Origin of the sequence: Streptomyces sp. Ru71 (assembly GCF_002920535.1) — a bacterium.
Taxonomy (GTDB): domain Bacteria; phylum Actinomycetota; class Actinomycetes; order Streptomycetales; family Streptomycetaceae; genus Streptomyces.
Window position 1 is genome coordinate 55,324 of record NZ_PQSS01000012.1, and the last position, 57,213, is coordinate 112,536.

Annotated in this window: 49 protein-coding genes and 1 pseudogene (2 of these 50 cut by a window edge); 37 read left to right on the plus strand and 13 right to left on the minus strand. The window is 72.7% G+C overall.

Annotated features, from left to right (window positions below):
• The 3 genes from C3489_RS10335 to truA form a co-directional block, all read left to right on the plus strand.
• Positions 1-76, plus strand: the 3' end of a protein-coding gene (locus tag C3489_RS10335) for a DNA-directed RNA polymerase subunit alpha (RefSeq protein WP_024755423.1). 947 nt of this gene lie to the left of the window's left edge; the window shows 76 of its 1,023 coding nt (coding positions 948-1,023); its start codon lies off the left edge, out of view; its stop codon occupies positions 74-76.
• A 172-nt stretch (positions 77-248) separates the two neighbouring features.
• Positions 249-749 (plus strand): 50S ribosomal protein L17, encoded by a 501-nt coding sequence (rplQ, locus tag C3489_RS10340; protein ID WP_103781459.1) that lies wholly within the window; start codon positions 249-251, stop codon positions 747-749.
• Between the two features lie 72 nt (positions 750-821).
• Complete coding sequence (gene truA / locus C3489_RS10345) at positions 822-1,679, plus strand: tRNA pseudouridine(38-40) synthase TruA (RefSeq protein ID WP_103781460.1); 858 nt, start codon at positions 822-824, stop codon at positions 1,677-1,679.
• Positions 1,680-1,793: 114 nt separating this feature from the next.
• Here truA and C3489_RS10350 read toward each other — a convergent pair whose 3' ends face one another.
• Together C3489_RS10350 and C3489_RS10355 are read right to left on the minus strand one after the other, a co-directional pair.
• Positions 1,794-2,918, minus strand: coding sequence for a sugar phosphate nucleotidyltransferase (locus C3489_RS10350; protein ID WP_103781461.1), 1,125 nt, complete (start codon positions 2,916-2,918; stop codon positions 1,794-1,796).
• Positions 2,919-3,008: 90 nt separating this feature from the next.
• The gene (locus C3489_RS10355; protein WP_103781462.1) at positions 3,009-3,893 is read right to left on the minus strand and encodes a hypothetical protein; all 885 of its coding nucleotides are present in this window, start codon (positions 3,891-3,893) and stop codon (positions 3,009-3,011) included.
• Positions 3,894-4,172: 279 nt separating this feature from the next.
• Here C3489_RS10355 and rplM point away from each other — a divergent pair, with 279 nt between their 5' ends.
• The 3 genes from rplM (at position 4,173) to glmM (ending at position 6,782) form a co-directional block, all read left to right on the plus strand.
• A complete protein-coding gene (gene rplM, locus C3489_RS10360; protein ID WP_103781463.1) occupies positions 4,173-4,616 on the plus strand; it encodes a 50S ribosomal protein L13 in 444 nt (147 codons plus the stop codon).
• A gap of 42 nt (positions 4,617-4,658) precedes the next feature.
• Positions 4,659-5,171, plus strand: coding sequence for a 30S ribosomal protein S9 (gene rpsI / locus C3489_RS10365; protein ID WP_103781464.1), 513 nt, complete (start codon positions 4,659-4,661; stop codon positions 5,169-5,171).
• A gap of 252 nt (positions 5,172-5,423) precedes the next feature.
• Positions 5,424-6,782, plus strand: coding sequence for a phosphoglucosamine mutase (gene glmM / locus C3489_RS10370; protein WP_103781465.1), 1,359 nt, complete (start codon positions 5,424-5,426; stop codon positions 6,780-6,782).
• 107 nt (positions 6,783-6,889) lie between these two features.
• On the opposite strand, the gene C3489_RS10375 is transcribed toward glmM, so the two are convergent.
• Both C3489_RS10375 and coaA read right to left on the minus strand, forming a co-directional pair.
• Positions 6,890-7,834, minus strand: a complete 945-nt coding sequence (locus C3489_RS10375) for a DUF389 domain-containing protein (RefSeq protein WP_103781466.1) — start codon at positions 7,832-7,834, stop codon at positions 6,890-6,892.
• A gap of 22 nt (positions 7,835-7,856) precedes the next feature.
• On the minus strand, positions 7,857-8,825 hold the full coding sequence (coaA, locus tag C3489_RS10380; RefSeq protein WP_181139610.1) for a type I pantothenate kinase: 969 nt from the start codon (positions 8,823-8,825) through the stop codon (positions 7,857-7,859).
• Between the two features lie 234 nt (positions 8,826-9,059).
• On the opposite strand from coaA, the gene C3489_RS10385 reads away from it, so the two are divergent.
• The 4 genes from C3489_RS10385 (at position 9,060) to C3489_RS10400 (ending at position 13,750) form a co-directional block, all read left to right on the plus strand.
• Positions 9,060-9,854: a hypothetical protein gene (locus C3489_RS10385; protein WP_103781468.1), complete on the plus strand. Its 795-nt coding sequence runs from the start codon at positions 9,060-9,062 to the stop codon at positions 9,852-9,854.
• A gap of 192 nt (positions 9,855-10,046) precedes the next feature.
• Positions 10,047-11,246, plus strand: a complete 1,200-nt coding sequence (locus C3489_RS10390) for an acyltransferase (RefSeq protein ID WP_103781469.1) — start codon at positions 10,047-10,049, stop codon at positions 11,244-11,246.
• A gap of 93 nt (positions 11,247-11,339) precedes the next feature.
• Positions 11,340-13,187 carry a glutamine--fructose-6-phosphate transaminase (isomerizing) gene (gene glmS, locus C3489_RS10395; protein WP_103781470.1) on the plus strand — a complete coding sequence of 616 codons (1,848 nt, stop codon included), beginning with the start codon at positions 11,340-11,342 and terminating at the stop codon, positions 13,185-13,187.
• A 191-nt stretch (positions 13,188-13,378) separates the two neighbouring features.
• Positions 13,379-13,750, plus strand: coding sequence for a holo-ACP synthase (locus tag C3489_RS10400; RefSeq protein ID WP_103781471.1), 372 nt, complete (start codon positions 13,379-13,381; stop codon positions 13,748-13,750).
• 22 nt (positions 13,751-13,772) lie between these two features.
• On the opposite strand, the gene C3489_RS10405 is transcribed toward C3489_RS10400, so the two are convergent.
• Positions 13,773-14,315, minus strand: coding sequence for a GNAT family N-acetyltransferase (locus C3489_RS10405; RefSeq protein WP_103781472.1), 543 nt, complete (start codon positions 14,313-14,315; stop codon positions 13,773-13,775).
• A gap of 118 nt (positions 14,316-14,433) precedes the next feature.
• Between C3489_RS10405 and C3489_RS10410 the strand changes: the two genes are divergently transcribed.
• The 5 genes from C3489_RS10410 (at position 14,434) to C3489_RS38620 (ending at position 19,359) form a co-directional block, all read left to right on the plus strand.
• A complete protein-coding gene (locus tag C3489_RS10410; protein ID WP_181139612.1) occupies positions 14,434-15,900 on the plus strand; it encodes an NAD(P)H-hydrate dehydratase in 1,467 nt (488 codons plus the stop codon).
• Positions 15,901-16,103: 203 nt separating this feature from the next.
• On the plus strand, positions 16,104-17,297 hold the full coding sequence (gene alr / locus C3489_RS10415) for an alanine racemase (protein WP_103781473.1): 1,194 nt from the start codon (positions 16,104-16,106) through the stop codon (positions 17,295-17,297).
• Positions 17,298-17,328: 31 nt separating this feature from the next.
• Complete coding sequence (locus C3489_RS10420; RefSeq protein WP_103781474.1) at positions 17,329-18,570, plus strand: alpha/beta fold hydrolase; 1,242 nt, start codon at positions 17,329-17,331, stop codon at positions 18,568-18,570.
• Positions 18,536-19,048: a tRNA (adenosine(37)-N6)-threonylcarbamoyltransferase complex ATPase subunit type 1 TsaE gene (tsaE, locus tag C3489_RS10425; protein ID WP_103781475.1), complete on the plus strand. Its 513-nt coding sequence runs from the start codon at positions 18,536-18,538 to the stop codon at positions 19,046-19,048. The genes C3489_RS10420 and tsaE overlap by 35 nt, the downstream gene beginning before the upstream one ends.
• 134 nt (positions 19,049-19,182) lie before the next feature.
• Positions 19,183-19,359: a hypothetical protein gene (locus C3489_RS38620; RefSeq protein WP_181139614.1), complete on the plus strand. Its 177-nt coding sequence runs from the start codon at positions 19,183-19,185 to the stop codon at positions 19,357-19,359.
• Positions 19,360-19,418: 59 nt separating this feature from the next.
• Here C3489_RS38620 and C3489_RS10430 read toward each other — a convergent pair whose 3' ends face one another.
• Positions 19,419-19,976, minus strand: a complete 558-nt coding sequence (locus C3489_RS10430) for a hypothetical protein (protein WP_103781476.1) — start codon at positions 19,974-19,976, stop codon at positions 19,419-19,421.
• Positions 19,977-20,091: 115 nt separating this feature from the next.
• Between C3489_RS10430 and tsaB the strand changes: the two genes are divergently transcribed.
• The 6 genes from tsaB (at position 20,092) to C3489_RS10460 (ending at position 25,541) form a co-directional block, all read left to right on the plus strand.
• On the plus strand, positions 20,092-20,748 hold the full coding sequence (gene tsaB, locus C3489_RS10435; protein WP_103781477.1) for a tRNA (adenosine(37)-N6)-threonylcarbamoyltransferase complex dimerization subunit type 1 TsaB: 657 nt from the start codon (positions 20,092-20,094) through the stop codon (positions 20,746-20,748).
• 20 nt (positions 20,749-20,768) lie between these two features.
• Positions 20,769-21,242 carry a ribosomal protein S18-alanine N-acetyltransferase gene (gene rimI / locus C3489_RS10440; RefSeq protein ID WP_103781530.1) on the plus strand — a complete coding sequence of 158 codons (474 nt, stop codon included), beginning with the start codon at positions 20,769-20,771 and terminating at the stop codon, positions 21,240-21,242.
• Positions 21,235-22,320: a tRNA (adenosine(37)-N6)-threonylcarbamoyltransferase complex transferase subunit TsaD gene (gene tsaD / locus C3489_RS10445; RefSeq protein WP_103781478.1), complete on the plus strand. Its 1,086-nt coding sequence runs from the start codon at positions 21,235-21,237 to the stop codon at positions 22,318-22,320. The genes rimI and tsaD overlap by 8 nt, the downstream gene beginning before the upstream one ends.
• Before the next feature lie 362 nt (positions 22,321-22,682).
• Entirely contained in the window at positions 22,683-23,732 is a 1,050-nt protein-coding gene (locus C3489_RS10450) for a LacI family DNA-binding transcriptional regulator (protein WP_103781531.1), read from the plus strand.
• 154 nt (positions 23,733-23,886) lie between these two features.
• Complete coding sequence (locus tag C3489_RS10455) at positions 23,887-24,243, plus strand: YciI family protein (protein ID WP_103781479.1); 357 nt, start codon at positions 23,887-23,889, stop codon at positions 24,241-24,243.
• A gap of 44 nt (positions 24,244-24,287) precedes the next feature.
• Entirely contained in the window at positions 24,288-25,541 is a 1,254-nt protein-coding gene (locus C3489_RS10460; protein WP_103781480.1) for an RNA polymerase sigma factor, read from the plus strand.
• On the opposite strand, the gene C3489_RS10465 is transcribed toward C3489_RS10460, so the two are convergent.
• Positions 25,538-26,707 (minus strand): methyltransferase domain-containing protein, encoded by a 1,170-nt coding sequence (locus tag C3489_RS10465; RefSeq protein WP_103781481.1) that lies wholly within the window; start codon positions 26,705-26,707, stop codon positions 25,538-25,540. The two genes, C3489_RS10460 and C3489_RS10465, sit on opposite strands and share 4 nt — an antisense overlap.
• A gap of 199 nt (positions 26,708-26,906) precedes the next feature.
• Here C3489_RS10465 and C3489_RS10470 point away from each other — a divergent pair, with 199 nt between their 5' ends.
• The 4 genes from C3489_RS10470 to groL all read left to right on the plus strand — a co-directional run bounded on the left by C3489_RS10470 (position 26,907) and on the right by groL (position 30,935).
• Entirely contained in the window at positions 26,907-27,839 is a 933-nt protein-coding gene (locus C3489_RS10470; protein ID WP_103781482.1) for a polysaccharide deacetylase family protein, read from the plus strand.
• Entirely contained in the window at positions 27,836-28,660 is an 825-nt protein-coding gene (locus C3489_RS10475) for a polysaccharide deacetylase family protein (RefSeq protein ID WP_103781483.1), read from the plus strand. Before C3489_RS10470 ends, C3489_RS10475 begins: the two co-directional genes overlap by 4 nt.
• A gap of 216 nt (positions 28,661-28,876) precedes the next feature.
• Positions 28,877-29,185: a co-chaperone GroES gene (gene groES, locus C3489_RS10480; RefSeq protein WP_009190181.1), complete on the plus strand. Its 309-nt coding sequence runs from the start codon at positions 28,877-28,879 to the stop codon at positions 29,183-29,185.
• Positions 29,186-29,306: 121 nt separating this feature from the next.
• Positions 29,307-30,935, plus strand: coding sequence for a chaperonin GroEL (groL, locus tag C3489_RS10485; RefSeq protein ID WP_103781484.1), 1,629 nt, complete (start codon positions 29,307-29,309; stop codon positions 30,933-30,935).
• 68 nt (positions 30,936-31,003) lie between these two features.
• On the opposite strand, the gene C3489_RS10490 is transcribed toward groL, so the two are convergent.
• The 3 genes from C3489_RS10490 to C3489_RS10500 form a co-directional block, all read right to left on the minus strand.
• The gene (locus C3489_RS10490; RefSeq protein ID WP_103781485.1) at positions 31,004-31,699 is read right to left on the minus strand and encodes an ester cyclase; all 696 of its coding nucleotides are present in this window, start codon (positions 31,697-31,699) and stop codon (positions 31,004-31,006) included.
• Positions 31,700-31,786: 87 nt separating this feature from the next.
• A complete protein-coding gene (locus tag C3489_RS10495; RefSeq protein WP_103781486.1) occupies positions 31,787-32,560 on the minus strand; it encodes an SDR family oxidoreductase in 774 nt (257 codons plus the stop codon).
• 62 nt (positions 32,561-32,622) lie between these two features.
• Entirely contained in the window at positions 32,623-33,291 is a 669-nt protein-coding gene (locus C3489_RS10500; protein WP_103781487.1) for an MOSC domain-containing protein, read from the minus strand.
• Positions 33,292-33,371: 80 nt separating this feature from the next.
• On the opposite strand from C3489_RS10500, the gene C3489_RS10505 reads away from it, so the two are divergent.
• Complete coding sequence (locus C3489_RS10505; protein WP_103781488.1) at positions 33,372-34,277, plus strand: LysR family transcriptional regulator; 906 nt, start codon at positions 33,372-33,374, stop codon at positions 34,275-34,277.
• 58 nt (positions 34,278-34,335) lie between these two features.
• Here the strand turns inward: C3489_RS10505 and C3489_RS10510 are convergent, their stop codons facing one another.
• Positions 34,336-34,665 (minus strand): WhiB family transcriptional regulator, encoded by a 330-nt coding sequence (locus C3489_RS10510; protein WP_103781489.1) that lies wholly within the window; start codon positions 34,663-34,665, stop codon positions 34,336-34,338.
• A gap of 380 nt (positions 34,666-35,045) precedes the next feature.
• On the opposite strand from C3489_RS10510, the gene C3489_RS10515 reads away from it, so the two are divergent.
• From C3489_RS10515 to C3489_RS10530, 4 genes are all read left to right on the plus strand, one after another.
• Positions 35,046-35,657, plus strand: a complete 612-nt coding sequence (locus C3489_RS10515; protein WP_003948568.1) for a response regulator transcription factor — start codon at positions 35,046-35,048, stop codon at positions 35,655-35,657.
• Between the two features lie 991 nt (positions 35,658-36,648).
• Positions 36,649-37,239 carry a sigma-70 family RNA polymerase sigma factor gene (locus C3489_RS10520; protein ID WP_103781490.1) on the plus strand — a complete coding sequence of 197 codons (591 nt, stop codon included), beginning with the start codon at positions 36,649-36,651 and terminating at the stop codon, positions 37,237-37,239.
• A 164-nt stretch (positions 37,240-37,403) separates the two neighbouring features.
• Positions 37,404-38,909, plus strand: a complete 1,506-nt coding sequence (gene guaB, locus C3489_RS10525) for an IMP dehydrogenase (RefSeq protein ID WP_103781491.1) — start codon at positions 37,404-37,406, stop codon at positions 38,907-38,909.
• 125 nt (positions 38,910-39,034) lie between these two features.
• Positions 39,035-40,159: a GuaB3 family IMP dehydrogenase-related protein gene (locus tag C3489_RS10530; protein WP_103781492.1), complete on the plus strand. Its 1,125-nt coding sequence runs from the start codon at positions 39,035-39,037 to the stop codon at positions 40,157-40,159.
• 661 nt (positions 40,160-40,820) lie between these two features.
• On the opposite strand, the gene C3489_RS10535 is transcribed toward C3489_RS10530, so the two are convergent.
• Positions 40,821-42,029, minus strand: a complete 1,209-nt coding sequence (locus C3489_RS10535; protein WP_103781493.1) for a nucleotide sugar dehydrogenase — start codon at positions 42,027-42,029, stop codon at positions 40,821-40,823.
• Between the two features lie 272 nt (positions 42,030-42,301).
• On the opposite strand from C3489_RS10535, the gene C3489_RS10540 reads away from it, so the two are divergent.
• Entirely contained in the window at positions 42,302-44,008 is a 1,707-nt protein-coding gene (locus C3489_RS10540; RefSeq protein ID WP_103781494.1) for a glycerol-3-phosphate dehydrogenase/oxidase, read from the plus strand.
• An 87-nt stretch (positions 44,009-44,095) separates the two neighbouring features.
• On the opposite strand, the gene C3489_RS10545 is transcribed toward C3489_RS10540, so the two are convergent.
• Positions 44,096-45,175 (minus strand): serine hydrolase, encoded by a 1,080-nt coding sequence (locus tag C3489_RS10545; RefSeq protein ID WP_103781495.1) that lies wholly within the window; start codon positions 45,173-45,175, stop codon positions 44,096-44,098.
• Positions 45,176-45,421: 246 nt separating this feature from the next.
• Here C3489_RS10545 and C3489_RS10550 point away from each other — a divergent pair, with 246 nt between their 5' ends.
• The 6 genes and pseudogenes from C3489_RS10550 to C3489_RS10575 all read left to right on the plus strand — a co-directional run.
• Positions 45,422-47,407, plus strand: a complete 1,986-nt coding sequence (locus tag C3489_RS10550) for a serine/threonine-protein kinase (RefSeq protein WP_103781496.1) — start codon at positions 45,422-45,424, stop codon at positions 47,405-47,407.
• 162 nt (positions 47,408-47,569) lie between these two features.
• Positions 47,570-50,078: pseudogene (locus C3489_RS10555) on the plus strand (protein kinase).
• 154 nt (positions 50,079-50,232) lie between these two features.
• Positions 50,233-51,945, plus strand: a complete 1,713-nt coding sequence (locus C3489_RS10560; protein WP_103781497.1) for a serine/threonine-protein kinase — start codon at positions 50,233-50,235, stop codon at positions 51,943-51,945.
• A 162-nt stretch (positions 51,946-52,107) separates the two neighbouring features.
• Positions 52,108-53,820 (plus strand): serine/threonine-protein kinase, encoded by a 1,713-nt coding sequence (locus C3489_RS10565; RefSeq protein WP_103781498.1) that lies wholly within the window; start codon positions 52,108-52,110, stop codon positions 53,818-53,820.
• A gap of 96 nt (positions 53,821-53,916) precedes the next feature.
• Complete coding sequence (locus C3489_RS10570; RefSeq protein WP_103781499.1) at positions 53,917-55,590, plus strand: serine/threonine-protein kinase; 1,674 nt, start codon at positions 53,917-53,919, stop codon at positions 55,588-55,590.
• A 58-nt stretch (positions 55,591-55,648) separates the two neighbouring features.
• On the plus strand, positions 55,649-57,213 hold the 5' portion of the coding sequence (locus C3489_RS10575) for a serine/threonine-protein kinase (RefSeq protein WP_103781500.1). Its footprint extends 145 nt past the window's final position; 1,565 of the gene's 1,710 nt are visible here — the first part of the coding sequence; the start codon lies at positions 55,649-55,651; the stop codon falls past the right edge of the window.

The following is a 57,213-nucleotide window of genomic DNA, read 5'->3' on the forward strand; positions in this document are numbered from 1 at the left end:
CCCGACCGCTGCGGCTGACGCCTTCGGCGCGGACGACGACGCGGACGCCGGTTTCGTGGAGACCGAGCAGTACTAAGCGCTCCGCGGGGAGGCCGTACTGCGTCTGCGGGCCGGTTGTGGCTGGTCGCGCAGTTCCCCGCGCCCCTTCCAGGCCCCTTCGGGGGCCTGGATCTCCGACGGGCAACCGCTCGCTCGGATACTGACTCCGGTACCTGATACGGCCGGGGCAGAGACACAGGAGATAGAACATGCCGAAGCCCACCAAGGGTGCCCGTCTGGGCGGCAGCGCCGCGCACGAGAAGCTGCTCCTCGCGAACCTGGCGAAGAGCCTCTTCGAGCACGGCCGTATCACCACCACCGAGGCGAAGGCCCGCCGCCTGCGCCCGTACGCGGAGCGTCTGATCACCAAGGCGAAGAAGGGTGACCTTCACAACCGCCGCCAGGTGCTCCAGGTCATCACGGACAAGGGCGTCGTCCACACGCTCTTCACCGAGATCGGCCCGCGTTACGAGAACCGTCCGGGTGGTTACACCCGCATCACCAAGATCGGTAACCGCCGTGGCGACAACGCGCCCATGGCTGTCATCGAGCTGGTCGAGGCGCTGACGGTGCAGCAGAAGGCCGTGGGTGAGGCCGAGGCCGCCACCAAGCGCGCGGTCAAGGAGGCCGACGAGGCCAAGGCCGAGGAGACCAAGGTCGAGGAGACCGAGGCCACCGAGGCTCCGGCCGAGGAGTCCAAGGACGCCTGAGGCTCTGCCTGACGTAAAGCGGGTTCGCCCTTCGGGGCGGGCCCGCTTTCGCGTACCTGAGAGGATTTCCGTGTGAGCGAAGAAGTACAGCCCGGGTACGTCCGTGTCCGCCTCGATCTGTCCTACGACGGCACCGACTTCTCCGGGTGGGCCAAGCAGGCCGGGGGCCGGCGCACCGTGCAGGGGGAGATCGAGGACGCGCTGCGGACCGTCACCCGCTCCCGGGAGACGTACGAGCTGACCGTCGCCGGCCGTACCGACGCCGGGGTGCACGCGCGTGGGCAGGTGGCGCACGTGGATCTGCCCGAGGAGGTCTGGCGCGAGCACCACGAGAAGCTGCTGAAGCGGCTCGCTGGGCGGCTGCCGAAGGATGTGCGGGTGTGGGCGCTGCGGCCCGCGCCGAGCGGCTTCAACGCCCGGTTCTCGGCGATCTGGCGGCGGTACGCGTACCGGGTGACGGACAACCCCGGTGGTGTCGATCCGCTGCTGCGCAACCATGTCCTGTGGCACGACTGGCCGCTCGACGTCGACGCCATGAACGAGGCCGCCCAGGGGCTGCTGGGCGAGCACGACTTCGCCGCCTACTGCAAGAAGCGGGAGGGGGCGACCACGATCCGCACCCTGCAGGAGCTGAGCCTGTCGCGGGGTGACGACGGGATCATCACCGCGACGGTTCGGGCGGACGCGTTCTGTCACAACATGGTGCGGTCGTTGATCGGGGCGCTGCTGTTCGTGGGGGACGGGCATCGGCCCGCGGAGTGGCCGGGGAAGGTGCTGGCCGCGGGGGTGCGGGACTCTGCCGTGCATGTGGTGCGGCCGCACGGGCTGACGTTGGAGGAGGTCGGGTATCCGGCCGATGCGCTGCTCGCCGAGCGGAGCCGGGTGGCGCGGAACAAGCGCAGCCTGCCCCTGGGGGGCGGCTGCTGTTAGGCGGTGCCGGGTTCTGTCGTCGTCCTTGTGCTACGCCGTCGTGGCTGGTCGCGCCCACGCGGCGGGAGCCGCAGATCAGACAGCGCCCCGCGCCCCTGGGTCGGCTGCCGTGCGCTAGGCCAGGCGACCCGCCGGGTTGTGCTCAGCACCGCAGGGCGCCGGCGCCGCCGACAGGCGCACGCTGTACGGCGCTATGCGTGCCCCGCAGGCGATGCGGACCCCCGGGGGGATCTCGTTGCCCTCGGAGAGTTCCGCGCCGTCGCCGATGACCGCCGCGTCCAGGGACGTGCCGGCGCCCACGTGGGCGTGGCGGCCCACCGCCGAGGCGTGGATCGTGGCGCCGGGGGCGATGTGGGCGCCCGTCATCACCACGCTGCCCTCCACCACCGCTCCCTCCTCGATCAGCGCGCCCGGGGAGACGACCGTGCCGCCGCTGAGGAGCGCGCCGGGGTGGACGCGGGCGCCGGGCAGGACCAGGGCGTCGCCGGGGGTGCCGGGCAGGGCGGGAGAGGTGACGCGGCCGCGGACCAGGTCGGCGGAGCCCTGGACGAAGGCGGCCGGGGTGCCGAGGTCCAGCCAGTAGCTGTCGTCCACCACACCGCGCAGGTGGGCCGAGGCGGCCAGCAGCTCGGGGAAGGTCTCGCGCTCGACGGAGACGACCCGGTCCGGCGGGATGCGGTCGATGACCGAGCGGGTGAAGACGTAGCAGCCGGCGTTGATCTGGTCGGTGATGATCTCCGCCGGGGTCTGCGGTTTCTCCAGGAACGCGGTGACCCGGCCGTCGGGGTCGGTGGGGACCAGGCCGAAGGCGCGCGGGTCGGCGACGCGCTTCAGGTGCAGGGTGACGTCCGCGCCGGAGGCCTGGTGGTGGGCGCGCAGGGCGGCGATGTCGACGCCGGAGAGGATGTCGCCGTTGAAGACGAGCACCGGGGCGTCGGGGGCGCTGCGCAGGCGCCGGGCGGCGTTGCGGATGGCGCCGCCGGTGCCCAGGGCGCTCTCCTCGGTGACGTACTCCAGCTCCAGGCCGAGCCGGGCGCCGTTGCCGTACTCCGCCTCGAAGAGTTCGGCGAGGTAGGAGGTGGCGAGGATGATGCGGGTGACGCCCGCCGCGGCGGCCCGGGCCAGCTGGTGGGTGAGGAACGGCACCCCGGCGACGGGCAGCAGCGGCTTGGGGATGTGGCTGGTCAGGGGGCGCAGCCGGGTGCCCTGACCCCCCACGAGCAGGATCGCTTCGGACATGATCCCCGATGCTGGCACGCGTGAGGGGCCCGGGAAACGCCTGTGGAGGAGCTGTCGGGAGAAGTTAACCTGCCCGACGCGTCCTGCCGATCAGCCGTTCGCCACCGCCGCCGACGCCTGGGCCTCGCCGCGCCGCTTGATCTGGTTGAAGGCGAACAGGGCGAGGTCGTTGCCCGAGCTGAACGCCTTGGTGTCCTTGGTGGTGACGTTCTTGCCGCTGGTGAAGCCGGTCAGGGTGAAGTAGGCGTAGCGGCCGTAGGAGTTCGTCGTGGAGCGGCACACCGCGCCGTCGCAGAACGGCTTGACGCCCTTGCCGGACAGCGGCTGCACCATGCCCGTCTTGGGGGAGCTGGCTCGCCTGGCCTTGAGGGCCTGCGCCTCGGTGTCGAACACTGCGACACCGACCGTGACCGCGATGCCGCCCTGGGTGTAGGTGACGCGCATCAGCCGGGTGCAGCCGCCCGCGGTGAGCGCCTTGGGCAGGGTGCCCCGGGCGGCCGCCGCGCAGGTGGTGGTGTCGGCCGTCGGGCCCTTCTTGTAGACGGTCGAGCCCACGGTGAGCTGCGAGCCGGGGAAGAGGATGTCCGGGCCGAGCGGCGCGGTGTCCTTCTTCTTGTCGGAGACGAAGTCCTTCGGGTTCAGCGGGGGCGGGGCGCTCGTCGGTGCGAACGACGGGGCCGTGGCGCTCTCGCCGGGGATGGACGCCGTGGGCGGCAGGGGGCTCGGGTCGCCACCGGTCACGGGGTCGTCCGCCGAGGTCACGGCGAGGGCGACCGCGGCGCCGACCGCGAGGGTGGCCAGCGCGCCGCCGCCGATGAACAGCATCCGGCGGCGTCTGTTGCGCGCCTCGGAGGCCTCGGCGAGTGCCGCCCAGTCGGGGGTCTGGCCGTCGTCGCCGCTGTTCCACGGCTGCTGGGAGTTCGGTTTCCAGGGATCCCACTGGGGCTGCTGGGGTCCCCCCTGCCCATAGCTCATGGGGCGCATCTTAGACGGGGCCCGAGAGGTGTCATGTTCGGTGCGGTCCGGCGGGGCTCTGCTGGGCCGTTTTGACCCACCCCCTGTGCCCCGGTATTCTGCTTGTTCGTTGTGTATTGGCTTGCTCATTCTCACGGGACGGGCCCTTACACCGGTCCACCGGGCCGATGACCAGCGACCCCACTACGCGGTATGCGTCGCCGCTGTGCGGTCTAGGCTGTCGTGATCGTTTCGGTGACCTTGTCTAGGACCATTCACTCGAAGCGAAGGCTACGAACCGTGCGTACGTACAGCCCCAAGCCCGGCGATGTGACGCGCCAGTGGCACGTCATCGACGCTCAGGACGTTGTCCTGGGCCGTCTCGCCAGCACTGCCGCCACCCTTCTGCGGGGCAAGCACAAGCCGATCTACGCGCCGCACGTCGACGCTGGTGACTTCGTCATCATCATCAACGCCGACAAGGTGCACCTGTCCGGCAACAAGCGGACCCAGAAGATGGCGTACCGCCACTCCGGCTACCCGGGTGGTCTGCGCTCCGTCCGCTACGACGAGCTGCTGGAGAAGAACCCCGAGAAGGCCATCGAGAAGGCCGTCAAGGGCATGCTCCCCAAGAACTCCCTGGGCCGTCAGATGCTCTCGAAGCTGAAGGTCTACAAGGGTGACCAGCACCCGCACGCTGCGCAGCAGCCGGTGCCGTTCGAGATCACCCAGGTCGCGCAGTAAGTCCGGCCACCCCCTAAGACTGAAGAGAATCTGAGGAGAATCGTGGCCGAGACCACTGCCGAGCAGCCGCTCGAAGAGCTTGACATCGACAGCTACACCACCGAGTCCGAGGTCCCCGTCGAGGGTGAGTACACCTCGGAGTCCCTCGCCTCCCGCTTCGGCGAGCCCCAGCCCGCCGCCGGCCTGGGCCGCCGCAAGGAGGCCATCGCCCGTGTCCGGATCGTCCCGGGCACCGGCAAGTGGAAGATCAACGGTCGCGCCCTTGAGGACTACTTCCCGAACAAGGTGCACCAGCAGGAAGTCAACGAGCCGTTCAAGGTGCTGGAGCTTGAGGGCCGTTACGACGTCATCGCCCGCATCTCCGGCGGCGGCGTCTCCGGCCAGGCCGGTGCCCTGCGCCTCGGTGTCGCCCGCGCCCTGAACGAGGCCGACGTCGACAACAACCGCGGCCCGCTGAAGAAGGCCGGCTTCCTCAAGCGCGACGACCGTGCGGTCGAGCGCAAGAAGGCCGGTCTGAAGAAGGCCCGCAAGGCCCCGCAGTACAGCAAGCGCTAAGCTTCGCTGCCTGCTCGTACGTATCCGGGTTCCGTTTCGGTTGCCCCCTGCGTACTCCGAACGCCCCGGCGGCACGCCAGTGTGCCGCCGGGGCGTTCGTTTATCACAGCCTTCAGGCGTATAACGGCACAAGACGCTCATCAGCTTGTGCGATTCCGTGCCCGGGCGGCGCAGTCCCGGGTCACGAACGGCACGCGCGTGGGCCGCACCAGCGCGCCGCTCTTCGTAACTGACGCTTCCTCAGGAGGACACGTGGGACGACTCTTCGGCACGGACGGCGTGCGCGGTGTCGCCAACGCGGATCTGACCGCCGAGATGGCACTCGGCCTGTCCGTCGCGGCGGCACACGTACTGGCCGAGGCGGGCACCTTCGAGGGCCACAGGCCGACCGCGGTGGTCGGCCGTGACCCGCGCGCGTCCGGGGAGTTCCTGGAGGCCGCCGTCGTCGCCGGTCTCGCCAGCGCCGGCGTCGACGTGCTGCGCGTCGGCGTGCTGCCGACCCCGGCCGTCGCGTTCCTCACCGGCGCGCTCGGCGCCGACCTCGGCGTGATGCTCTCCGCCAGCCACAACGCCATGCCCGACAACGGCATCAAGTTCTTCGCCCGCGGCGGCCACAAACTGGCCGACGAGCTGGAGGACAAGATCGAGGCGGTGTACGACTCCCACCGCCACGGCGAGCCGTGGGACCGACCGACCGGGGCCGGCGTGGGCCGTGTCCGGGACTACGAGGAGGGCTTCGACCGGTACGTCGACCACCTCATCGGCGTCCTGCCGAACCGGCTCGACGGGCTGAAGATCGTCCTGGACGAGGCGCACGGCGCCGCCGCCCGGGTCTCCCCGGAGGCGTTCACCCGGGCCGGCGCCGAGGTGATCACCATCGGTGCCGAGCCGGACGGGCTCAACATCAACGACGGTTGCGGTTCCACCCACCTCGACCTGCTCAAGGCCGCGGTCATCGAGCACGGCGCGCACTTCGGCGTCGCCCACGACGGCGACGCCGACCGCTGCCTCGCCGTCGACCACACCGGTGAGGAGGTCGACGGCGACCAGATCCTCGCCGTGCTGGCCCTCGCCATGCGGGAGCGGTCCGTGCTGCGCGCCGACACCGTCGTCGCGACCGTGATGTCCAACCTCGGCTTCAAGCTGGCGCTGGAGCGGGAGGGGCTCAAGCTCGTCCAGACCGCGGTCGGTGACCGGTATGTGCTGGAGGAGATGAAGGAGCACGGGTACGCGCTCGGCGGCGAGCAGTCCGGGCACGTGATCATTCTTGACCACGCGACGACGGGTGACGGGACGCTGACGGGCCTGCTGCTCGCGGCGCGGGTCGCCGAGACGGGGCGGTCGCTGCGGGAGCTGGCTTCTGTGATGGAGCGGTTGCCGCAGGTGCTGATCAATGTGCGGGATGTGGACAAGGCCCGAGTGAAGACGTCGGGTGAGCTGGCGGCGGCCGTTTCCGACGCGGAGCGGGAGCTCGGTGAGACCGGGCGGGTGTTGCTGCGGCCTTCTGGTACCGAGCCGTTGGTCCGGGTCATGGTCGAGGCGGCGGACATCGAGCAGGCTCGGTCGGTTGCCGGGCGGCTGGCCGATGTTGTGAAGTCGGCGTTGGGGTAATTCGCCGGGTTCGGGGTGGCGGGTTCTGTGCGTTGCGGGCTGCGGCGTCGTTGTGGCTGGTCGCGCCAACGCGGCGGAGCCGCATGTCGAACAGAGCCCCGCGCCCCTTACGGTTGGCTGCTCTGCCGTTCCTTCGACAGGGCCCTCCAGAAGTACTTCTGGGCCAGCAGGGTCAGCGTTCCTGCCAGGATGATTCCCAAGAGGTTCAGCAGGAGTTGTTCCGTCGAGCGGAGCGTCTGGTGGGTGTCGCCGTAGATCAGGGCGACGGCCGCGTTCGCGGCGGCCGGGACCGTGGTGACGGAGATGGCGACGCCGACCAGCGCGCCGGACTTCGACGAGGTCAGTGACAGGGTGCCGGCGCAGCCCGCCAGGACCGCCACGACGAACGAGAACCAGTCCGGTGCGTAGATGAAGCCGGTGTTGGGCCGCTCCGCCTCCAACTGGGCCTTGGTGAACAGGCCGACGGCGTCCATGAAGAGGCTGAAGCCGACGGTCACCGCCATGGCCGCAGCGAAGCCGGCCAGCAGCGCGATCAGGGAGCGCAGGGCCAGGCGCGGCGCGCGCTGCACGATCGCCGTGCAGATGCCGGCCAGCGGTCCGAACTCCGGGCCGACGGCCATCGCGCCGACGATCAGGATCGCGTTGTCCAGCACCACACCGCACGCCGCGATCATCGTGGCCAGCGTGATGAAGGCGACGTAGGTGATCGACAGCGTCGACTCGTCGTGGGTGGCGTCGGTGAGGTGCTCCCACAGCACCGCGTCCGCGCCCTCGCCGGGTGCCTCGGCCTCCGCCTCGTCGGCCCGCCGGGACAGCGACAGGTCGATGTTCTCCACGGCGATCGAGCCGGTGCGTTCCAGGCCCAGTTCCTGCAGCCCGGACAGCAGTTCGTCGCCGGCCTCGCGGGCGACGTCGCACAGTACGACGTCCCCGGCGGGGTTGCGGGCGGCGTCCGGCAGGACCACGACGTGTGTGGTGCCGACGGTCTTGTCGATCAGGCGGAGCACGTCGTCCGTCGTGTCGGGCGGCGTGATCAGGCGCAGATGCAGCATGAGGCCTTTGTAACAGGCGGCTCTACAGTTTCCGCAGGCTCAGGCGCTGCACCTTGTGGTCCGGGCCCTTGCGCACGACGAGGGTGGCGCGGCCCCGGGTGGGGGCGATGTTCTCGACGAGGTTCGGCTTGTTGATCGTCCGCCACATGGTGCGGGCGTAGTCGAGGGCCTCCTCCTCGGAGACCTGCGTGTACTTGCGGAAGTACGACGAGGGGTCCTGGAACGCGGTCTCGCGCAGCTTGCGGAAGCGGCTCAGGTACCAGCTCTCGATGTCCTCGGTGCGTGCGTCGACGTACACGCTGAAGTCGAAGTAGTCGGCGAGGCCGACCCGGGTGCGGCCGTCCTTGCCGGGCAGGGCCGGCTGCAGGACGTTGAGCCCTTCCACGATCAGGATGTCGGGCCGCCGTACGACGAGCTTCTCGCCGGGGACGATGTCGTAGATCAGGTGGGAGTAGACGGGCGCGGTGACCTCGTCCTTGCCGGCCTTGATGTCGGCGACGAAACGGGTCAGGGCGCGGCGGTCGTACGACTCGGGGAAGCCCTTGCGGGACATCAGGCCGCGGGCCTGGAGCTCCTTGGTCGGGAGCAGGAAGCCGTCCGTGGTGACCAGCTCGACGCGCGGGTGCTCGGGCCAGCGCGAGAGCAGGGCCTGCAGCAGGCGGGCGACCGTGGACTTCCCCACGGCGACCGAGCCGGCGACCCCTATGACGAAGGGGGTGCCGGACTGGGAACCCTGCTCGCCGAGGAAGGTGTTCAGCGCTCCTCGCAGGCCGTCGGTGGCACCCACGTAGAGGTTGAGCAGCCGGGACAGCGGCAGGTAGATGTCCCGGACCTCGTCGAGGTCGATGACGTCACCGAGGCCGCGCAGCCGCTCGACCTCCTCGGCGCTCAGCGGCAGCGGCGTCTTGTCGCGCAGCGCGCTCCACTCGGCGCGGGTGAGGTCGACGTAGGGAGTCGCCTCCGGACGGTTCCGGTGGGCGCTCCGGGGCATCGAGGAGACCGGAGAGATCACAGTCCATTGTTAACGGAGTTTGAACGCGGCGGGAGGTGGGCTGCGTCACGCCCGGGGAAGCGCCGGGTCCTCTTCTGTCCCCCGGCCGACGAGTGGATCACGTGGGCGTCACGTTCGGGTCGCGAATGAATGTTCCGATGATCATCTGTGTGCCTGCTGTGTGTAATGTTCACGCAAAATACAGCGCTGTCCTGAAGAGAGAGCAGTTCTTTCGTGAGTCTCACCACCGTTCGCCGGGCCGGTCTCGCCGCCTCGGCCGCCGCGCTCGCGCTCCTCGTCTCCGCCTGTGGTTCCGACGGCGGTGACAAGGCGGACGACGGCAAGACCGCGCAGGCCGACAAGACGGCCTCCGCGTCGCCCGCGCAGGCCCCGGCCAAGGCGCTGACCGGCGCCGAGCTGGAGAAGGCCGCGCTGACCCAGGCGGACGTCAAGAGCGGCAAGGTCTTCACCAAGGTGCCGCTCCAGGACGACATCACGCAGGCCAAGGTCAAGACCGACAAGCCGGAGTGCGCGCCGCTGGGTCACCTCCAGGCCGGGACGTACGAGGGTCAGCCCGCCGCCACCGTGAAGCGCAGCTGGCTCGCCGACCGGAAGAAGCCGGACCCGAAGGCCGGCGTCGAGGAGGCCCTGGTCGCCGGTATCGACCGGGCGAAGGCCATCGTGACGCTCGCCTCCTACGACGACGGCGGCGCCGAGAAGGCGTTCGCGGCGCTCAAGACCGCCGCGACGGCCTGCGCGAACGGCTACGCCTGGACCGTCGGCAGCGACACGACCAAGGTCGGCAAGGTCACGGCCACCACCGCGCCCCAGGGCGGTGACGAGGCCCTCGCGCTGACCCTGCTGGTGGACGCGGACGAAGGCGTCAAGGCGCCGGCCAAGGCCGTGGTCGTCCGCAAGGGCGCCACCCTCGCCTACTTCTCGGCGTACAACATGGCCTCCGCCGCGACGGGCAAGGACTGGCCGTTCCCGGACGAGATCGTCCAGGCCCAGCTCACCAAGCTCGGCTGAGCCGCACTCGCCGTTCCCACCGGGATGTCGTCACCCGGTGGGAATCCCATGACCGGCGCGTGACCGCCGTGTGCCGGTGCTGTGTGGGGTCCCCGGACGCGGGGGGCTCGGGCGTCATCCGTACCGTTCGGGATGGAACGCTGCCCGGGGGGAGGCACACGGACACGCGAGTGACGACGAAACGGTGAACGGATGAGCCAGGCGGACAGCACCCGACTCCTCGACCCGCCCACGGGCCGAAGAGGAGAGGACGGGCCGACCGCACCCGCCGTGCCCTCGCCCCCCGGGGCGCCCGCGGCCGAGCGGCGCACCGGCGGCCAGCGCCTGGCGGCACTGGACGGGCTGCGCTTCCTGGCCGCCCTCGCGGTCGTGCTGTTCCACTTCGTCGGCCAGAAGCCGTCCACGGTGGAGCACATCTGGGGCCGCCCCTACCAGAGCGTCTTCCCCGAGGCGCACGCCTACTTCGCCTACGGCCGGCTCGGCGTCGACCTGTTCTTCCTGATCAGCGGCTTCGTCATCTGCATGAGCGCCTGGGGGCGCAGCCCGCGCGACTTCTTCATCTCCCGGGTTACCCGGCTGTACCCGATGTACTGGATCTCGGTCCTCGTCGCGGCGTGCGTCGTCTTCCTCGTCGACACCCCGTTCGGGCACCCCAATCCGCGGATCGTCTTCGCCAACCTCACGATGCTCCAGCACCCGCTCGGGGTGAAGGACCTCGACTCGGTCTACTGGACCCTGTGGCCCGAGCTGTGCTTCTACCTCACCTTCGCGGTCGTGGTGTGGAAGGGCCTGACCCACCAGCGGGTGGTCGTCTTCTGCGGGCTGTGGACGGTGGCCGCGGTGCTGGCGCCCGCCGCCCACATCCCGCTGCTCACGCTGCTGGTCAACCCGGCGTCCGCGCCGTACTTCATCGCGGGCATGGCCTTCTACCTCATGCACCGGTTCCGGCCGACGCCGCTGCTGTGGGGCATCGTCGTGATGTCGTGGCTGCTCGCCCTGCACTTCCTGCTCGCCCCGGACGGCGGCCGCAACGACTGGGACGCCTGGTCGCCGTGGCGTGGCTGGCTGATCCTGGCGATCACGGCGTTCTTCGCGCTGATCGCCGTGATCGCGCTCGGCTGGACCAGCCGCATCCGCTGGCGCTGGCTGACCGTCGCCGGGACCATGACCTTCCCGCTGTATCTGCTGCACGACGTCATCGGCATGACCGTCGCCCACCACTACGGCGACCGGGTCGCGCCCTGGACGCTGGTCGGCGTCACGACCGGCGCCCTGGTCCTGCTGTCCTACCTGGCCCACCGCTTCGTCGAACGCCCCGTCGCCACCCGTATGCGGCACTGGCTGAAGTCGGCGAGCTTCGGCCTCCAGCCGCCGTCCCCGCGCCGCCGTTGACCCTTCCAGGGGGTTCGTATCCCCGTGGGAATTTCCGAATTCGGGCACGCTGAAGGGGTTTTACGGCCGTGACGGACCGTAGGCTGCGGAGCCATGTGCGGAATCGTGGGATACGTGGGGGCGCAGTCGGCGCTCGATGTGGTGATGGCCGGGCTGAAGCGGCTGGAGTACCGCGGCTACGACTCGGCGGGTGTCGCCGTGCTCGCGGACGGCGGACTGGCGGCGGCCAAGCGGGCCGGGAAGCTGGTCAACCTGGAGAAGGAGCTGCTCGAACGGCCGCTGCCGGCCGGCACGACCGGCATCGGCCACACCCGCTGGGCCACCCACGGCGGACCGACCGACGCCAACGCCCATCCGCACCTGGACAACGCGGGCCGGGTCGCGGTCGTGCACAACGGCATCATCGAGAACTTCGCGGTGCTGCGGGCGGAGCTTGAGGAGCGCGGCCACGAGCTGAGTTCGGAGACGGACACCGAGGTCGTGGCGCATCTGCTGGCCGAGGAGTACTCCTCCTGCGCCGATCTCGCGGAGGCCATGCGGCTGGTGTGCCGGCGGCTGGAGGGCGCGTTCACACTGGTCGCGGCCCACGCGGACGAGCCGGACGTGGTGGTGGGGGCGCGGCGCAACTCGCCGCTGGTGGTGGGTGTCGGGGAGGACGAGTCCTTCCTCGCCTCCGATGTCGCGGCGTTCATCGAGCACACCCGCTCCGCCATCGAGCTGGGCCAGGACCAGGTCGTGGAGCTGCGCCGGGACGGCGTGACCGTCACCGGGTTCGACGGCAGCCCGGCCGAGGTCCGCTCCTACCACGTCGACTGGGACGCCTCCGCCGCCGAGAAGGGCGGCTACGACTACTTCATGCTCAAGGAGATCGCCGAGCAGCCGAAGGCGGTCGCCGACACGCTCCTGGGCCGCATCGACCCGTCCGGCTCCCTCACCCTGGACGAGGTGCGGATCTCGGCCGCCGAACTGCGCGAGGTCGACAAGGTCGTCATCGTCGCCTGCGGTACGGCCTTCCACGCGGGGCTGATCGCCAAGTACGCCATCGAGCACTGGACGCGCATCCCGTGCGAGGTGGAGCTGGCCAGCGAGTTCCGCTACCGCGACCCGATCCTGGACGCGCAGACGCTGGTCATCGCCATCTCCCAGTCCGGCGAGACCATGGACACGCTGATGGCGCTGCGGCACGCCCGGGAGCAGGGTTCCAAGGTGCTGGCCATCTGCAACACCAACGGCTCGACCATTCCCCGCGAGTCGGACGCGGTGCTGTACACGCACGCGGGCCCCGAGGTCGCGGTGGCCTCCACGAAGGCGTTCCTGACCCAGCTGGTGGCCTGCTACCTGGTCGCCCTGTACCTGGGCCAGGTCCGGGGCACCAAGTGGGGCGACGAGATCCGGGCGGTCATCCGCGACCTGTCGAACATCACCGGCGCGGTGGAGCGGGTGCTGGAGACGATGGAACCGGTCCGTGAGCTGGCGCGCTCGCTCGCGGCCAAGAACACGGTGCTGTTCCTGGGCCGGCACGTCGGCTACCCGGTCGCGCTGGAAGGCGCCCTGAAACTCAAGGAACTGGCCTACATGCACGCCGAGGGCTTCGCGGCGGGCGAGCTGAAGCACGGGCCGATCGCGCTGATCGAGGAGGACCTGCCCGTGGTGGTGGTCGTCCCGTCCCCGCGGGGCCGGTCCGTCCTGCACGACAAGATCGTCTCCAACATCCAGGAGATCCGGGCGCGGGGTGCCCGCACGATCGTGATCGCGGAGGAGGGCGACGAGGCGGTCGTCCCCTACGCCGACCACCTGATCCGCATCCCGGCCACCCCGACGCTGCTCCAGCCCCTGGTGGCGACGGTGCCCTTGCAGGTCTTCGCGTGCGAGCTGGCCACGGCCCGGGGCAACGAGGTGGACCAGCCGCGCAACCTGGCCAAGTCGGTGACGGTGGAGTAAGGGTCCACGGGGGCACGCACGCCGCGGCGCCAGGGGGTTCGTCGGGGTGAACGCGCAGGCCACGGGCGCCCGGGCCACCCAGTGCGCCGTGTCTTCCCGGATCAGTCGGCAGAAGATGCAGTCCGTGTCGCCCGCACACTGCCACAGCCGGGACGGCATGGGGAGGGCGGCGCGGCCGTAGGCTGCTCGGCATGAGCATCATCGGGGTCGGGATCGACGTGGCCGAGATCGAGCGGTTCGCGGCGTCGCTGGAGCGCACGCCCGGGCTGGCCGACCGGCTGTTCGTGGAGCGGGAGCTGCTGCTGCCGAGCGGCGAGCGGCGCGGAGTCGCCTCGCTGGCCGTCCGCTTCGCCGCCAAGGAGGCGCTGGCCAAGGCCCTCGGGGCGCCGCCCGGACTGCACTGGACCGACGCCGAGGTGTTCGTGGAGGACAGCGGGCAGCCCCGGCTACGGGTGAAGGGCACCGTCGCCGCGCGGGCGGCCGAACTCGGGGTGCGCTCCTGGCATGTGTCGCTCAGTCACGACGCCGGGGTGGCCTCGGCGGTGGTGATCGCCGAGGGGTGACGGCGGGGCCCCGCTGGATTTCTTAGGCGTTCGCAGTCGGCTTCCAGTCCTTGGCGAGGAGCCCGAGCAGCACCTCGTCGAGGAACTCGCCCATCACCCAGGCCGAGGAGCGCAGTACGCCCTCGCGGACGAAGCCGTTGCGTTCGGCGGCGCGCAGCATCGCGGTGTTGTCGGCCAGCGTCTCGATCTGCAGCCGGTGCAGGCTGCGTACGACGAAGCCGTACTGGCACAGCGCCGCGACCACGTCGGTGCCGTAGCCCTTGCCGCGGCAGGACGGCAGCAGCCCCAGCCCGATGTGGGCGGACCGGTTGTGGTTGTCGATGCCCCACAGGGTCGCGGTGCCGATCAGCGTGTCGCCCTCCAGCTCCACCACGGAGAACGGGACGCTTCCCTGGTTCTGGTCGTCCCCCACGAGCCGCGGGTCCTTCGAGCCGGGCGCCACCGGCCGCCACGGACCGCCCTCTGCCCGCGCGGCGTTGACCACGTCGTTGTAGAGCTCTGCCCGCAGGATCGGGATGTCTTCCTCGTGCCGGGCCCTGAGCCCGATCTTGCCGCCCTTCAGCATGCGAGCTTCCTATCCGGCCCCATCTGCCGGTGGCAAACCATTAAGGAGTGGCCCCGGCCGGTGCGGCGGCGTCGCGGACGCGCGCACATCAGCCGGTTCTCGGGGCAGACTCGGGCGTATGCGTACCGCGTACAGCGTTGAGACGGTCAGGGCAGCCGAGCGGGAGCTCATGGCACGGCTACCGGAGGGCGCCCTGATGCAGCGGGCCGCCGCCGGTCTCGCCGCCGCCTGCGCCGAACTGCTCGGACGGGTGTACGGCAGCCGGGTCGTGCTGCTCGTCGGCAGCGGGGACAACGGAGGTGACGCCCTGTACGCCGGGGCGCGGCTCGCCCGGCGGGGGGCCGGCGTCACCGCCGTACTGCTCACGCCCGGACGGGCACACGCCGGAGGGCTGGCCGCGCTGCGCCGGGCCGGCGGCCGGGTCACCGGCACGGACGGCGCCGAGCGGCTGATCGAGCACGCCGACCTCGTCCTGGACGGGATCGTCGGGATCGGAGGGAAGGGCGGGCTGCGGCCGGACGCGGTGCCGCTCGCCGTCGCCGCCGAGCGGGCGCGGGCCGCCGTCGTCGCCGTCGACCTGCCGAGCGGGGTGGACGTGGACACCGGGGAGGTGCGGGGCGCCGCCGTGCGGGCCGACCTGACCGTCACCTTCGGCACGCACAAGCCGGGGCTGCTGGTCGATCCGGCGCGGGAGTACGCGGGCAGCGTCCGGCTGGTCGACATCGGGCTCACGCTGCCCGAGCGGGCCGAACTGGAGGCGCTGCAGCACGCCGACGTGGCCCGGCTGCTGCCGGTGCCGGCCGCGGAGAGCGACAAGTACCGGCGCGGCGTCGTCGGGATCGCCGCCGGGTCGGCGCGCTATCCGGGGGCCGCGGTGCTCGCCGTGTCGGGGGCGCTGCGGGGTGGCGCAGGGGCCGTGCGGTACGTCGGGCCCGCGGGCGACGCCGTCATCGCGCGCTTCCCGGAGACGCTCGTGTCCGACCAGGGGCCCAGGAAGGCGGGGCGCGTACAGGCGTGGGTCGTCGGGCCGGGGGCCGGGGACGACGCGGGGACGGTGGCCGAGGTGGTGGAGACCGACGTACCGGTGCTGATCGACGCGGACGGGCTGCGGCTCGCCGACCGTGAGGCGGTACGCGCGCGTACGGCGCCGACGCTGATGACCCCGCACGCCGGGGAGGCCGCGGCGCTGCTCGGTGTCGCGCGTGAGGAGGTCGAGGGGGCGCGGCTCGCGGCGGTGCGGGAGCTGGCGGGGCGGTATCGGGCGACGGTGCTGCTGAAGGGGTCGACCACGCTGGTCGCCGACCCCGGGGGCGGGGCCGTACGGGTGAACTCGACGGGGACGCCGTGGCTGGCGACCGCGGGGAGCGGGGATGTGCTGTCGGGGCTGACGGGGTCGTTGCTGGCGGCGGGGCTTTCGGCGCGGGACGCGGGGAGTGCGGGGGCGTATCTGCACGGGCTCGCGGGGCGGTTCGCGGCACGGGGGGTGCCGGTGGGTGCGCATGACGTGGCGTCGGCGATTCCTTTGGCTTGGCGGGATGTGCGGGGTTCTGGCCGGCCGGGGGTTGGGTCAGCGGGGCGGCGTTGAGTGCTGACCGGTGTCGGGGTGACCGCCGTAGGTCGCGCAGCCCGGCGCGACGGGGTGCAGCTGCGCCCACCCGTGCCGCCCTGGGGGTACCCCCTGCTCGAAGAGCTTGGGGGAGGCACGAATGCCCGCAGCTACGTACGTACGAGGGCCCGCGCCACCGGCGCGGCGAGCCCGTTTCGCCGCTCTGAGAGACTGGGGGCGCGATGAGTGAGACTGCGATGGCGTGGAGCGGGCCCCTGCGTGCCCGTGCCGAGATCGATCTGGCCGCCCTGCGGGCCAATGTGCGCACCCTGCGCGCGAAGGCGCCGGGCGCTGCCTTCATGGCCGTGGTCAAGGCCGACGGGTACGGCCACGGCGCGATCCCGTGCGCCCGCGCCGCCGTCGCGGCCGGTGCCACCTGGATCGGCACCGCCACGCCCGAGGAGGCCCTCGCCGTACGAGCACCGGAGTCCGGCATTCCGGCAGACGTCCGGGTGATGTGCTGGCTGTGGACCCCCGGCGGGCCCTGGCGGCAGGCGATCGAGGCCGGCATCGACATCTCGGTCAGCGGAATGTGGGCGCTGCGCGAGCTCCTTGACGCGGCGCGCACCGCCACCCGCCCCGCCCGCGTGCAGCTCAAGGCCGACACCGGCCTCGGGCGCAACGGCTGCCAGCCCGCCGACTGGCCCGAACTGGTCGGCGCTGCCCTCGACGCCGAGCGTGCGGGCGTCGTCCGGGTCACCGGACTGTGGTCGCACTTCGCGTGCGCCGACGAGCCCGGGCACCCCTCCATCGCCGCCCAGCTCGCCCGCTTCCGGGAGATGACGGCGTACGCCGAGGAGCGGGGCGTACGCCCCGAGGTGCGGCACATCGCCAACTCGCCCGCGATGCTCACGCTTCCCGAGACGCACTTCGACCTGGTACGTCCCGGTATCGCCATGTACGGCGTCTCGCCAAGCCCCGAACTCGGCACCCCCGCCGACTTCGGGCTGCGCCCGGTGATGACCCTGTCCGCCTCGCTGGCCCTGGTGAAGCAGGTGCCCGGCGGGCACGGCGTCAGCTACGGGCACCACTACGTCACCCCCGGCGAGACCACCCTGGGCCTCGTCCCGCTCGGCTACGGCGACGGCATCCCGCGGCACGCCTCCGGCGCCGGACCGGTGCTGGTGGACGGCAAGTGGCGCACGGCCGCCGGGCGGATCGCCATGGACCAGTTCGTCGTCGACCTCGGCGGCGACACGCCCGAGCCAGGCAGCGAGGCCGTCCTGTTCGGGCCGGGCGACCGCGGCGAGCCGACCGCCGAGGACTGGGCGCAGGCCGCCGGCACCATCGCGTACGAGATCGTCACGCGCATCGGGGCGCGCGTTCCCCGCGTCTATGTGAACGAGGAACCGGTCGCGCGACCCGGCGACGAGTGACCAGCAGCAGCCCGGTGAAGAGGAGCGGTACGTGAGCGAGAGCCCTGTGGAGTCCGCCGTGTCCGCCGCGGCCGCCGCGGCCGCCGTGGGCGGCTCCGGCTGGCGCCGGGCCACCGGCATCGCGGGCGCCGCGATAGGTGTGCTCGCCGCGGGCGCGGCCGCCGGCGTCGCCATAGAGCGGATGACCGTCGGCCGCGGCATGCGCGCCAAGGCCCGGCTCGCCCTCGACTCCGCCGGCCCCTACGGCGCGCTGCGCGGCACCCCCGGCAAGGCGTACGCCGACGACGGCACCGAGCTGTACTACGAGGTCGACGACGTCGAGCCCGAGGGCGGCTCCGCACCCCGGCGCCGGCGGCTGTTCGGCCGCAAGGCGCCGGCCCCCGTCACCGTCGTCTTCAGCCACGGCTACTGCCTCAACCAGGACTCCTGGCACTTCCAGCGGGCCGCGCTGCGCGGGGTCGTGCGGACCGTGCACTGGGACCAGCGCAGCCACGGGCGCTCCGGGCGCGGGGTGGCGCAGACCGAGGGCGACACGGCGCTCACCATCGACCAGCTGGGGCAGGACCTGAAGGCCGTCCTCGACGCGGCCGTGCCGGAGGGGCCGATCGTGCTCGTCGGGCACTCCATGGGCGGTATGACGGTGATGGCGCTGGCCGCGCAGTACCCCGAGCTGATCCGCGACCGCGTCGTCGCCACCGCGTTCGTGGGGACGTCGTCCGGGCGGCTGGGCGAGGTCAACTTCGGTCTTCCGGTCGCCGGCGTCAACGCCGTACGGCGGGTGCTGCCGGGCGTGCTGAAGGCGCTGGGGCAGCGGGCGGAGCTGGTGGAGAAGGGGCGGCGGGCGACCGCCGACCTGTTCGCCGGGATCATCAAGCGGTACTCGTTCGCCTCCCGGGACGTCGACCCGGCCGTCGCCCGGTTCGCCGAGCGGATGATCGAGGGCACCCCGATCGACGTGGTCGCCGAGTTCTACCCGGCGTTCACCGACCACGACAAGACCGAGGCGCTGGCCTGCTTCCGCGACAAGCCGGTGCTGGTGCTGGCCGGGGTGGACGACCTGGTCACGCCGAGCGAGCACAGCGAGGCCATCGCCGACCTGCTGCCCGAGGCCGAGCTGGTGCTGGTGCCGGACGCCGGGCACCTGGTGATGCTGGAACACCCGGAAGTGGTCACCGACCGCCTCGCCGACCTCCTCACCCGTGCGGGTGCCGTGCCGGCAGGAGCTACCGTGAATGGCTATGGAAGCACCAGCAGCACCGCACAACCCGGCTGAGACCGAGCTGACCGTCACGTCCCCCGAGCAGATGCGGGAGCTGGGCCGCCGGCTCGCCAAGCTGCTGCGCGCCGGTGACCTCGTGATGCTCTCCGGGGAGCTGGGCGCGGGCAAGACCACTCTGACGCGCGGCCTCGGCGAGGGGCTCGGCGTGCGGGGCGCGGTCACCTCGCCGACGTTCGTGATCGCCCGTGTGCACCCTTCGCTGGGTGACGGTCCGCCCCTGGTCCACGTCGACGCCTACCGGCTGAACGGCGGGCTGGACGAGATGGAGGACCTGGACCTGGACGTCTCGCTGACCGACTCGGTGATCGTCGTGGAGTGGGGAGAGGGCAAGGTCGAGGAGCTGACCGAGGACCGGCTCCAGGTCGTCATCCACCGCGCCGTGGGCGACACCACGGACGAGGTGCGGCACGTGACGCTCACCGGTCTGGGCGAACGCTGGGCGGGGGCGGATCTGAGCGTGCTGGCGGCCTGACGGCCGCGCTCGTACGTTCCGACACAGTGTCGGCAAGATGTTGCGCCCGGGGTCGGGGGCGTGGTCACATGGTATCCAGCTCGTAGTTAGGTGTGCCTAACTACGCCCGCCCCCGACCCTCAGGAGGCGCCCCAATGTCCGCTGCCGAAACCCCCGAGCCGCAGCACCACCCCGCCCCGAGCGCGCTGCCCTCGGTGTCCATGCGCGAGCTGCTGGCCTCCTGCGCGGCAGCGGCCGCGGTGTCCCGCCCGCCCCGGGAGCCGGAGCCGGACCGCACGTCCCACGACACGGGCCGCCGCGCGGCGGCCTAGCGGATCACCCCCGGGCCCTGGCCGATTCACCCCCAGGCCGCCGCGCGGTCCGACGCGGCCTAGCGGATCACCACCACCCGGCGTCCGATCGTCGCGAAGCGCCACATCGCGTCGCCGTCCGGGCGGGACTCGCGGACGCCGCCCGTCCTGACGCCGTCGTCGGGCGCCTGCGTCGGCGGGCCCACCCGCGCGCTGAACCCGATCGCCACGCCGCCCACGCTCGTGAAGCGGACGACGTGCTCGACGGGGATGCCGTCCGTGCCGGTGACCTCGCCCGAGCGGGAGGTGACCATGTAGACGCCCGGCGCCGGGTCCACGCTGCCGGGCTCCACCCGGAACGTGCGCCGGACGTCGTTCCCCTCCTCGACCAGCCACACCCGGTCGTCGTCCAGTGAGTACACGACCCGCGGCCCGCTGCCGGTGCCGTCGGGCAGCGCCGTCGGGTTCTTCTTGTCCCGCGGCGCCTTGGAGGCGCTCACCGCGGGCGGCACGGTCGGCTTCGCGGTGTCGCCCGGCCCGGCCGGTCCCCTCGCCGACGCCTGCCAGCCGAGGAAGCCGACCGTCGCGAGGGCCGCCGCGGTGAGCCCGGCCACGATCCCCGCGCTGCTGCTTGCCACCCTCGTCCACCTCGCCACAAATGCCAAGAAAACGGTCGTCCCGGCGACGGTAGCAGCCGCTGCCCGCCCCTCCCGCGCGTCCGACACGGGCCCCGTGGCGCCGTAGGCTGTTTGCGTGCTCTTGCTCGCTCTGGATACCGCCACACCCGCCGTCACCGTCGCGCTGCACGACGGTACGGACGTCATCGCCTCTACGAGTCAGGTGGACGCGCGCCGGCACGGCGAGCTGCTGCTGCCGGCCGTGGACCGTGTGCTCGCCGAGGCCGGACTGAAGCTGGACGCCGTCACCGACATCGCCGTCGGCATCGGCCCGGGCCCGTACACCGGGCTGCGCGTGGGCCTGATGACCGCCGACACCTTCGGCCTCGCGCTCGGCGTGCCCGTGCACGGTGTGTGCACGCTGGACGGTCTGGCCTTCGCCGCCGACCTCGACTCCGGCCCCTTCGTCGTGGCGACCGACGCCCGGCGCAAGGAGGTCTACTGGGCCATGTACGCCGACTCCCGCACCCGGCTGACCGACCCGGCCGTGGACCGGCCCGCCGACATCGCCGACCGGGTCGCCGGTCTCCCGGCCGTCGGCGCGGGCGCGCTGCTGTACCCGGACACCTTCCCGCAGGTCCACGAACCCGAGCACGTCTCCGCCGCCGCGCTGGCCCGGCTCGCCGCCGGGAAGCTGGCCGCCGGCGAGGAGCTCGACAAGCCGCGACCGCTGTATCTGCGCCGGCCCGACGCCCAGGTCCCCAAGAACTACAAGGTGGTCACCCCCAAGTGACCGACACCGTGCTGCGCGAGATGCGCTGGTGGGACATCGATCCCGTGCTGGAGCTGGAGCGCGACCTGTTCCCGGAGGACGCCTGGTCGCGTGGCATGTTCTGGTCCGAGCTCGCCCACTCCCGGGGGCCCGGGGCGAGCCGGCGCTACGTCGTGGCCCAGGCCGGGGAGCGGATCGTCGGCTACGCCGGGCTCGCCTCCTCCGGGGAGCAGGCCGACGTGCAGACCATCGCCGTCGCCCGCGACCAGCAGGGCACCGGGCTCGGCAGCCGGCTGCTGACCGAGCTGCTGCGGGCCGCGACCGCCTTCGAGTGCGCCGAGGTGATGCTGGAGTGCCGGGTGGACAACACCCGCGCGCAGAAGCTCTACGAGCGCTTCGGCTTCGAGCCCATCGGCTTCCGGCGCGGCTACTACCAGCCCGGCAACGTGGACGCCCTGGTGATGCGCCTGACCGACCCTTCTTCCTCCGTACAAGGAACCGAGATCAATGGCTGACGAACCCCTGGTCCTGGGGATCGAGACCTCCTGTGACGAGACCGGCGTCGGCGTCGTCCGCGGCACCACCCTGCTGGCCGACGCCGTCGCCTCCAGCGTCGACGAGCACGCCCGCTTCGGCGGTGTCGTCCCCGAGGTCGCCTCCCGCGCCCACCTGGAGGCGATGGTCCCCACCATCGACCGCGCGCTGAAGGAGGCCGGCGTCAGCGCCAAGGACCTCGACGGCATCGCCGTCACCGCCGGTCCCGGCCTGGCCGGCGCCCTGCTGGTCGGTGTGTCGGCGGCCAAGGCGTACGCCTACGCCCTCGGCAAGCCGCTGTACGGCGTCAACCACCTCGCCTCGCACATCTGCGTGGACCAGCTGGAGCACGGTCCTCTGCCCGAGCCGACGATGGCGCTGCTGGTCTCCGGCGGCCACTCCTCGCTGCTGCTGTCCTCCGACATCACCTCCGACGTCCGCCCGATGGGCGCGACCATCGACGACGCGGCCGGCGAGGCCTTCGACAAGATCGCCCGCGTGCTGAACCTGGGCTTCCCCGGCGGCCCGGTCATCGACCGGTACGCGCGCGAGGGTGACCCGGAGGCGATCGCGTTCCCGCGCGGTCTGACCGGGCCGCGCGACCCGGCGTACGACTTCTCCTTCTCCGGGCTGAAGACGGCCGTCGCCCGCTGGATCGAGGCCAGGCGGGCCGCGGGCGAGGAGGTGCCGGTGCGCGATGTCGCCGCGTCCTTCCAGGAGGCCGTGGTGGACGTGCTCACTCGCAAGGCCGTGCGGGCCTGCAAGGACGAGGGCGTCGACCACCTGATGATCGGCGGCGGCGTGGCCGCCAACTCCCGGCTGCGCGCGCTGGCCCAGGAGCGCTGCGAGAAGGCCGGCATCCGGCTGCGCGTGCCGCGCCCCAAGCTGTGCACGGACAACGGCGCGATGGTCGCGGCGCTCGGCGCCGAGATGGTGGCCCGCAACCGGGCGGCGTCCAGCTGGGACCTGTCGGCGGACTCCTCGCTGCCGGTGACGGACCCGCATGTGCCCGGCCACGACCATGTGCACGAGGTCAGCAAGGACAACCTGTACTCATGACGGTCGCGCTGATGTGGGAGGCGCGGGCGGCCGAGGGCCGGGGTGGGGAGTTGCTTGCCTGGGCGCGGGCGCAGGAGCTGGCCGCCGAGCCGTTGCGCCGGGAGACCTTTCGCGCCCCGCAGGACAGGGTGCTGGTCATCACCTGGTGGGACGCCCCGTACGACGCCGACCTGCCCGAACTTCCCGAGCCCGACGGTGAGTTGGTGCAGCGCGCGGTGCATCGGTGGCGGTTCGAGTCGGCGGGGAGGGCTGACCGGAGGGCCCCGAGCCTCGAATGTTTCGCCTTCGGTGGCGCAGCTTTTGGTGAACCGGTACGCCGTCAGGGCTACGTCACAGGCGCCCGCGGGGATACGATCGCGGCCATGACTGCCCCGGAGCCCGCCGAAACACCGACCAGAGGCCGGTCCAGCCAGACCGCGACGCTCGCCGAGATCGCCCGCGAGGCCGGCGTGTCGGCCCCGACAGTTTCGAAGGTCCTCAACGGCCGCGCCGATGTCGCCCCGGCCACCCGCAGCCGGGTCGAGGAGCTGCTGCGCGCCCACGGCTACCGGCGCCGGCGGGCCGAGGCCGGCCGCTCGCCGCTGATCGACCTGGTCTTCCACGAGCTGGAGAGCGCCTGGGCGATGGAGGTCATCCGGGGCGTGGAGAACGTCGCCCGGGACGCCGGTCTGAGCGTGGTGCTCAGCGAGAGCGCCGGCCGGCTCACGCCCGGGCGGACCTGGGCCGACCAGGTCGCCGCGCGCCGCCCGCACGGGGTGATCCTCGTGCTGTCCGACCTCGACGAGTCCCAGCGGGCGCTGCTGACCAGCCGGTCCATCCCGTTCGTGGTGATGGACCCGGCCGGCGACCCCGGCGCCGATGTGCCGTCCATCGGCGCCACCAACTGGCAGGGGGGCCTGGCCGCCACCCGCCATCTGATCGATCTCGGCCACACCCGGATCGGCGCGATCAGCGGACCGCTGCGGATGATGTGCAGCCGCGCCCGCGTCGACGGCTACCGGGCCGCGCTGGAGACCGCCGGGCTGCCCGCCGACCCGGCGCTGGTCAAGACCGGCGACTTCCACCACGAGGCCGGCTACCGGCTCGGCCGTGAGCTGCTGCGGCTGCCCGAGCGGCCGACGGCCGTCTTCGCCGGCAACGACCTGCAGGCGCTCGGCCTGTACGAGGCCGCGCGCGAGCTGGGCCTGCGCATCCCCGAGGACCTGAGCGTGGTCGGCTTCGACGATCTGCCGGTGGCCCGCTGGGTGGGGCCGCCGCTGACGACCGTACGGCAGCCGCTGACGGAGATGGCCGAGGCGGCGGCCCGGCTGGTGCTGGAGCTGGGGCGCGGCGAGGAGGCGCCGGTGGCCAGCCGGGTGGAGCTCGCCACCAGCCTGGTGGTCCGGGCGAGCACCGGGGCGCCGGCGGCCTGACGGTGACGGGGCACCTCCCCGTACCGGCCGTGAGATGGGGCTGAAAAAGAAGCCGGAAAAAAATCCGGCGGGGGTGTCGATCCCGTCGTCTCCCGTTCGACGCAGGGGTGAGAGGCCGGGAAGCACCCGGCCGCGAGGACACCGAGGAGTCACCATGCCCCGCTACCTGTCGCTCGTGCGGATCGACGAGAACAACGCGCCCGCCGGCGGCCCCAGCGCCGAGCTGATGCAGCGCATGGGGGAGCTGATCGAGGAGATGACCAAGGCCGGCGTGCTGCTCGACACCGCCGGGCTGACCCCGAGCGCCCAGGGCACCCGGGTGCACTACGAGGGCGGGCAGCTCTCCCTCACCGACGGGCCGTTCACCGAGACCAAGGAGGTCATCGGCGGCTACGCGCTGATGCAGTGCAAGGACAAGGCCGAGGCCGTCGAGTGGACCAAGCGGTTCCTGAAGGTCCACGAGGCGGAGTGGACGGTCACCTGCGAGCTGCGGGAGGTCATGGAGGGCTGAGTTCCGCTTGGACGGCGGCCCCGTCGGGTGTTCGATGGTGGGCTGTGACCGCACAGCCCACCGCCGACCCGCGCGGTGCCATCGAGACCGTCTTCCGGCTGGAGTCGCCGCGGGTCATCGCGGCCGTCGCCCGGATCGTCCGCGACGTCGGCGTCGCCGAGGAACTCGCCCAGGACGCCCTCGTCGCCGCCCTGGAGCAGTGGCCGCGCGACGGAGTGCCCGACAACCCGGGCGCCTGGCTGACCACCACCGCCCGCCGCCGCGCCGTCGACCTGATCCGGCGCCGGGAGAACCACGCCCGCAAGCTGGCGGAGATCGGCCGCGGACTGGAGACTGCGGTTCCGGCCGAGGAGCCCGCCGACCCCGACGCCATCGACGACGACCTGCTCCGCCTCGTCTTCACCGCCTGCCACCCGGTGCTGTCCGCCGAGGCCCGCATCGCGCTCACCCTGCGCCTCCTCGGCGGTCTGACCACCGCCGAGATCGCCCGCGCCTTCCTGGTGCCCGAGCCGACCGTCGCCCAGCGGATCGTGCGCGCCAAACGGACCCTGGCCGCGAAGAAGGTCGCCTTCGAGGTGCCCTACGGCCCCGACCGCGCCGCCCGCCTCGGCTCGGTCCTCGACGTCATCTACCTGATCTTCAACGAGGGGTACGCGGCCACCGCCGGCGACGACTGGCTGCGCCCGGCGCTGTGCGAGGACGCGCTGCGGCTGGCCCGTCAGCTCGCCCAGCTGATGCCGAAGGAGGCGGAGGTGCACGGGCTGGCGGCGCTGCTGGAGTTCCAGTCCGCCCGGGCCGCCGCGCGCACCGGACCGAACGGCGAGCCGGTCCTGCTCAGGGACCAGAACCGCACCCGCTGGAACCGCCTGCTCATCGCCCGCGGCGTGGCCGCGCTGGGCCGCGCCGAGGCCGCCGCCGACGGTCCCCCCGGGCCGTACGCCCTGCAGGCGGCCATCGCCGCCTGCCACGCCCGCGCGCTCACCTACGAGGACACCGACTGGGCGGCCATCGCGACCCTGTACGGCCTGCTCGCCGCCCGCGCCCCCTCGCCGGTCGTGGAACTGAACCGTGCGGTGGCCGTGTCCATGGCGGACGGCCCGGGTCCGGCCCTGGAGATCGTCGACGCCCTCGCGGACCGGCTGCCCGGCTACCACCTGCTGCCCAGCGTCCGCGGCGACCTGCTGGAGCGCCTGGGCCGTACGGCCGAGGCCCGCGCGGAGTTCGAACGCGCGGCGTCCCTGACCGGCAACCAACGGGAACGGGAGCTGCTGCGCAGGCGCGCGGCCGAGTGCGGTTAGGCCGGCCGGCCGAGCAGCATGGTGGGGGCGCCCGCGACGCGCGTGAGGAAGACCGTGACCGCGTGTGTCCCGTGCGGCTTCGGCAGCACCTTGCGGCGCAGCTCCTCCGGCTCGACCGCCGAGCCCCGCTTCTTCACGGTCAGCACACCCACCTCACGCTCCCGCAGCAGCGCCTTCAGCTTCTTGACGTTGAAGGGGAGCCGGTCGGTGATCTCGTAGGCCGAGGCGTACGGCGTCTCCCGCAGCTCGTCGGAGGTGACGTAGGCGATCGTCGGGTCCAGCAGTCCGCCGTCGACCTCCTCGGCGACCTCGGCGACCAGGTGGGCGCGGATGACGGCGCCGTCGGGCTCGTAGAGGTAGCGCCCGACGGGGCGGACGGCGGGATCGGGCAGGCCGCGGCCGGGCAGTGTGTACGGCCCCGGCAGCAGCGTCGCCCGTACCGTTCCCGGCGCGTCGGTGCCGAACCACAGCACCGCCTCCTTCACATCGCCGCCGTCGGAGATCCACTCCGCCTCGGCCTCGGCCGGGACCGCCTCGTGCGGGATGCCGGGGGCGATCTTCAGCGCGGCGTGCGGAGCCTGGAGCGCCGCCCGCACGGCCCAGGACAGGGGAGGCGAGTAGGCCTCCGGGTCGAAGATGCGGCCGCGGCCGCCGCGCCGGGCCGGGTCCACGAACACCGCGTCGTAGCCGGCGGTGTCCACCTCGGTGACGTCCGCCTCCCGTACCTCGATCAGGTCGGTGAGCCCGAGCGCCTCGGCGTTGGCGCGGGCCGCCGCCGCCGTCAGCGGGTCGCGGTCCACGGCGAGGACGCGGATGCCGGCGCGGGCGAGGGCGAGCGCGTCGCCGCCGATGCCGCAGCACAGGTCGGCGACGGAGGTGACGCCCAGGTCCTTCATCCGGGCCGCCCGGTACGCGGCGACGCTCGCCCGCGTGGACTGCTCGACGCCGTGGGGCGTGAAGAACATCCGCGCGGCGTCCTCGGCCCCGAACTTCGCCACCGCCCGCTGCCGCAGCCGCGCCTGGCCGAGCGCGGCCGACACCAGCTCCGCCGGGTGCTCCCGGCGCAGCCGGGTGGCGACGGCGAGCTCGTCGGCGGGGTCGGTGTCGCGCACCTGGTCGAGCAGAGCGCGGCCTTCGGGGGTGAGGAGCGGGGCGAGGTCGTTCACCGGGTCATTGTCGGCCAGCGGGCGGGGAGTGCGGGCGGCGGGCGGCGGGCGGCGGTGCGGGCCCGGCGGGGCGGGGCTGGGTGTGGGCTGCGGGCGGCTGTCCCGGCGGCCCGTGGGTGTGGGCCAGTCGGTGGATGGTGGGCGGTGGCCGGTGGTGTCGGGGCGGCTCGGGGGAGGCGGGCTGCCAGGATCCGGGTCCATGCGAGTAGTCGTACAAAATGACAAAAACAGGACCCGTAGGCACGGTGTCCTCCGCGGCGGCCTCGCCGCGCTCGCGGCCGCCGCCCTCGCCTCCGGCTGCGCCCCCGGCGCGGGCCCGGACGTCGACCCGGCCGCCGGTCAGCAGCGGGCCCTGCAGGCGCCCCCGGCGCGCGCCCTCGACTCCTACGCCACGAAGCTGCGCGCCCAGCAGGCCGCCCGCGCGGCGGCCGCCCGGCGCTGGGGCCTGTCCGAGGTGCCGCTGGCCGCTCCGCCGCCGCCCCGGCAGAAGCCGAGGATCCACACCCGTCAGGGCTTCGAGGTCACCGACCACGAGGAACTCGGCCTGCCCCCGGTCTTCACCCGCATCCCGACCGACCAGAAGATCGTCTTCCTCACGATCGATGACGGCGCGGAGAAGGACCCGGCGTTCCTGCGCATGATGAGCGACCTGCGCATCCCGTACACCGCCTTCCTCAGCAACTACCTGATCAAGGACGACTACGGCTACTTCAAGAAGATGCAGGCCAGGGGCGTGACCCTGAACAACCACACGCTGCACCACCCCTACCTGCCGGGCCTGTCCTACGCCGAGCAGAAGCACGAGATCTGCGACATGCAGGACGTCATCGCGCGGCACTACGGCAAGCGCCCGACCGTCTTCCGCCCGCCGTACGGCAACTACAACCAGGACACGCTGCGTGCCGCTAAGTCCTGCGGGATCAAGTACGCCCCACTCTGGGACGAGGAGGTTTTCGTCGACCACTGGGAGTACCGCGAGTGGGACCGGGACCTCCACCCCGGCGACATCGTCCTGACGCACTTCCGCGGCCGGGACGACTGGAAGGGCACCATGCCCGACATGGTCCGCCGGTTCCTGAAGAAGGTGACGGACAAGGGGTACGCGGTGGCACGCCTGGAGGACTACCTGTGAGGACGCGGGGGCTGGTGGCCGGATTCCTGGCGGCGGTGGTCTGCCTGACGGGGTGCCTGACGGGGTGCGCCCAGTCGGTCGACCCGATCGAACGGCTCGGCAAGAAGGCGGCGGAACGGGTCGGCACGCACGCCCCCGCCGCCGAGCCGCCGTACCGCCGCTGGGGTCTGGAACGGCCGCCGGCCCCCGCGCCCTCACCGGCCTCGCGCCGCGTTCCGCTCGCCGCGGGCTCCGGGCTGCCGGCCGTCGTCGACCGGGTGCCGACCCGCGACAAGGTCGTCTTCCTCACCTACGACGACGGCGCCGAACGCGACCCCCGGTTCGTGGGCCTGGTCCGCGAACTGCGCCTGCCGGTGGCCATGTTCCTCACCGACAGCGTGGTCGGGCCGGGGTACGCGCACTTCGGGCGGCTGCGGGCGGTGGGCGCGACGCTGGAGAACCACACGCTCGACCACCCCGCCATGCGGGGCCTGCCGTACGCCGGGCAGCGCGCCGAGATCTGCGGGCAGCAGCGCAAGCTCCACGACCGCTTCGGCGTGCGCCCCCGCCTCTTCCGCCCGCCCTACGGCGCCTACGACGCGACGACCCTGCGGGCGGCGGCCGACTGCGGCATCTCGGCCATCGTGCTGTGGCGGGTGTCGCTGGAGGGCGACGGCAACCTGGCGTACGCCGGCGGCGAGCACCGCCTGACCCCGGGCGACATCATCGCCGTCGACCCGGACGAGACCTCGGGCCCGACCCTGCGCGCGCGCACGGTACGTCTGCTGCGCCGGATCCAGGCTGCGGGACTGACCGTGGGCCGCCTGGAGGACTACCTGTAGCGGGGCGCCCGGGGCGCGCGTCGGCGGACGCGCCGCACGGCAATTGGCACTCCGCTTGACCGAGTGCTAATCGCAGTCATAGTCTCGGCTCTGGCACTCCCCCCTGGAGAGTGCCAAACACGCGACGGGCAGGTCCGGCACCCGCGACGACGGATCGACCTGGTCGCCACCTCAGACAGTTAACCCCGTGAGATCTCCGAAGGGGGAGGTCGGATCGTGACGACCGCCAGCTCCAAGGTTGCCATCAAGCCGCTTGAGGACCGCATCGTGGTCCAGCCGCTCGACGCCGAGCAGACCACGGCCTCTGGCCTGGTCATTCCGGACACCGCCAAGGAGAAGCCCCAGGAGGGCGTCGTCCTGGCCGTGGGCCCGGGCCGCTTCGAGGACGGCAACCGTCTGCCGCTCGACGTCAAGGTCGGCGACGTGGTGCTCTACAGCAAGTACGGCGGCACCGAGGTGAAGTACAACAACGAGGAGTACCTCGTTCTCTCGGCCCGCGACGTGCTCGCGATCATCGAGAAGTAAGCACGCTTCACCCGAAGTTCTGCCTTTCAGCTGCGCCCCTGGCCCCTGCGACCGATAACGAAGCCGGGCGCCGGGGCGCAGTCGCTTTACTCCCAAGATTTCCGAGAGGGCTCCCGCTGCCATGGCGAAGATCCTGAAGTTCGACGAGGACGCCCGTCGCGCCCTCGAGCGCGGCGTCAACAAGCTGGCCGACACGGTCAAGGTGACGATCGGCCCCAAGGGCCGCAACGTCGTCATCGACAAGAAGTTCGGCGCCCCGACCATCACCAACGACGGCGTGACCATCGCCCGTGAGGTGGAGATCGAGGACCCGTACGAGAACCTCGGTGCCCAGCTGGTCAAGGAGGTGGCGACCAAGACCAACGACATCGCGGGTGACGGTACGACCACCGCGACCGTGCTGGCCCAGGCCCTGGTCCGCGAGGGTCTGAAGAACGTCGCCGCCGGCGCCTCCCCGGCCGCCCTGAAGAAGGGCATCGACGCCGCGGTCAAGGCCGTCTCCGACGACCTGCTCGCCACCGCGCGCCCGATCGACGAGAAGTCCGACATCGCCGCCGTCGCCGCGCTGTCCGCCCAGGACCAGCAGGTCGGCGAGCTCATCGCCGAGGCGATGGACAAGGTCGGCAAGGACGGTGTCATCACCGTCGAGGAGTCCAACACCTTCGGTCTGGAGCTGGACTTCACCGAGGGCATGGCCTTCGACAAGGGCTACCTGTCCCCGTACTTCGTGACCGACCAGGAGCGTATGGAGGCCGTCCTCGACGACCCGTACATCCTGATCACCCAGGGCAAGATCTCCGCCATCGCGGACCTGCTGCCGCTGCTGGAGAAGGTCATCCAGGCCGGCTCCTCCAAGCCGCTGCTGATCATCGCCGAGGACGTCGAGGGCGAGGCCCTGTCGACCCTGGTCGTCAACAAGATCCGCGGCACCTTCAACGCCGTCGCGGTGAAGGCCCCCGGCTTCGGCGACCGCCGCAAGGCGATGCTGCAGGACATGGCCGTCCTCACCGGCGCCACCGTCATCTCCGAGGAGGTCGGCCTCAAGCTCGACCAGGTCGGCCTCGACGTGCTCGGCACCGCCCGCCGCGTGACCGTCACCAAGGACGACACCACGATCGTCGAGGGCGCCGGCAAGTCCGAGGACGTGCAGGGCCGCGTCGCGCAGATCAAGGCCGAGATCGAGAACACCGACTCCGACTGGGACCGCGAGAAGCTCCAGGAGCGCCTCGCGAAGCTGGCCGGCGGCGTGTGCGTGATCAAGGTCGGCGCCGCCACCGAGGTGGAGCTGAAGGAGAAGAAGCACCGTCTGGAGGACGCCATCTCCGCGACCCGCGCCGCGGTCGAGGAGGGCATCGTCTCCGGTGGTGGCTCCGCGCTGGTCCACGCCTCCAAGGTCCTTGAGGGCAACCTCGACAAGACCGGCGACGAGGCCACCGGTGTCTCCGTCGTCCGTAACGCCGTCGTCGAGCCGCTGCGCTGGATCGCCGAGAACGCGGGCCTTGAGGGCTACGTCATCGTCTCCAAGGTCAAGGACCTGGAGAAGGGGCAGGGCTACAACGCCGCCACCGGCGAGTACGGCGACCTGATCAAGGCCGGCGTCATCGACCCGGTCAAGGTCACCCGCTCCGCCCTGGAGAACGCCGCCTCCATCGCCTCCCTGCTGCTCACGACCGAGACCCTGGTCGTCGAGAAGAAGGAAGAGGAAGAGGCCGCCGCGGGCCACGGCCACAGCCACGGCCACGCCCACTGAGCCGTCACGCTCGAAGAAGGCCCCGGTCACCTCGTCGGTGACCGGGGCCTTCCCCCTTCGCGGGCGGTTCAGTCGCCGAGTACCCCCAGCTGCTCCATCAGCCCCGCCCGGTCGTACTCCCACCAGCCTTCGCAGACCCGCCCGTCCCCGTCGACGCGGTAGATCGTCACCCCGGTCATCGTCACCGTGTCGCCGGACGACGGAACGCCCATGAACTCCGCCTTCTGCGTCCCCTGCCAGGTCCAGCGGGAGCAGACCCGGTCGCCTTCGGTGATCTGGTCGTCGATGCGGAACGAGAAGTCGAAGGCGTCGCGCCACATCTGAAGGTCGCGCCGGAAGCCGTCGCGGCCGATGTCGACCTCTTCCTTGGCCGGGTCGTGGTCGCGGTAGTCGTCGCTGACGATGTCGTCCAGCTCGACCTCGCCCTTGCCCGCCATCCGCTCGAAGAGCGTGCGCACGGTCGCCGCGTTCAGCTGGTCCTCGCGGACCACGTCCAGGTCCGTGAAGGTCGGCATCTCGTCGCAGAGCGCGACCATCTCCCGGAAGATCTTGTCCGTCTCGGGCAGGTTGGAGTTCTGCATCGCCTCCTCGTACGAGGGGAACTCCACGATCTCGATGAAGTGGGACGCGTCCGACCGGTCCTTGCCGATGATGTCGTGCGTCGCGGTCCGCTTGCCCTTGGTCTGTTCGACCCACTTGTCCATCAACCGGTTCATCTCGTCGAACCGGCTGGTCTTGCAGTCGATGAGCTGTACGAAGGTCATGGCGCCGCCTCCGGTCCCCCGTGGGTCCGGTGTTCGTCAGGCTCATTTTCCCACCGGACCGGCGGCGTCACCCGTCGTGCGGAAGCCTCACTGCGGCCCGTACTTCCGCCCCGTGCGCGAGGTGAGCCCGCCCAGCAGCCCGCGCGGCACCAGCTTCGCCGCGCCCATCAGGGCCTTGTAACGGGGGTCCGGGATGGACAGCGTTCTGCCGCGCGCCAGGTCCGCCAGCGCGGCGGCCACCACCTTGTCGGCGTCCAGCCACATCCAGTTCGGGATGTTGTCCGTGCCCATCCCGGCCCGCTGGTGGAACTCCGTCCGCACGAAGCCCGGGCACAGCGCCATCAGCCGGACCCCGCTGCCGGCCAGGTCCCGTGCCGCGCCCTGGGTGAACTGCACGACCCACGCCTTGGACGCCCCGTACGTGCCCCGCGGCACGAACGCGGCCACCGACGCCACGTTGACGACCCCGCCCCGGCCGCGCTCGCGCATGGCCCCGGTCGCCGCCGACGTCAGCCGCAGCACCGCCTCGCAGTGCACCTTCAGCATCTTCAGCTCGTCGGCCATGGGCACGTCGAGATAGCGGCCCTTGTTGCCGAAGCCGGCGTTGTTGATCAGCAGGTCGACCGGGTTGCGGCGGTCACCGAGGCGGGTGGCCACCGCCTCGATGCCCTCGTCCGTCGCCAGGTCGGCGGTCAGCACCTCCGCCTCGACGCCGTGCCGGTCGTGCAGCTCGGTCGCCTGCTCGCGCAGCCGCTTGGTGTCCCGGGCCACCAGCACCAGGTCGTGCCCGTCAGCCGCCAGCCGCCGCGCGAACGCGGCACCGATCCCCGCGGTCGATCCCGTAATCAGAGCCGTTGTCATGCGCCAAGACTAGTTACCCGCACTGACACACCCGGTGCCCCCGACCCCCCTCTGACGTCCGGTCAGCCGCCGTGCCGGCCGACGTACTTGTGCGCCGCCGCCAGCACCTCCGGGTCCAGCGCCGCCCCCGCCACGAGCAGCCGCGGCAGCAGCTCCCGCTCGGTGGTGACGGCGCGGAACTGCACCGCCACGGTCACGTCGTGGTCCGGCCGGTGCACCACCTCGATCGCGTCACCCGCGCGGATCTCGCCGGGCTGGATCACCCGCAGATACGCCCCCGGCGCCCCCCGGTGCGTGAACCGGCGCACCCAGCCCCGCTCGCCCAGGTGCCCTTGGAAGGTGCGGCAGGGGATGCGCCCGGAGGCGACCTCCAGGACCACGTCGGGGCCGATCCGCCAGCGCTCGCCGATCAGCGCTCCGGACACGTCCACGCCCCGCGTGGTGAGGTTCTCGCCGAAGACGCCGTTGCGCAGCGGCCGGCCCAGCTCGCGCTCCCAGGCGTCCAGGTCCTCGCGCGCGAAGGCGTACACCGCCTGGTCGTCACCGCCGTGGTGGCGCGTGTCGCACACCGCGTCCCCGGCCAGCCCGCTCGCGCCGACCCCCTTCGGCCCCGGCGCCGTCACCTTGACCGGCCCCTCCACGGGGCGCTTGTCGATGCCGGTCAGCCCCTCCGGCTGGTCCGTGTAGGGCACGGGCCGGGCCTGGCCCACGTTGAGAGACAGAAGCTTCATGGGGGCACGGTAGGCGAGCCCACCTCAAAGTGTCGACGACTTTTCCGGCGGAGCACCCAAGCCTGGCTTATGCTTGAGGGGTGATCGAGGCTCGTCATCTCCGTGTCCTGCGCGCCGTAGCCACCACCGGGTCCTTCTCGGCGGCGGCCCGTGAGCTGGGCTGCACCCAGCCCGCCGTCAGCCAGCAGATGAAGGCCCTGGAGGGCTCGGTCGGCACCCCGCTGCTGGTGCGCACCGGACGCGAGATGCGGCTGACCCAGGCCGGCGAGGCCCTGGTGCGGCACGCCACCGGCATCCTCGCCGGGCTGACCGCCGCCGAGGAGGAGGTCGCCGCCATCGCCGGGCTGCGCGCCGGACGGGTGCGGCTGGTGTCCTTCCCCAGCGGCAGCTCCACCCTCGTCCCCACCGCGCTGGCCGCCCTGCGCGCCGCCCACCCCGGCACCCGGGTCTCCCTGGAGGAGGCCGAGCCGCCACGGTCGGTGGAGCTGCTGCGCGACGGCGACTGCGACATCGCGCTCGCCTTCCGCTACGAGGGCGCGGCGGGCGCGGAGGAGTGGGACGACCTCGTCGTGCGGCCCTTGCTGACGGACCGTCTCGTCGCGCTGCTGCCGGAGCGGCACCCGCTCGCGCGCACCGCTTCCTCGGGGTCGCTCGCGATCGGCGCGCTGGCCGACGAGCCGTGGATCGCGGGCTGCCCGCGCTGCCGGGGCCAGCTGGTCGAGGTCTGCCGGAGTGCGGGCTTCGCGCCGCGTATCGACTTCGCCACCGACGACTACCCCGCGGTGGTCGGCCTGGTCGGCGCCGGCCTCGGCGTCGCCGTCCTGCCCCAGCTCGCGGTGGAGTCCGTACGGCCCCGTGGCGTACGCATGTTGACGCTTGAACCGTCGGTGCGGCGGGAGATCGTCGCCCTGACCCTGCCCGATCTGGCGCAGGTGCCGGCGGTGGCGGCCACGCTGGAGCAGCTGGCCCGGACGGCGCGGCGGTAGGGGCACAAGGTGAGGGCACGCGCGTCTGCGTGCCCTGGATGGTTGCAGAAACGTTCTTTCAGGCGTTCGAACCGGCGTGCCCGCCGGCCGCCGACGCCGTCACCAGGCGGTTGCGCGCCCGCCCCATGAGCTCTTCGCGCTCGTCCTCGGTCAACCCGCCCCACACGCCGTACGGTTCGCGCACCGCCAAGGCGTGAGCCGCGCACTGCGCGCGGACCGGGCACCTCATGCAGACCTCCTTGGCCGAGTTCTCGCGAGCACTCCGCGCCGCACCGCGCTCACCCTCCGGATGAAAGAAGAGGGAGCTGTCCACACCGCGGCAGGCAGCCAGCAGCTGCCAGTCCCACAGGTCCGCGTTCGGTCCGGGAAGGCGGGAGAAATCTGCCATTACGTGACCCCTTGCAGCCGTTCTGAGTGGATACGGTGCCCACGACCGTACAACTACGATCTAAGGAGATGAAAATATGACTCATTGCGAATCTAGCCTCAGACACCAGCGCATGGGAAGAAATGGGGCCAAATGGGGCATGGTTGTGATGAAAGCTTGAGGGTTGGCCCTGTGTGTCTCCACCGTGTCCGCCCCCTCACGTAGAGTGCCGAAGATGGCAGACGGCCCCGTAACTCTTTCGAGTGACCGTCGTTGAGAGTGCGGAGGCGGTTGAAAACACAAGGGCTCGGGCAGGCGTCCGAGACGGTCGACCGCACAGGTGACGATTTCGTACCAGCCTGGAGGCACAAGGTGACGCGCATCAGCTGCGGAGGGCGGCCATGACTTCCGTCCTCGTCTGCGACGACTCCCCGCTTGCCCGAGAGGCGCTCCGCCGCGCGGTCGCGACCGTGCCCGGCGTCGAGCGCGTGACGACGGCGGCCAACGGCGAGGAAGTCCTCCGCCGCTGGGGCGCCGACCGCTCCGACCTCATCCTGATGGACGTCCGGATGCCGGGCCTCGGCGGCGTCGAGACCGTGCGCCGGCTGCTCTCCGCGGACCCGGGCGCGCGCATCATCATGCTGACCGTCGCCGAGGACCTCGACGGCGTCGCCCTCGCGGTCGCCGCCGGTGCCCGTGGCTATCTGCACAAGGACGCCTCGCGCGCCGAACTGCGCGCCACGGTCACGCAGGCGCTCGCCGACCCGACCTGGCGCCTGGCCCCGCGCCGCCTGCGCTCGGCGGAGATGGGCGCCGCGCCCACCCTCACCGCACGTGAGATCCAGGTGCTGGAGGGCATGAGCCACGGCCGCTCCAACGCCGAGATCGGCCGTGAGCTGTTCCTCTCCGAGGACACCGTCAAGACCCACGCCCGGCGCCTGTTCAAGAAACTCGGCGCCTCCGACCGCGCCCACGCGGTGGCGCTCGGCTTCCGCTGGGGCCTGGTCCGCTAGGGCCTGTCCGCCGCACCGGGTCGGCGAGGGGCGACGGTGCCTTGTCCACGTGGGCGAACGGGGTGACGCGCGACGCTCGCCCGCGCGACGAACGCAAGCGGCGTCGCGCGGGCGGCCGGGGGTGCCTGGTGCGCGGTCCGCGCCGCGCGGCGTGCCGGGGGTGTCCGGGCGGGTCGCCGGGGCGGGCTGTGTCTCGGGGGTGTCCAGCCGGGGATACGGGGTGCTCTGACCTGTGCCGGGCCGGTTCGGTACGCCGCTGTGGGCCCGCCGGGCAAGGGCACGTCTTGTCGGTGCCGGAACCCCACCCTCTCGTGCGCGTCGACGGCATGCCGGGCGCACGCACGCCGACCGGTGGGCCCCGCCGCGTACGCCTCCCGGCACTCGTGGCTCCGTACGACAAGCGGCCGCCGGGGCGGGACTCCGGTGCCGGTGTTTCCTCCAACGACCGGCCGTGCCGTACCCCCGTCGGTCCTCCGCACGGTGTGGCACGGCCCGGGGCGTTCCACGGCGCCGGACCGCGCTCCGTCCCCGGCCCCCGGCCGATACGGCGCACCGCCGCGGGTTGCCCGGGGTTCCGGCGACGGCCGGCCGTGCCGTACCGCAGCCACGCGTGCCCGGGGCATGGCGTGTCTCCTCGTGCGGTCGCTGCCCGGCGCCGTCAGGGCGGACCCCGCCCCGCGTCCCAGGTCGGGCGCGTCCGGAGCGCCCTCGGCAGGGGGCCGTCGACCAGGAGGCCGGGCGGGGCGAGCGCACGTCCTCGCACACGCGCGTACAGGCGTTCCCCGCCCCGTGGCGGACTCCCCGCGGACGCCCGCTGCTCGTTTCGGCGCCGATGCCGCATCCTTGAGGTGTGGAGTTCCTCGGGGACGAGTCGGTCGAGCGGAAGGGGAGGGCGCAGGGGATGAGTTCCGGCGCACCTGCTCATAACGCTTCGGTGCACAACGCCGAGCGCGGTGCCACGGACGTCAGAGCCGCAGGGCACCATGGACCGATGCGTGACGACGAGGCGGCCACTCCTGCCCAGGGGGCGATCGGCCCCCTCGTGCACCGCGCCGTCGACGGCGACGAGCAGGCCACGCACGACCTGCTCGCCCACGTCCACCCGCTGGCGCTGCGTTACTGCCGCACCCGGCTGTCCCGGCTGCCCGGTGACGCCCGGCACTTCGTCGAGGACCTCGCCCAGGAGGTCTGCGTCGCCGTCCTGCTCGCGCTGCCGCGCTACAAGGACACCGGCCGGCCCTTCGAGGCGTTCGTCTTCGCCATCGCCGCCCACAAGGTCGCCGACCTGCAGCGGGCGGCCATGCGCCACCCGGGTTCGACGGCGGTGCCGTCCGACGAGATGCCCGAACGGCCCGACGACTCGCTCGGCCCCGAGGAGCGCGCCCTGCTCAGCAGCGACGCCGAGTGGGCGAAGAAACTGCTGGCCAACCTGCCCGAGAACCAGCGCGAGCTGCTGCTGCTGCGCATCGCGGTGGGCCTCACCGCCGAGGAGACCGGCCAGATGTTGGGAATGTCACCCGGCGCGGTCCGGGTGGCGCAGCACCGCGCGCTGAGCCGGCTGCGGGCGCTCGCCGAGCAGTAACTGCGCCTGTCCCTGGCCGGATCGGCGCCTCAGTTGAACAGACGATCCGCGGTTTTCGTAGGAACATCCGAAGCCGGAAGGCGTCCATGACCGTGGAATGAGACGGGTCCATCTCCCGTTAGCATGGACATCCGCACCGATCAAGGCCATTTGGGGAAGGTGTCATGACTGCAAACGTCGACGGAGTGCCCGGTAAATTCGCGACACTCGGGCTGACCTACGACGACGTGCTGCTGCTGCCGGGCGCATCCGAGGTGCTCCCCAACGCGGTCGACACCTCGTCCCGTATCTCCCGCAACGTCCGGGTCAACATCCCGCTGCTCTCGGCGGCGATGGACAAGGTGACCGAGTCCCGCATGGCGATCGCGATGGCCCGTCTGGGCGGCGTCGGCGTCCTGCACCGCAACCTGTCCATCGAGGACCAGGTCAACCAGGTCGACCTGGTCAAGCGCTCCGAGTCCGGCATGGTGGCCAACCCCATCACCATCCACCCGGAGGCCACGCTCGCCGAGGCCGACGCGCTGTGCGCCAAGTTCCGCATCAGCGGTGTGCCCGTCACGGACGGCAACCGCAAGCTGCTCGGCATCGTCACCAACCGCGACATGGCCTTCGAGACCGACCGCTCCCGCCCGGTGAGCGAGGTCATGACGCCGATGCCGCTGGTCACCGGCAAGGTCGGCATCTCCGGCGTCGAGGCCATGGAGCTGCTGCGCAAGCACAAGATCGAGAAGCTGCCGCTGGTCGACGACGAGGGCGTCCTCAAGGGCCTGATCACGGTCAAGGACTTCGTCAAGGCGGAGAAGTACCCGAACGCCGCCAAGGACGCCGAGGGCCGCCTGCTCGTCGGTGCCGCCGTCGGTGCCAGCCCGGAGGCGCTGGAGCGCGCCCAGGCGCTCGCAGCCGCCGGTGTGGACTTCCTGGTCGTCGACACCTCCCACGGTCACAACAGCAACGCCCTGAGCTGGATGGCGAAGATCAAGTCCAGCGTGAACGTCGACGTGATCGGCGGCAACGTCGCCACCCGCGACGGCGCCCAGGCGCTGATCGACGCCGGTGTCGACGGCATCAAGGTCGGCGTGGGCCCCGGCTCCATCTGCACCACCCGCGTGGTCGCCGGCATCGGTGTCCCCCAGGTCACCGCCATCTACGAGGCCTCCCTCGCGGCTCGCCCCGCAGGCGTCCCGCTCATCGGCGACGGCGGTCTGCAGTACTCCGGCGACATCGGCAAGGCGCTGGCCGCCGGCGCCGACACCGTCATGCTCGGCAGCCTCCTCGCCGGCTGTGAGGAGTCGCCCGGCGAGCTGCTGTTCATCAACGGCAAGCAGTTCAAGTCCTACCGCGGCATGGGCTCGCTCGGCGCCATGCAGTCCCGTGGCCAGGCCAAGTCGTACTCCAAGGACCGCTACTTCCAGGCCGACGTCGGCTCCGACGACAAGCTCGTCCCCGAGGGCGTCGAGGGCCAGGTGCCCTACCGCGGCCCGCTCGCCAACGTGCTGCACCAGCTCGTCGGCGGTCTGCGCCAGACCATGGGCTACGTCGGCGCCGCCACCATCGAGGAGATGGAGTCCAAGGGCCGCTTCGTGCGGATCACCTCGGCGGGTCTGAAGGAGAGCCACCCGCACGACATCCAGATGACGGTCGAGGCGCCGAACTACAGCAGCAAGGCGTGACCCACGCGCGCGTGCGGCGCGTCTGAGGCCGGCGGACGGCGGTCCCGGAGCATCCGGGGCCGCCGTTGTCGTACCGGTCGGGGATACTGGAAGGCGCTGCAACGCATCAGGGAAAGGCCACCAACGTGACTGAGATCGAGATCGGGCGCGGCAAGCGCGGCCGCCGGGCGTACGCCTTCGACGACATCGCCGTCGTCCCCAGCCGCCGTACGCGGGACCCGAAGGAGGTCTCGATCGCCTGGCAGATCGACGCCTACCGCTTCGAGCTGCCCTTCCTGGCCGCCCCCATGGACTCCGTCGTCTCCCCGGCGACCGCGATCCGCATCGGCGAGCTCGGCGGCCTCGGCGTGCTGAACCTCGAAGGCCTGTGGACGCGCTACGAGGACCCGCAGCCGCTGCTCGACGAGATCGCCGAGCTGCCGGCCGAGGCCGCGACCCGCCGCCTGCAGGAGGTGTACGCGGCGCCGATCAAGGAGGAGCTGATCGGGCAGCGCATCAAGGAGGTGCGCGACTCGGGCGTGGTCACCGCGGCCGCGCTCTCCCCGCAGCGCACGGCCCAGTTCTCCAAGGCCGTCGTGGACGCGGGCGTGGACATCTTCGTCATCCGCGGTACGACGGTGTCGGCGGAGCACGTGTCCTCCTCGCACGAGCCGCTGAACCTCAAGCAGTTCATCTACGAGCTCGACGTCCCGGTGATCGTCGGCGGCTGCGCCACGTACACCGCCGCTCTCCACCTGATGCGCACCGGCGCGGCGGGCGTCCTGGTCGGCTTCGGCGGCGGCGCCGCGCACACCACGCGCAACGTGCTGGGCATCCAGGTCCCGATGGCCACCGCGGTCGCCGACGTGGCCGCCGCCCGCCGCGACTACATGGACGAGTCCGGCGGCCGGTACGTGCACGTGATCGCGGACGGCGGCGTCGGCTGGTCCGGCGACCTGCCGAAGGCGATCGCCTGCGGCGCCGACGCGGTGATGATGGGCTCCCCGCTGGCCCGCGGCACGGACGCGCCGGGCAAGGGCCACCACTGGGGCATGGAGGCCGTCAACGAGGAGCTGCCGCGCGGCCAGAAGGTCGACCTGGGCACGGTCGGCACGATCGAGGAGATCCTCACGGGTCCCTCGCACACGCCGGACGGCTCGATGAACTTCTTCGGCGCCCTGCGCCGCGCGATGGCCACCACCGGCTACAGCGAGCTGAAGGAGTTCCAGCGCGTCGAGGTGACGGTGGCGGACTCGCAGCACCGGCGCTAGTCGCCACAGCGGACGGCTGAGAAGGGCCGGTCACCCCGGGCGGGGTGACCGGCCCTTTCGCATGCGTGCGCGCGTGTCGTGCCTGGTCAGGGGGCGCATGGCGCGGGAGGGGGCGCGTGGTTGCGTTCAGGGCGAATGTGGGCCGAACGGGCGTAAGGGGGCGGTAGTGTCCGTGATCGGCGACCCCAGCTCTCTGGGTCGCCCCCTTCCAAGGACATGGTTCCGGACCCGCGCCCGCGGGGCCCGGCCCGCGTTCCGAACGGACGGTCCACCGGGCACTGGGCGGTGTCGTGGACGGGGGCGCCCATGGGACGCCATCGCAAGCCCACTCGCTGGGACGAGATCCGGCTTCGGCTGGTGAAGTTCCGGAGGAGGTGGATCTTGCGACTCTTCGGATGGTGAGCGGCCGTCCCTATAGAGAGTAGGGACGGACACCCGTGAACCATCAGGAGCCTGCCGCAGTAGCCCCTGCGGTGGGCTCCACCTATGTCGGTGTGATGGTGAGCGGCCGTCCCTGCGAGAGCCAGGGGCGGACACTCCCTGATCCATCCACGAACCTCCCGCAGTGCCCTCTGCGGTGGGCTCCACCTGCCTCCAAGTTACCGGCGTGCGATCCCCCACGCCACCAGCCCGGCCGTCTCGCACCACCGCGCGCCCCCGGTCACAACCGGTGCGCCGCCCCCGTGGGCGTGGCCCCCCGCGTGTCCAGCAGCAGCTGGGCCTTCACCGACAGGCCCTGGAGGTCGTACGTGCGGTGCTGCTGGAGCAGGATTGTCAGGTCGGCGTCGGCGGCGGCCTCGTAGAGGGAGTCGGCGCGGGGGACCGGGCGGTCCAGGACGTTCCAGGACGGGACGAGCGGGTCGTGGTAGCTGACGGCCGCGCCGAGCTTCATTAGCGCCGTCGCGATCTCCTCGGCGGGCGTGCCCTGCTGGTCGGCGAGGTCGGGCTTGTAGGTGACGCCGAGCAGCAGCACGCGGGCGCCGCGCGCGGACTTGCCGTGCTCGTTGAGCAGGGCGGCGGCGCGCTGGACGACGTAGCGGGGCATGCGGCTGTTGACCTGCTGGGCCAGTTCCACCATGCGCAGCCCGCGGACCGTCTTGCTCGACAGGTCCTGCGGCACGGAGTGGCCGCCGACGCCGGGGCCGGGGCGGAAGGCCTGGAAGCCGAACGGCTTGGTCTCCGCGCAGCGGACGACGTCCCACAGGTCGACGCCCAGCTCGTGGCACAGGACGGCCATCTCGTTCACTAGCGCCATGTTGACGTGCCGGTAGTTGGTCTCCAGGACCTGCACGGTCTCGGCCTCCTTCAGGCCACGCGCGCGTACCACCTTGTCGGTGAGCCGGCTGTAGAAGGCCGCCGCCGACTCGGTGCACGCGGGGGTGAGGCCGCCGATGACCTTGGGGGTGGTGGCCGGCGTGTGGTCGCGGTTGCCGGGATCCACTCGACTGGGTGAATAGGCGAGGTGGAAGTCGCGGCCCGCGCGCAGGCCCGAGCCGCGCTCCAGCAGCGGCCGCAGGAAGTCCTCCGTCGTACCGGGCGGCACCGGGGATTCGAGGATCACGGTCGTGTGCGGGCGCAGCCGCTCGGCCAGGGTGCGCGCGGCCGTCTCGACCTGGCCGAGGTCCAGCTCGCCGTCGGCGCCGCGCGGGGTGGGGGCGCAGATGACGGCGGTGCGGACGCGGCCCAGCTCGGCGGGGCCGGTGGGCTGCCGGAAGCCCCCCGAGAGCATCCGGCGCAGTTCGGCGGGGGTGAGGGAGGAGGCCTCCGGGCCGGTGCGGTAGCCGACGGTGGGGATGCCGGCGGCGACGGCGGCCTGGGCCAGGGGCAGGCCGAGCGGGCCGAGTCCGATGACGGCGAGATCTGCGGGCATGGCGTGGGCCGTCCTTCCCAATAACCGAAGCGGGACAGGTGCGCAAGCCCGGTGGACAGATTGAGCGAGCGCAATGTCAGACTACGGGTAAATATGACCGATTAGGGGGATTGTTCGTGTGCGTTTCCGTGGGCGTGGCAGGGCTGTTGTCCACAGGCTGTGGGCCGTGGTGGCTGAAGTCGGGCAAGACCGTCAAAATTTGGGCATGAGGGAGGGGAACCGGGCTTCGCCCGACGGGTGCGGCCGACGCGGATGAGATGCGGGAGGCAGCGGTGAGGACAGCGACACTGGGGCCGGCGCAGCGCGCCGAGTCCCTCGCGGCGATGGCCGAGCGGGAACTGGACGTGCTGGTCATCGGCGGTGGAGTCGTCGGTGCGGGCACCGCCCTCGACGCGGTCACCCGAGGACTGTCCACAGGCCTGGTCGAGGCGCGCGACTGGGCCTCGGGCACGTCCAGCAGGTCCAGCAAGCTGATCCACGGCGGCCTGCGCTATCTGGAGATGCTCGACTTCGCCCTCGTACGGGAGGCACTGAAGGAGCGCGGCCTGCTGCTGGAGCGGATCGCGCCCCATCTCGTGAAGCCGGTGCCGTTCCTCTACCCGCTCCAGCACAAGGGCTGGGAGCGGTGGTACGCCGGCTCGGGCGTGGCGCTCTACGACGCGATGTCCATGGCCCGCGGGCACGGCCGGGGCCTGCCCCTGCACCGTCACCTGACCAGGCGTCACGCCTTGCGGGTGGCGCCCTGCTTGAAGAAGGACGCGCTGGTCGGAGCCTTGCAGTACTACGACGCGCAGATGGACGACGCGCGTTTTGTCGCCACCCTGGTGCGCACGGCGTCGTCCTACGGCGCGAAGGTGGCCAACCGGGCCCGGGTGACGGGGTTCCTGCGTGAGGGCGAGCGGGTCGTCGGGGCCCGGGTCAAGGACGTCGAGGGCGGCGGCGAGTACGAGGTCCGCGCCAAGCAGATCGTCAACGCCACGGGCGTGTGGACCGACGACACCCAGGCCATGGTGGGGGAGCGCGGCCAGTTCCACGTCCGCGCCTCCAAGGGCATCCACCTGGTCGTGCCGCGCGACCGCATCAGCTCCTCCACCGGGCTGATCCTGCGCACCGAGAAGTCGGTGCTGTTCGTCATCCCCTGGGGCCGGCACTGGATCGTCGGCACCACCGACACCGAGTGGAACCTCGACAAGGCGCACCCGGCCGCCTCCAGCGCCGACATCGACTACCTGCTGGAGCACGTCAACTCCGTCCTCGCGGTGCCGCTCACCCGGGACGACGTCGAGGGCGTGTACGCGGGGCTGCGGCCGCTGCTGGCCGGCGAGTCCGACGCCACCAGCAAGCTGTCGCGCGAGCACACCGTGGCGCACCCGGCGCCCGGGCTGGTCGTCGTCGCCGGCGGCAAGTACACGACGTACCGGGTGATGGCCAAGGACGCCGTCGACGAGGCGGTGCACGGGCTCGACATGCGCGTCGCCGACTGCGTCACCGAGGAGATCCCGCTGCTGGGCGCGGAGGGCTACCGGGCGCTGTGGAACGCGCGGGCGCGCATCGCCGCGCGGACCGGACTGCACGTGGTCCGGGTCGAGCACCTGCTGAACCGTTACGGCTCGATGGCCGAGGAGCTCCTCGACCTCATCGCGAAGGATCCCACCCTCGGTGAGCCGCTGCAGTCCGCCGACGACTACCTGCGCGCCGAGATCGTCTACGCCGCCTCCCACGAGGGGGCGCGGCACCTGGACGACGTGCTGACCCGGCGCACCCGCATCTCCATCGAGACCTTCGACCGCGGCACGCGCAGCGCCCGTGAGGCGGCCGAGCTGATGGCGCCGGTGCTCGGGTGGGACAAGGGCCAGATCGAGCGCGAGGTCGAGCACTACGAGAAGCGGGTGGAGGCCGAGCGGGAGTCGCAGCGCCAGCCGGACGACCAGACGGCGGACGCGGCCCGGCTGGGGGCGCCGGACATCGTGCCGTTGTAGGCGCGTACCTGCCGGTCCGGGTGGGAGCGTGCCGTATCACCCGAAAGAGTGGCGCCGGGCGGGATCTCCGTTCGGCGCCCGTCCGTTCTAACGGGTGCGAGGGCAGAACTCGGCGGAGAGCAGGGCCGGTTCGAGGCGGGGGTCTGCGATCGCGGTCGTGTTCACCCGGAAGGTGAGGACATGACGGCCGTCGACGGTGGCCGCGGTGCGCACGTAGCTGCCGGATATCCGACCGTTGTGCCCCCACACCGTGGTGCCGCACGGCAGCTTCACCGGGTACAGGCCCATGCCGTACACGCCTTGTGCGGCACGGGTGTCGAGCATCTCGCGCAGCCAGTGCGGGGGCAGCAGCTCGCCGCCGAGCAGCGCCGCGTAGAAGCGGTCCAGGTCGGCGAGCGTGGTCACCAGCTCGCCCGCGGCCCCGGCCGCCCGCGGGTCGAGCGCGGTGACGTCGGAGCCGTCGGCGGCGTAGGCGCGGCCGTGCGGCGAGGGCAGCGTGGTGCGGGAGCCGGGGAAGGAGGTGCCGGACAGACGCAGGGGAGCGAGGACGCGCCGCTCGGCCTCGGCGGCGTAGGAGTGACCGGTGACCTGCCGGATCACCATCCCGAGCAGGACGTAGTTGGTGTTGGAGTAGGAGAAGCGGCCTGGGTCGGCCGGAGGGTGGGTGAGCGCCACGCGCACGGCCTGAAGCGGAGTGACGGGGACGGTGCCCCCGGTGAGCCGGGTGAAGTCGTACAGCCCGCTGGTGTGGGTGAGCAGGGAACGCAGGGTCAGCGCGCGCCCGTCGTTGCCCGCGCCGCGCACCAGCCCGGGCAGGTGCTGCTCCACGGTGTCCGACAGGGACAGCCGGTGCTCGGCGGCCAGTTGCACGACGACGGTCGCGACGAAGGTCTTGGTGAGGCTGCCGGCCCGGAAGTGGTCGGCGCGGGAGATCCCGGCCCCGGCGTGGACGTAACGGCTGCCGGTGCCCTCACGGACCAGCAGGGCGGCGGCGGGGGCACGGCCGCGGGTGAGAAGAAGAGGGAGGACGGCGTCGGGGGCCGTGCGGGCCTCCGCCGGGGCCATGGTCGGAGTCGCGGCAGGGGTCGTGCCGGCGTCCGTCGGGGGCAGGCAGAGGAGGACGGCGGCTGTCGTGAAAACGGCGAGCCGGGTGCGTAGCGGCACCATCGCGGCCTCCTCGGGAATCCCTTTGTCGCCTGTTGTCGTCTGTTGTCGCCTTCGTGTCGCCCCCTTCTCGCCGCCCCATCATGCAGGCATACGGAATGAGGGATTCACTCGGGTGGGACCGGCTCCGCCCCCTGCCGTGGGGCCCGTCGGGCCGTGCGCGTTCCAGGGGCACCCTGGGTGCGTCGGGCACTTGTCGGGTGAGGGACAATGGAGGCTCTGTCAGGGCGGGTTGGTTTGAGGGGACGCATGTCGGAGGCGGAGCGGGCGGGGACACCTCGTCAGGACACTCGTCAGGACTCTCGTCAGGACAGGAGCGAGCGTCTCCTCGCCGGGCGGTACCGGTTGGAGGGCGTGCTCGGGCGCGGTGGCATGGGCACCGTGTGGCGGGCCACGGACGAGACCCTCGGGCGGACGGTCGCGGTCAAGGAGCTGCGCTTCCCGTCGAACATCGACGAGGAGGAGAAGCGCCGGCTCATCACGCGGACGCTGCGTGAGGCCAAGGCGATCGCGCGGATCCGCAACACCAGCGCGGTGACCGTGTTCGACGTGGTCCAGGAGGACGACCGGCCCTGGATCGTGATGGAGCTCGTCGAGGGCAAGTCCCTCGCCGAGGTCATCCGCGAGGACGGGCTGCTGGAGCCCCGGCGCGCGGCCGAGGTCGGGCTCGCCGTCCTCGACGTGCTGCGCTCGGCGCACCGCGAGGGCATCCTGCACCGCGATGTGAAGCCGTCCAACGTGCTCATCGCCGAGGACGGCCGGGTCGTGCTCACCGACTTCGGCATCGCGCAGGTCGAGGGCGACCCGTCCATCACCTCCACCGGCATGCTCGTCGGTGCGCCCTCCTACATCTCCCCGGAGCGGGCGCGCGGGCACAAGCCGGGGCCGGCGGCCGACCTGTGGTCGCTCGGCGGGCTGCTGTACGCGGCGGTGGAGGGCACCCCGCCCTACGACAAGGGATCGGCGATCGCCACGCTCACCGCGGTGATGACCGAGCCGCTGGAGGAGCCGAAGAACGCCGGGCCGCTCAAGGACGTCATCTACGGGCTGCTCACCAAGGACCCGGCCGAGCGGCTGGACGACGCGGGTGCCCGGGCGCTGCTCAAGTCCGTGATCAACGCCCCGGAGGGGACCGAGGCCGGGCCGGCGCCGGCGGCGGACGCGACGAAGGTCGTGCCGTTGCCGCCGCAGCCGGCCGGGCCCACGGGCAAGCGGGGCGAGGAGGCGGCGGAGCGGCTGCGCGGGGCGCTGCGTTCCGTGCGCAAGGCGGCCGCCTCGGCGGGGTCGTCCGGTGCGGCCGCTCGTGGTGCGTCCGGTGACGGCGGCGCGTCCGCGGCAGCGGCGGAGGGCACCAAGGCGACGTCCACCGCGGCCGGCGGCGAGAAGGGGGCCGCTGCCGCCAAGGGCCGCACCAGTGGCGGCGGTTCCGGGTGGAACGTGGTGCCGCCGCCGGACCTGGACCTGTCGCCGCGGCCGGTGCCCCGGGCGCCGCTCACGGACGTCGTGCCCAAGCGCACACTGGTGATCATCGCGGTCGTCGCGGCGCTCGCCGTGCTCGGCACCGTGCTGGCCTTCGCGCTGAGCGGGGACGACAGCGACAGCAAGGGCGCGCAGGGCAGGCCGACCGGGTCCGCCGCGAGCGCCTCCGGGAACACCAAGGTGGACGAGCGGGACGGGGCCCGGGCCGGGGGTTCCGCCTCTTCCGCCTCGTCGGCCTCCTCCGCCTCGGCCGCGACGCCGCCGGCCGCGAGCGGGGCGGGTACGCCCGGCGCGAGCGCCGGGGCGGCCGCCGGTGGCGGGGCGCCGGTGGCGAGCACCCACCGCAGCGGCCAGGGCTACACGATCGGGCTGCCCGCGGGGTGGGCGTACCAGTCGACCGGCTCGGCGGGGGACCGGTTCACCGGTCCCGGCGGTCAGAAGCTGCTGGTGGGCTGGACGACCACGCCGAAGGACGACCCGGTCGCGGACTGGCGGAACCAGGAGCGCGGCATGGTGCGTTCCCAGTACCAGAAGATCCGGATAGAGAAGGTGGGCTACCGGGGGTGGAACACCGCCGACTGGGAGTTCACCTACACCGAGGACGGCACGCGGTACCGGACGGTCGACCGGGGCTTCGTGGTGAACGACCGCCTGGGCTACGGGCTGATGTACACGGCGAAGGCCGCCGACTGGGACAGCGACCTGCGCCGGCAGACCTGGCAGACGCTGACGGAGAGCTTCCAGCCGAAGAAGTGACGCCGGCCGTCCGCGCGTTCGTCGGCTGAGATCCGGCAACCCCTCTTTGCGGGTTGCCTCCGGCACGTATCGTGAGTGCTTGCGGACCGTACGCATCGGCGGATGTCCCAAACGGTACGCGTGGCGAACGGAATTGACCGACCGGGCGGCGGGGGTGGCGACGTGGACGAGTACGCGGGACGGGTCCTCGCCGACCGCTATCGCCTGCCGCTGCCGCCGTCCGACGCGTACGAACTCACCGAGACCCGGGCCTTCGACACCTACAGCGGGCAGGAAGTCCTCGTCCGGCAGGTGCCGTTGCCGGAGGTCGTCGAGGCGGAGGTGCTGGACGCGGAGGGCCTGCCGGCCGGGTTCACCCCGCGTGAGCGCCGGGGCGCGGGGCGGGGCCCGGGCGCGGGCGCGGACGTGCGGCGGCCGGTGGATCCCGCGGTGCGGCGGGCGGTCGAGGCCGTGCAGGCCGCGGCGCGGATACCCGACCATCCGCGCCTGGACCAGGTCTTCGACGTGTTCGCCGAGGGCGGTTCCCTGTGGATCGTCAGCGAGCTGGTGGCCGCGCGTCCGCTGGCCGCGCTGCTGGCCGAGCAGCCGCTGTCGCCGTACCGGGCGGCCGAGGTCGCCTCCGACGTGCTGATGGCGCTGCGGGTGCTGCACGCGCACGGCTGGGTGCACCGCAACATCACCGCCCGTACCGTCCTGGTCTGCGACGACGGCCGGGTCATGCTCACCGGTCTCGCGGTCGGCGCGGCCGAGGAGGCGCTGTGCGGATACGACCCGGTGCCGGTGGAGCAGCGGGGCGAGGCCGCCTTCGGGCCCGGTCCGGGCGGCGAGGGAGCCGGTGCCGGGAGCGCGGCGGAGGCCGGTGCCGGGCGCGTCCCCCGGCCGGGGCGGCCCGAGGAGGCCGGTGCGGGCCTGGACGCCGAGAGCGCGCGCCGGGCCGCCATCCAGGCACGGGCCGCCCGTGGACTGCCGGGCCCCGGAGTCCCGGCGCCTGGTGCCGGTGCGCCGGCCGGGGCGGCGGACGACAGCGCCGAGGACGTACGGGCGGCGCGGGCCGGCGCGATCGCCGCGTACCGGGCGGGCGCGCGGGCGGCGGCCAGGGTGCAGGAGGCCCAGCGGGGCGCGTACGAGGCCCAGCGGGGCGCGTACGACGGTCGCACGGCCCTGCCCGGCGCCCGGCCCCCGGCCGGGACGGGCCCCGCCACGCATCCCGGCGGCGGCACGACCCAGCCGTCGCCGTACGCCCCCGACGGCACCGGCGGACACGATCCCGCGCCCCCGGGCCGTATCGCCGACCCCTACGGCGTGCGCGGCACCCCGGCGCCGCACACCCCCGGACAGCGCCGGCACCGCACCGCCCGCCCCGGGCCAGGCGACCGCCGCGCCCTGGGGCGCCCCCGCCCCCGGAGCCCCAGCCGGGCATGGTCCGCGTACCGCGCTGGCCGCCGAGCGGGCACGGCAGGCGCGGATGGCGGTGGTGGGGCCCGTCACCGAGCGCTGGGCGCCGGAACAGGCCGGGCCGGTGCACGAGAACTGGCAGCTGGCCGCCCCCATCGGGCCCGCGACCGACCTGTGGGCGCTCGGCGCGCTGCTGTTCCGGGCCGTGCAGGGGCACGCGCCGTATCCGGAGGAGTCGACGGCCGAGCTGGTGCAGATGGTGTGCGCCGAGCCGCCCGCCTTCGCCGAGGAGTGCGGCCCGCTGCGGCCGGTCGTGGAGTCCCTGCTGCGTCAGGACCCCACCGAGCGCATCGACTTCGAGGAGCTGAGCGGCTGGCTGCGCTCCCTGGTGCGGTCGGCGCCCGAGCCGGAGGCCGGGGTGCACGTCGTGGCGGCGCCGCCCGCCGACCCCCGCAGGCTGCCCGTCGTACGGCGCCGGGGCGAGCTGGTGCGCCGGCGGCGTGCCGGGCTGCCCGCCGCGCACGGCCGGCACAAGAGGGCGGGCGCGAAGGAGCGTTCGCCGCGCAGCCTGGGCCGCACGCTGCTCCTGCTGATCCTGCTCCTGCTGGCGGCGGCGGTCGCGTACGCCGTGTTCTTCCTGCCCAAGCCCGGCGGAACCGAGGACAACGGCGCCGACCGGACCGGTGCGGCGGGGTCCGCCTCCCGGGAGCCGACCGCGAGCAGCGAGCCCCGCCCGGAGCAGACCTCGCCCGGCGGGCAGGAGAGCAACGGCCCGGCGGCGTCGACCGGTTCCACCGACGCGCAGACCACCGGGCCCGCCGTCGCCGACGGGTTCACCCTGCGCGACGACCCAGCCGGCTTCCGCGTCGCCGTCGCGAGCGGCTGGCAGCGCACCCCGGGCAACGGCCGCGGTCAGGTGACGTACACGCACGGCGGTTTCGAGCTGATCGTCGTCCCCGGCCGGGACAGCGCCGCCCGGTACGGCAGCGACCCGATGACCTACCAGCGCGAGCGGGAGCCCGAGCTCCAGCCCTACCGGGACTCCTCCTGGGCCACCGCGACCGGCCTGAAGACGATTCAGGTCGGTGGACGGACCACGGCCGAGGGGCAGTTCACCTGGACCGGCGCCGACGGCCGCGAGCTGTACGTGCGCAACATGGCGCTGCTGGTCGGCGGCCGCTACCACGTGGTGCAGGTGCGCGGCCCGGAGGCCGAGCGGGACGAGGTGACCCGGCTCTACGAGCAGGCGTCGGCCAGTTACCAGTACACGGGCTGAACGCCGTACGCCCCAGGCGCCTCATTGGTTGCCTGTCGTCACTCAAAGCGACAACCGTCACAGTGAGGTCACCGTGGCCCCCCGCTGGTTCCCCGGACGCGGCCCTGTCTTTACCCTGAGCCTGTCAAGAGCATTGCGGGGCAACGTGAATCAGATGCAGGGCCTGCTCCTCGCGGGCCGCTACCGGCTCGCCGACTCCATCGGCAGCGGCGGCATGGGCCGGGTGTGGCGTGCCCACGACGAGCTGTTGCACCGGGCGGTCGCGATCAAAGAGCTGACCGCCGCGCTCTACGTCTCCGACAGCGACCAGCAGGTCCTGCTCGCCCGCACCCGTGCCGAGGCGCGCGCGGCGGCGCGCATCAACCACTCCGCCGTCGTCACCGTGCACGACGTACTGGAGCACGACGGCCGCCCGTGGATCGTGATGGAGCTGGTCGAGGGGCACTCGCTCGCCGACGCCGTCAAGGAGAACGGCCGTCTGGAGCCCACCGAGGCCGCCCGGATCGGGATGTGGGTGCTGCGCGCCCTGCGCGCCGCGCACACCGCGGGCGTCCTGCACCGCGACGTCAAGCCCGGGAACGTGCTGCTCTCCCACGACGGGCGGGTCCTGCTCACCGACTTCGGCATCGCCCAGATCGAGGGCGACACGACCATCACGCGCACCGGCGAGGTCGTCGGCTCCGTCGACTACCTCGCCCCCGAGCGGGTCCGCGGCCACGACCCCGGCCCGTCCTCCGACCTGTGGGCGCTCGGCGCGACGCTGTACACGGCGGTGGAGGGCCGCTCGCCGTTCCGGCGCACCTCGCCGCTGTCCACCATGCAGGCCGTCGTCGAGGAGGAGGCCGCCGAGCCGCAGTACGCCGGTCCCCTCGCGCCCGTCATCGCCGCGCTGCTGCGCAAGGACCCGGCCACCCGGCCCGACGCGCACGCCGCCGAGCAGATGCTCGCGGAGGCGGCGGAGGGACGCCGGCCCAGCGAGGCACAGGCGTATGTGCCGACCCAGCACGGCGGCCCCCGCTACGACCCGCGGACCGGGAACGGGTACGACCGGCAGGGCGGGACCGGGTACGACCAGCACGGTGGACCGGGGTATGACCGGCACACCGGGCCCCGGCACGACACGGCAGCCGGCTACGTCACCGAGGCGGCCACGCCGCACCGCCCGGCGACCGGGCCGACGGCCGTCGGAGCCACGAACCTGCCGGCGCGGCCGCCCCGGCGCCGCCGTCGGCTGCGTACCGTCGCGCTGGTCGTCGCGCTGGCGGCGATCGTCGGCGCCGGTACCGCCGTGGTGCTCCAGCAGTGGGGCCACGGCCGCGGCAAGGACGCCCCACCCGCCGTCACCTCCCCCTCGCCGACCCCCACGGACACCACCGGCGACCAGGGCCCCGTCCCCGACAACTGGCAGCGCGTCAGCGACCCGCGGGGCTTCGGGCTCGCCCTGCCCAACGGCTGGAAGCGGAAGCTGTTCAGCGACAAGGACGGCCTGACGCAGATCGACTACAGCCCCGACGGCGGCGACCACTTCCTGCGCGTCGCGATCGACACCGACCCCGACTTCAACGACCCGTACCAGCACCAGCGGTCCCTGGACGTGCAGCTGCACCGGCTCGTCGACTACCGGCAGGAGAAGCTGGAGGTCGTCACCTACCGCGACCACCGGGCCTCCCTGTGGGAGTACTCCTACACCGCGCTGGCCAAGGACACCCCGTTCCCGGGGCCGCGCCGGGCCGTCGACGAGGCGTACATCGGGGACGACGGCACCGAGTACGCCCTGCTCCTGTCCGGTCCGACCGAGGACTGGGACACCACCCAGCAACAGTTCAAGGTGATCCTGCGCAGCTGGCAGGAGAACGCCACCCCGTAGCCGGCCGGCCGGTGGCATGCCGTCTCGGCCGATCGGGCGTTGCGTCTCCCGGGTTGGCCGGTGGGGGACCCGTCTCCCGGGTTGGCCGGTGGGAGACCCGTCTCCCGGGTTGGCCGGTGGGCGTCCCGGAGGCGGGGCGTCCGGTGCGGCATGATGGGGCGCATGGGGACCGAGGGGGACGAGGCCCGCGTGATCGCGGGCCGTTACCGGCTGCAGACACGGCTGGGCCGGGGCGGAATGGGCATCGTGTGGCAGGCCACCGACGAGCTGCTCGGCCGCCGGGTGGCGGTGAAGGAGATCGCCCTCGACGACACCCTCTCCGCCGAACAGGCGCGGCAGCAGCGCGAGCGGACGCTGCGCGAGGCGCGCGCGGTGGCCCAGCTGCGCCACCCGAACATCGTCGTGGTGCACGACGTGGTCGAGGACGGCCGGCGCCCGTACCTCGTCATGGAGCTGGTCGACGGCGGAACGCTCGCCGATCGGATCGCCCGCGACGGCCCGGTCGACGCGGCCGAGGCCGCCCGGATCGGCCTGGCCCTGCTCGGCGCGCTGCGCGCGGCACACGCGGCGGGCGTGCTGCACCGCGATCTGAAACCGGCGAACGTGCTGATCGAGACGGGCACCGACCGTGTCGTCCTCACCGACTTCGGCATCGCCCGGGTCGCGGGCGCCACCACGCTGACCGAGACCGGGTCCTTCGTCGGCTCGCCCGAGTACACCGCGCCCGAGCGGATGGCCGGGGACGCCACCGGGCCCGCCTCCGACCTGTGGTCGCTGGGCGCCCTGCTGTGCACCGTCCTGAGCGGCGAATCGCCGTTCCGGCGCGATTCGCTGGGCGGCATCCTGCACGCCGTGGTGGTCGACGAGATCCGCACGCCGGCGCAGGCCGCGCCGCTGCTGCCCGTCGTACGCGGACTGCTGGAGCGGGACCCGGAGCGGCGGCTGGACGCCCTTCAGGCCGAGCGGATGCTGCGCGCCTACCGCGAGACGGGGCACCTCCCGCCCACGGCTCAGGCGGAGCTGACGGCGGCTCGGGCCCCGGAGCCTGACGGCGCACCGGGACGTGTGCCGGACACGGTGCAGGATGCCGCGCCGGGCTACACGCCGCCCCAGAGCGACCTGCCCCGCTCCGGGGCGCCGGCCGATCCCGGCCCGCAGCCCGAGCGCTCCACGCGGAGCCTGCTCGTGGCCGCGTTCCTGGTCGCGGCGATGGCCGCGGCGGGCGTGTCGGCGGCGGCGCTGCTGATGCAGGGCGGCGACACGGGCGGTACGCCGGTCGTCTCGGGCGGGGCGGGCTCCCCGGCGTCCGCGCACGGCTCGCCCGAGCCCGCCGCCACGGTCACGGTCACCCAGTCCCCGTCCACCTCCCCGGCCGGCACCGGCGACAACAGCTCGGGCTCCGGTTCCGCCACCGCCGACGGGGAGCGGCCCACCGCGCCCTCCGGTTACCGCATCGCCGACGACCCGGCCGGCTTCCGCCTCGCCGTGCCCGACGGCTTCGTGCGCCGGCCGCAGGGCGAGCGGGTCTTCTACCTCTCCCCGGACGAGTCCTTCCGCCTCGGCGTCAAGGTCAGCGACCCGGAACCCGGCGGCCCCCTCGGTGTGATGCGCCGCCAGGCCGACAAGGGGCCCGACACCAACCCCGGTTACCGCGCCGGCACCGTCACCGAGACCACGCACGACGGACGGCCCGCCGCGCTGTGGGAGTTCACCTGGAACGGCTTCACCGCGGCGGAGGGCGCCCGGCACAGCTACGACGTGTGCTGGGAGGAGGACGGCCGGCTCTACGACGTGTGGGTGTCGGCACCGGTCGGGAAGGTCCGCGAGGCGCGGGAGTACTTCGACGTGGCCGTCGACACGTTCACCGGTTCCTGAACGCGCCCCGACCAGCCGTTCCCGAACGGTCACGGGTCTGTGACCACTTCCGGTTCCCGGTGGAGCGAAGGCGCCCCGCACGGTATGGATGGTCGCATGAGCAGCAACGGGGGCGCCGGCCACGGGGCCGACGAGACGACCAGCTTTGTCCTCCAGCCGCCGAACCCGGCCGCGGTCCCGGCCCAGGCGCCGCCCGTACCGGCCCAGGCGCCGCCCGTCCAGGGCGAGGCGCACCCGTCCCCAGCCCAGGGCGAGGCGCACCCGTCCCCCGTCCAGGACGACCCGGGCGCCGGGCGGCTCATCGCCGGCCGCTACCGGCTGCTCGCCAAGCTCGGCCACGGCGGCATGGGCACGGTGTGGCGGGCCAAGGACGAGACGGTGGACCGGGAGGTCGCCGTCAAGGAACCCCGGGTCCCCGACCAACTGCCCGACCGCGAGCGGGACAACGCGTTCGAGCGGATGCGCCGCGAGGCACGCGCGGCGGCCCGGCTGGACCACCCGGCGGTCGTCAACGTGCACGACGTGGCCGTGGTCGACGGCCGGCCCTGGATCGTGATGGAGCTGGTGCGGGGCCGTTCGCTCGGCGCCGTCCTGCAGGAGGGCACGCTCGACGCGCGCGAGGCCGCCCGGATCGGCCTGGAGGTGCTCGGCGCGCTGGAGGCCGCGCACGCGGCCGGCATCCTGCACCGGGACGTCAAACCGGACAACATCCTGCTCGGCGGCCACGACCGGATCGTGCTGACCGACTTCGGCATCGCCCAGATCGAGGGCGAGACCAACCTGACCGACACCGGCGGCTTCGTCGGCTCCCCGGAGTACATCGCCCCGGAGCGCGTCCTCGGCCAACGCCCGGGCCCCGCCTCCGACCTGTGGTCGCTCGGCGTGGTGCTGTACGCGGCGACGGAGGGCGTCTCGCCGTTCCGCCGCAGCAACACCCCCGCCACCCTCCAGTCCGTCCTCAACGCCACGCCCGCCCCGCCCGCCTCGGCCTCGGGTCCGCTCGCCGAGGCCATCAACGGACTGCTGCGCAAGGACCCGGCGCACCGCCCGTCCGCCACGCAGGTCCGCACGCTGCTCCAGGCCGCCGCAGCCCCGCCCGAACCCCAGCCGACGCAGGTCGTGCGGTACGTCGAGGGGGGCGGGCGAGGCGTGCGACTGGGACGCAAGGCGTGGGCCGGGATCGGCGCCGCCGTGGTCGCCGCCGCCGTCGCGGCGTATCTGGTGCTCGCCGACCCGTTCGCCGGGCCGCTGCCCGGCGGGTGGCAGACCAGGCACGAGAGCGCGCTGGCCGCGACGGTCGCCGTACCCGAGGGGTACGAGCGCGCGGTGCCCGACCCGAAGAACGACCAGGGCCACTGGGTGACGTACACGGACGCCAGTGGCAGCATCTGGATCGGGCTGTCCCTGGACAAGAAGGCCGAGGACAGCAGCGGGAAGATCGCGGACTCGTCGACCGCCCAGATGTACGCCGACGACGGCGAGTTCAAGCAGAGCGGCAAGTACGACTGGGAGATGCCGGCCGGTCCGCGGACCAAGCCGGAGGGCAACGAGAGTTTCCACGGCCGCGAGGCCGCCCGGAACACCCTCACGTACACCACGAACGACAGCGAGCACCCCCGCCCGCGCCAGGTGCAGATCTTCTACTACCGCACCAAGGCCGGCGACATGTACCGGCTGAACGTGAGCTACCCGGGCAAGGGCGACGTCACGGCCCGGGGCGAGGAGGTGGCGCGGGTGGTGATCGCCAACTTCGATGTCGACAAGCCGTGAGGCCCGGGGGCTTGAGGCCGCGTCGACAAGGCGGCGCCCGGCGCGATAGGCATGGGGGATGAGCTACCAGGGGGCCGTGGGCGACGGGCGGGACCGGCTCGTCGGTGGGCGCTACCGGCTGGTCGAGCGGATCGGCTCCGGTGGCATGGGCACGGTGTGGCGGGCCCACGACGAGAAGGTGGACCGCTACGTCGCCGTCAAGCAGCCCCGGCTGCCCGGTGACCCGGAGGACGACAGCCACCGGCGTGCCGCGCACCGCCTCTACCGGGAGGCGCGGGCCGCGGCGCGCGTCGACCATCCCTCAGCGGTCGCCATCCACGACGTGGTCGTCGAGGACGGACTGCCGTGGATCGTCATGGAGTTCGTGCGCGGCGAGTCCCTGCACGAGGTGCTGGGGCGCGGCCCGCTGCCGCCGGCCGAGGCGGCCCGGATCGGCGGCGCCGTCCTCGGCGCGCTGCGCGCCGCGCACGCCGTCGGCATCGTGCACCGGGACGTGAAACCGGCCAATGTGCTGCTCGGACCGCACGGCCGGGTCGTCCTCACCGACTTCGGCATCGCGCACGTCCAGGGCGAGGAGTCCCTCACCGGAACCGGGGAGTTCGTCGGCTCGCTGGAGTTCATCGCCCCGGAGCGGATGTCGGGGCGCGGCGCCGGTCCCGCCTCGGACCTGTGGTCGCTGGGGGTGCTGCTGTACGCGGCGGTGGAGGGCTGGTCGCCGTTCCGCCGTACGACGGTGGAGTCCACGCTGGCCGCGATCCTCACCGCGGACGTGCCCGAGCCCCGGCGGGCCGGTCCGCTCGCCCCGCTCCTGGTGGGGCTGCTGGAGCGCGAACCGGAGCGGCGGCCCGGCGCCGAGCAGACCGCGGCGGCGCTGGCGGCGGCGGCCGGGGGTGGCGAGGGGAGGCCCGAGGCAGAGCCGAGGCCCACTCAGGAGGCCGATCCGACAACCGAGCCGGGGCCCGTGCACCCCGCGCCCCAAGCCGAGCCGGCGGAGGACCCCGGCCCGGTACAGCCCGCCTCCATACCCGAGCCGACCGGGGACACCGGCCCCGGCGCCCCGGCGCAACCCCCCGGCCTGCCGGACGGAGTCACCGCGCCCACGCCCCGCCGCCCCCGCCGCTCCCCCCTGCGCCACCCGGTGGCCCTCGCCGCGCTCGCCCTCCTCGCGGCCGGCGGCGTCTGGTACGGCACGTCCGCCTATCTCGGCCACGGCTCCGACGCGGGAGCCACCGAGCTGCACGCCACCTACAGTTCGGCGCCCGCCGCCTCCGCCGGTGAGACCTGGGTCGCGCACGAGGAGCCGGAGCTGGACGCGGTGCTCGTGCTGCCCGACGGCTACCGCCGCACGGCCCGGCAGAGCGGGGCCGGCGACCGGCCGCGCCTGGTGGTGTACGGCGCCGACGGGGCCGTACAGGCCCGCCTGGCCGAGTGGGACAAGGCCCCCGGCGCCCCGATGGAGCGGGCGCGGCAGGCGGAGCGCACCTGGCGGGAGCAGCACGGCGACGCCCGCACCCAGCTCACCCGGACCAGTCTCGACGGCAACGAGGCCGCCTACGCCGACACCGCCTACAGGGCGGGCGGTCACCGGACACGCGTTCTGCAGCTCTTCGTCCGCACCGGCGA

What these genes read in the sequence shown, in the direction of transcription:
- coaA (WP_181139610.1), bottom strand. Translation starts at nt 8,825, where the DNA reads ATGCCCCGGAGCGCCCACCGGAACCGTCCGGAGGCGACTCCCTACGTC.
- guaB (WP_103781491.1), top strand. Translation starts at nt 37,404, where the DNA reads ATGACTGCAAACGTCGACGGAGTGCCCGGTAAATTCGCGACACTCGGG.
- C3489_RS10405 (WP_103781472.1), bottom strand. Translation starts at nt 14,315, where the DNA reads ATGCTGAAGGGCGGCAAGATCGGGCTCAGGGCCCGGCACGAGGAAGAC.
- C3489_RS10560 (WP_103781497.1), top strand. Translation starts at nt 50,233, where the DNA reads ATGCAGGGCCTGCTCCTCGCGGGCCGCTACCGGCTCGCCGACTCCATC.
- C3489_RS10535 (WP_103781493.1), bottom strand. Translation starts at nt 42,029, where the DNA reads ATGCCCGCAGATCTCGCCGTCATCGGACTCGGCCCGCTCGGCCTGCCC.
- C3489_RS10350 (WP_103781461.1), bottom strand. Translation starts at nt 2,918, where the DNA reads ATGTCCGAAGCGATCCTGCTCGTGGGGGGTCAGGGCACCCGGCTGCGC.
- C3489_RS10520 (WP_103781490.1), top strand. Translation starts at nt 36,649, where the DNA reads ATGCGTGACGACGAGGCGGCCACTCCTGCCCAGGGGGCGATCGGCCCC.
- C3489_RS10450 (WP_103781531.1), top strand. Translation starts at nt 22,683, where the DNA reads ATGACTGCCCCGGAGCCCGCCGAAACACCGACCAGAGGCCGGTCCAGC.
- C3489_RS10470 (WP_103781482.1), top strand. Translation starts at nt 26,907, where the DNA reads ATGCGAGTAGTCGTACAAAATGACAAAAACAGGACCCGTAGGCACGGT.
- C3489_RS10495 (WP_103781486.1), bottom strand. Translation starts at nt 32,560, where the DNA reads ATGACAACGGCTCTGATTACGGGATCGACCGCGGGGATCGGTGCCGCG.
- C3489_RS10550 (WP_103781496.1), top strand. Translation starts at nt 45,422, where the DNA reads ATGTCGGAGGCGGAGCGGGCGGGGACACCTCGTCAGGACACTCGTCAG.
- C3489_RS10410 (WP_181139612.1), top strand. Translation starts at nt 14,434, where the DNA reads ATGCGTACCGCGTACAGCGTTGAGACGGTCAGGGCAGCCGAGCGGGAG.
- tsaE (WP_103781475.1), top strand. Translation starts at nt 18,536, where the DNA reads ATGGAAGCACCAGCAGCACCGCACAACCCGGCTGAGACCGAGCTGACC.
- alr (WP_103781473.1), top strand. Translation starts at nt 16,104, where the DNA reads ATGAGTGAGACTGCGATGGCGTGGAGCGGGCCCCTGCGTGCCCGTGCC.
- C3489_RS10455 (WP_103781479.1), top strand. Translation starts at nt 23,887, where the DNA reads ATGCCCCGCTACCTGTCGCTCGTGCGGATCGACGAGAACAACGCGCCC.
- groL (WP_103781484.1), top strand. Translation starts at nt 29,307, where the DNA reads ATGGCGAAGATCCTGAAGTTCGACGAGGACGCCCGTCGCGCCCTCGAG.
- tsaD (WP_103781478.1), top strand. Translation starts at nt 21,235, where the DNA reads ATGGCTGACGAACCCCTGGTCCTGGGGATCGAGACCTCCTGTGACGAG.
- C3489_RS10400 (WP_103781471.1), top strand. Translation starts at nt 13,379, where the DNA reads ATGAGCATCATCGGGGTCGGGATCGACGTGGCCGAGATCGAGCGGTTC.
- rimI (WP_103781530.1), top strand. Translation starts at nt 20,769, where the DNA reads ATGCGCTGGTGGGACATCGATCCCGTGCTGGAGCTGGAGCGCGACCTG.
- C3489_RS10545 (WP_103781495.1), bottom strand. Translation starts at nt 45,175, where the DNA reads ATGGTGCCGCTACGCACCCGGCTCGCCGTTTTCACGACAGCCGCCGTC.
- C3489_RS10565 (WP_103781498.1), top strand. Translation starts at nt 52,108, where the DNA reads ATGGGGACCGAGGGGGACGAGGCCCGCGTGATCGCGGGCCGTTACCGG.
- C3489_RS10355 (WP_103781462.1), bottom strand. Translation starts at nt 3,893, where the DNA reads ATGAGCTATGGGCAGGGGGGACCCCAGCAGCCCCAGTGGGATCCCTGG.
- glmS (WP_103781470.1), top strand. Translation starts at nt 11,340, where the DNA reads ATGTGCGGAATCGTGGGATACGTGGGGGCGCAGTCGGCGCTCGATGTG.
- C3489_RS10570 (WP_103781499.1), top strand. Translation starts at nt 53,917, where the DNA reads ATGAGCAGCAACGGGGGCGCCGGCCACGGGGCCGACGAGACGACCAGC.
- C3489_RS10390 (WP_103781469.1), top strand. Translation starts at nt 10,047, where the DNA reads ATGAGCCAGGCGGACAGCACCCGACTCCTCGACCCGCCCACGGGCCGA.
- rplQ (WP_103781459.1), top strand. Translation starts at nt 249, where the DNA reads ATGCCGAAGCCCACCAAGGGTGCCCGTCTGGGCGGCAGCGCCGCGCAC.
- C3489_RS10510 (WP_103781489.1), bottom strand. Translation starts at nt 34,665, where the DNA reads ATGGCAGATTTCTCCCGCCTTCCCGGACCGAACGCGGACCTGTGGGAC.
- C3489_RS10515 (WP_003948568.1), top strand. Translation starts at nt 35,046, where the DNA reads ATGACTTCCGTCCTCGTCTGCGACGACTCCCCGCTTGCCCGAGAGGCG.
- C3489_RS38620 (WP_181139614.1), top strand. Translation starts at nt 19,183, where the DNA reads ATGTCCGCTGCCGAAACCCCCGAGCCGCAGCACCACCCCGCCCCGAGC.
- C3489_RS10490 (WP_103781485.1), bottom strand. Translation starts at nt 31,699, where the DNA reads ATGACCTTCGTACAGCTCATCGACTGCAAGACCAGCCGGTTCGACGAG.
- C3489_RS10500 (WP_103781487.1), bottom strand. Translation starts at nt 33,291, where the DNA reads ATGAAGCTTCTGTCTCTCAACGTGGGCCAGGCCCGGCCCGTGCCCTAC.
- C3489_RS10375 (WP_103781466.1), bottom strand. Translation starts at nt 7,834, where the DNA reads ATGCTGCATCTGCGCCTGATCACGCCGCCCGACACGACGGACGACGTG.